Source organism: Kineosporia rhizophila, from assembly GCF_021277265.1.
Taxonomy (GTDB): Bacteria; Actinomycetota; Actinomycetes; order Actinomycetales; family Kineosporiaceae; genus Kineosporia; species Kineosporia rhizophila.
In genome coordinates this window covers 56,577-114,247 of sequence record NZ_JAJSOH010000017.1, presented here as the reverse complement: position 1 = coordinate 114,247, position 57,671 = coordinate 56,577, and the positions used below count along the sequence as shown (strand labels likewise).

Sequence of the window (57,671 nt, the reverse complement as noted above, 5' to 3'; positions counted from 1 at the left end):
CGCGGAACGACCGGGCCCGGGGGAAGACGGGCGATCACCGATCCGAGGTTCCCCGTTCCACGGATCGGTGAGACATGACACCGGGACGGTCGACGACGAGGTGGGGTCGAGTTCACCTCGTCATCGACCTACTCACCAGGGGCAGCCGGCGCGCTGTGATCCCTGGCAAGCCCGTTCGAACAGATGTTCGAACAGTTCGAATGTACACCGGCTTCCCGGGAGTCCGTCAACCGCAACCGGACCATCATTCTGGCGACGCTGAGCATTCGCCTACTGACTCAGCGTAAGAATTGCAGGCAGCGGTGCGCCCCGCCCCGAACTGCCGGCCGCATTCGGCCAGATCAGGCGCTACGCCACGCCGACGGCGCACCGGCCGGGTCGGGCAGGCCTTCGACCGCCCGGGCCAGCCGGGCCCGCCACCAGTCCCTCCGGGCCCGGTCGGTCATCGCCACCGAGGCCAGGGCGGCCGGGTCCGGAACCGGCGGGCTCGCCGGAACCCGGATGAAACCTCTTTCCGGGCGCAGGGAATCGTCCGGTCGAACGACGTCCTCGACGAACAACGACACCGTGCCGAGCCCGCAGGCGAACGGCAGCTCCGGCAGCGCGGCCGCCAGAGCCACCTGTGCGGCCAGACCGATGCTGGTCTCCAGCGCGGAGGAGACCACGCACGGGAGCCCGGTGGATTCAGCCACCTCGAGCGCCCGCCGCACTCCGCCCAGAGGAGTGCACTTGATCACCGCCACGTCTGCGGCCTCGGCGAGCGGGACCCTCGTCGGGTCGGCCGCCTGCCGGATCGACTCGTCCGCCGCAATCCTGACATCGACCCGCCGGCGTACCTCGGCCAGTTCCTCCACCGTTCGACAGGGCTGCTCGGCGTACTCCAGCTCCCCCGCCGCCCTGATCAGGTGACGCAGCGCGCGCACGGCCTGGTCCGCGTCCCAGCGCGTGTTCGCGTCCACCCGGATCGCACCGTCCGGGCCGAGCGCCGACCGCACCGCCTCCACCCGCGCAACATCCTCGGCCAGCGAGTCCGGCCGGTCCGCCACCTTGACCTTCGCCGTGGCGCAGCCCGAGGCCAGCACCAGTTCGGCAGCGCGTTCAGGGGAGACGGCGGGCACGATGCAGTTGACCGGGATCGCTTCGCGGACAGGGTCCGGCCACCCGACGGTGCACGCCTCGACGGCCGTGGCCAGCCAGCGGGACGCCACCACGTCGTCGTACTCGGGGAAGGGGCAGAACTCCCCCCATCCCCGTGGGCCGGACAACAGGACCCCTTCTCGCACCGTGATGCCTCTGAACCGGTCGGTCATCCCGATCGCGTAGGGCACCACCTGCACGTCCGTCGCTGCCTGCACCTGGGCAGATTACGCCCGTCGCAAGACTGTCGGTCCCTCCGCGTAGGGTTGCGGCAGGTGATGGAGAGGGCAGGATGACGACTCCGGCGGAACAGGTGGTGAGGCGGCCATGACGTATGTAGTGCTCACTGTCTGGGGTGTTTCACTCGCCCGGGTGCCGTCGGCCCTGCTCCGGATGGGTCTCGACCGCCTTCCACTGCGCGGTGTCCCCGGGCTGCGTTTCGCCAAGCTCCTCGGTACCGGCGACGGGCGCACCTTCACCGTGCGCGACGCCGACCCGCGGCACTGGGGGCTCCTGACCGTCTGGGAAAGCCCCGTCCAGGCTGCCGCGTTCGAGAAGAGCCGGGTGCACCGGGGGTGGAACGACATCGCCACCGAGCGCCTGGAGATCACGATGAGCCCACTCTCCAGCAGAGGGCGCTGGGCCCGCACCGAGCCTTTCGGGTCACCGCAGCAGAAGCCCGGAACGGACACTGCAGTGGCCTCGATCACCCGAGCCCGCCTACGGCCCAGCCGGGCACTTTCGTTCTGGCGGGCGGTACCGCCGGTCTCCACAGATCTGGCCACGGTCTCCGGACTGCGCCTGGCGTTCGGCATCGGGGAGGCACCGATCGGCCTGCAGGGCACCTTCTCCCTGTGGGACTCGTCGTCCGCCTTGAACGATTTCGCCTACCGCCGCCCGGTCCACGTCGATGTGGTCCGCCGTACCGAACCTGAGCGTTGGTACTCGGAAGAGCTTTTCGCCCGGTTCGCCGTTCACTCGGTGAGCGGAACCCTGGGTGGCTTCCAAGGCGACACGATCGTCTCCACCTCTCCGGTCCCGGGCAGCCCTTCGCCCGGACCTACCACGACTCACGATCCGAGCGGGCGGTGAAAGCAGTGAGCAAGCAACCGACGGCACCCGAGACCCCCACGGCCGGGCCCGCCGGGGTTCGGGTCCCGGGGGCCGACCGGGCCGAGCGGGCCGAGCGGGCCGAGCGGGGCCGGCGAGCAGGGTGGCCGGGCCGGGCCGGGGGAACGGGGACTTCCGATCTCCCCGGGCGTATCGTCGCCGCGCTGCTGGTGGCCGGCATCCTCACCCAGATCAGCTACCCGCTCACCTCCGGCACCGTTCTTCGCGTGGTCACGGTGGTCAGCGTGGTGCTGCTGACCTCGGCCGGGGTGCTGCACGCCGCGCTCCGGTGGAGCGCGGCGCACGCCGCGGTCCTGTTCCTGGTCGCCGGTGGCATCGGCCTGCTGGCCGAGGCCGTGGGAGTCAGGACCGGTTATCCGTTCGGCGAGTACGTGTACACCGGCCAGCTGGGCCTGAAACTTGCCGAAGTGCCGCTGCTGGTACCGATCGCCTGGACGATGATCGCCTATCCGGCGCTCCTGCTCGGCCGTCGACTGGCTGCCCGTCCGGACGGGAGTACCAGCCGGATCCGTACCGTCCTGCTCGGCGGAATCACGCTTGCTTCCTGGGACCTGTACCTCGACCCGCAGATGATCGCCCAGGACGCCTGGCGTTTCGCTCACCCCACTCCGCATCTGCCTGGGGTGCCCGGCATCCCACTGACCAACTTCGCGGGCTGGGTGCTGGTCGCGCTGGTGATGATCGCCGCCCTGGACCGGGCGCTGCCCGACCGGCCGCGCCACCACCCCACCTGGGAATGGCCCGCAGCCGCCGTGCTCACCTGGACCTGGCTGGGTTCGGCAGTGGGCAATCTGCTCTTCTTCGGCCGTCCCTGGGTGGCGCTCTACGGCGGGCTCGTGATGGGCCTGACCATGCTGCCCTATCTGCGCCGACTGGCCGCTGCCAGCCAGCCGGGGCAAGAGCGGCAACAGCCCTCTGAGAAACCGACGCCCGACACGGCTCCGGGCTCGCCGGGCGCCACCTCCGCAAGAACCGGCACCAGTTCCACCGGCACCAGTTCCACCGGCACCAGTTCCACCGGCACCAGTTCTAGCGGCACCTCCACCAGTAACAGCTCCACCCGCACCAGCCCCACCCGCACCAGCCCCACCAGCACAGACAATCTCACCGCAGGATCAGCGCGGAACGGCGGGGACGAGTGACTCTGACCGACCTTCAGGTGCGGAACCGGACCTCCGCCCGGGTGTCCAACACGCCAGGGCCCGAGCGGAACGAGACCCGCTCCGGCAGTCGTGGCCCCCAGAAAGGCCGTCGTGGGCCCCAGAAAAGCCGTCGTGCCACCGAGAAGATATGGCGAGGGCTCGTGCGCGCCGGGAGCCTGGCCGCGGTGGGTCTCACCGTCCACACTGCGTTCAATCTGCGCGCCCTGCGACGTCCCACCTGCGATCCCACCGAAGTCCGCGAGCGGGTCTCGGTGGTGCTGCCCGTCCGTGACGAGGCCGACCGGGTCGCGCCCTGCCTGGCCTCCCTTCTCGACCAGATCCGGATCCCCGACCTGGAGATCCTCGTCGTCGACGACGGCTCCACCGACGGCACCGCCGACATCGTGCGGCGGACCGCGGCCGGTGACCCTCGCGTTCACCTGATCGAGGCCGGTGAGCTGTCACCGGGCTGGCTGGGCAAGCCCCACGCCTGCGCCGCCGGGGCCCAGGCGGCCTCCGGATCGGTGCTCGTCTTCGTGGATGCCGACGTCCGGTTCGCCCCGCACGCCCTGGCCGCGGCCGTGGATCTGCTCCGGGAGTCCGGCCTGCAACTCGTCTCCCCCTACCCCCGGCAGCTGACCGACACCCCCGCCGAGCGTCTGGTTCAGCCGCTCCTGCAGTGGTCCTGGCTCACCACCCTGCCCTTGGGCCTGGCCGAGCGCTCGCCCCGCGGCAGCCTGGCCGCGGCCAACGGCCAGTTCCTCGTGCTCGACGCCAACGCCTACCGCGACAGCGGCGGGCACGCTGCGGATTCCGTACGCAGCGCCGTGCTGGACGACATTGCCCTGCTTCGCGCGGTCAAGGCGGCCGGCGGCCACGGCGGGGTGGTCGACGGCACCGGGCTCGCGGTCTGCCGGATGTACGGCAGCTGGCCGGAACTGCGCGACGGCTACACCAAATCACTGTGGTCGGCGTTCGGGTCCAGGGCCGGGGCCGGGGCGGTGGTCGCCGGGCTCGGCGTGGTCTATCTGGTCCCGCCGGTGGCCGCGCTCACCGGATCCCTCACCGGCTTCGGTGGGTACCTGGCCGGCGTGGTCGGCCGTTATCTCGTCGCCGAACGCACCGGCGGCCGGTCCTTGCCCGACGCCTTCGCCCACCCGGCATCGATCGCGGTGTTCGGCTCGCTGGTCGCCCGGTCGCTCAGGGCACAGGGCCGGGGCGAACTGTCCTGGCGCGGCCGGTCCATCGCCCCGGCCCGGCGCCGAGCGCACGAGGTGGAACCGGCCGACCCGGCCGAGGAGTACTGACGTGGCCAAGGTGGTGGTGATCGGCGCCGGGCTCGGCGGGCTCTCGGCCGCGGCCCGGCTCGGGGCGCTGGGGCACCAGGTGACCGTGGTGGAGCAGGCCGCGCAGGTCGGCGGCAAGCTCGGGCTGCTACGCCGCGAAGGCTTCGCCTTCGACACCGGCCCCAGCCTGGTCACGCTGCCCGCGGTCTATCGGGACCTCTTCCTCAAGACCGGCCGCCCGCTGGACGACGAGCTCGAACTGGTTCCGCTCGACCCGACCTGCCACTACCGCTTCCCCGGCGGTCTGGAGTTCGACCTGCCGAACACCGGCCCGGCCGGAGTCTCCCGGGCCTGGGCCGCAGCCCTGGGTGAGAAGGCGGGACGGGACTGGAGCGCTTTCCACCAGCGCTCCGCCCGGATCTGGGACCTGACGCGCGACCCCTTCCTGGAGTCCCCGCTCGAGGGCGTGCGCACTCTGCTCGGCCTGGCCCGCAATCCGGCCGACGTGCGCACGGTCGCGCCCTGGCTCAGCCTCCGCGACCTCGGCCGCAAGTACCTGCAGGCACCCGAGCAGCGGATGTTCCTCGACCGCTACGCCACCTACACCGGGTCCGACCCCCGGCGAGCACCGGCGGCCCTGGCCACGATTCCTTTCGTGGAACACGCTTTCGGCGCCTGGTACATCCCTGGTGGCCTCTGGCGTCTCGGGGCCGCCATCACCGAACGGGCGGTTTCACGCGGGGTCAAGATCCGCACCTCGGCGCCGGTCTCCCGGGTGCTCGCCGCACCGAAGGTGGAGGGCGTGCAACTGGAGAGCGGTGAGACCCTGCCGGCCGACGTGGTGGTCTCCGGCGTCGAGGCCGCCCACCTCTATCGCGATCTGCTGCCCGGGTCCGAAGGCGATCGGGGCCGCCGCGCGCTCGCCAAGGCCTCACCTTCGCTCTCCGGATTCGTCATGCTCCTGGCGCTGCGCGGGCGCACCCCGGGGCTCCGGCATCACACCGTGCTCTTCCCGTCCGACTACGACGCCGAGTTCGACCACGTGTTCGGCACCGGCCGGCAGTCCGGCAGACCTTCTCCGGTGCCCGATCCCACGGTCTACATCAGCGCACCGGACGATCCGGAGCTTCGCCCGGACGACGACCACGAAGCCTGGTTCGTCCTCGTCAACGCTCCCCGGCACGACCCGGGATCGGGGATGGACTGGGACCAACCCGGTCTGGCCGCCTCCTACGCCGAGAAGATCCTCGATGTGATGGCCCGGCGTGGTCTGGACGTACGGGAACGACTGCTCTGGAAAGAGATCCGGACCCCGGCCGACCTGGAGCGGAACACCCGCTCGACCGGAGGGGCGATCTACGGCTCCAGCAGCAACGGCGCCCGCTCGGCCTTCCTGCGCCCCGCCAACCGCAGCCCCGTTCCCGGGCTCTTCCTGGTCGGAGGCTCGTCGCACCCGGGCGGCGGCCTGCCCCTGGTCGGGCTGTCGGCCGCCATCGTCGCCGACCTCATCGGAAAGGCCTGATCAGAAAGACCTCATCGGACAGGCCTGATCGGAAGCACCTGATCGGAAGCACCTGATCGGCGGGCCTGCCGGAAAGGCTCTAGCCGAGCACGCGGTGAGCCACGTCCTCCGGCTCGGCCGCCTCGCCGATCGCCCGCACCACGGCTTCCACCGAGCCCGACCGGGCCAGTTCGTCCGCCAGATCCGGCAGGCCCGGCCGGTCACCGAAACGGCTGCTCAACAACGCCAGCAGAGTCTGGGCGACACCCTGTTCCCGGCCCTGTTCCCGGCCTTGTTCCCGGCCGCGCGCCTTCAGCGCCTCGCCGATCACGGTGTCGTCGTAGAAGCTGACCACCTCGTCGATGCTCACACCCATCTCCTTCCCGATGTTTCCGATCGTAGCCCGGTCCAGCGTGATCGCCGCCAATGTCACCGCGGCCTCGTACAGCCCGGCCTGCCGCTCCTCCGGCTGCTTGCGGATCAGCTCCAGTGTCTGCGCGAACCGGCTTCCCCGCTCGGCCCGGCTCCCCCGCGCCAGCACCGCCAGGGGTGCGAGATCAGGAATCGCCAGGAGCTGCTCCGGGTCGGTCTCCCGCAGGTAGATCGTGCGGATCCCGGCCGAGAACCCGTTCTCCGGGTCGTCGGCCGACCGCAGCCGCCCCTCCCCCAGCACCACCGCCACCTGAGTGAGCCGAACCCCCGGGTAGCGGCGCATGATCTGAGCCCGGTAGAGCATCATCCGGCCCGGCACGTCGGGCGTGGGGGTTCTCATGTACTCGGTGTGCAGCATGCGTTCGGCGCCGGTCCGGACCAGCAGGTCCACACTCAGCGTCTCGGCTGCGAAAACCCCCGGCAGCACGGCGGGTATCCCCTCCCACGGCACCCCGATCCAGTCGCAGAATCCCCGCAGATCGTTCTCGACGAGCCGCCGCATCACCCGGTCGTAGATCGGGCCAGGGCGGGCCGGTTCCTTCTCCATGCAACCGAGCCTGGCCAGAACCCACCGGCTGAAGCCCGCCCAGAGCGTCTTCTGTGGACAAATCCCGCTTCGTACAGACCGCTACTCCGAGAAAGCCCGCCGCATAGCCAGAATCAGCTGCCCCAGCCCTAGAAGCCCCGCCCCCGTAAGCACGATCCCGCCCATGGTCGCCCAGTCTGCCGCCGACTCCGGATACACCCCGGCGGCCAGCACGAACATGGCCGAGACCAGAACTCGCGTAGGGCGTTCGGACACCGTGACCACCCCGATCGAGGTCACCCCCCGGCTACGCGCCCACGACCGCACGCCCTCATGAATCAGAGCGAGCAGGGCCCCGGCGAGGGACCAGGGCAGCAGACCGCCGGCCAGCCAGAGGCATACGGCGAAGCCGACTTCCGTGGTGCGGTCGCAGACGTGGTCCAGACGTCTGCCCAGCTCGGTGACCTTGTCCGAAAGCACCGCGACAGCGCCGTCCAGACCGTCGAGGAGCGCAGAGACACCGATCAGAGCCGCAGCCAGCAGGGGCCAGCGGGATCCGGCACCGGCCGGCCACAGCGCGCCTACGCCCAGCACGAGTCCCGCCAGGGTGACCGCGTTCGGCGAGACCCCCAACCGGACCAGGGGCCTGGCCACCATGTACACGAAACGCAGCCAGGCACCCACGATCCCGGTGGGCGAGGCATCACCGTGCAGGGAGGACCAGTCACCGAACTCCGGCTCGGGATCAGTCATCCGCTACCCCCGCAACCGCCGACCTACGCACCGCACAGGCCCACCGACGTCTTCAGACAAAGGCAGCTAGACCCGCGCCGTCAGCCCCAAAGCCTCCGCCACCTCGAGCGTCGCCGTCGAGCGGTTCATCGTGATGAAGTGCAGCCCGGGCGCGCCACCCTGCAACAGCTCCTGGCACAGCTCGGTAGCGATCTCCACGCCCACCTGCCGCACCGCGGCCGGCTCGTCCGCCACCGCGTGCAGCCGCTCGACCACCTCGGCGGGCAGGGCCACCCCGGTGAGCTCGGCGATCCGCTCCACCTGGCGCACGTTCGTCACCGGCATGACCCCCGGGATGATCGGCATCGTGCAGCCCAGCGAGGCCGCCCGCTCGACCAGGTCGAAGTAGGCCTGCGGGCGGAAGAACATCTGGGTGATCGCGAACTGCGCCCCCGCCTCCGCCTTCATCGCGAGCACCCGGGCGTCGGCGTCGAGGTCGGCGCTGGCCGGGTGGATGTCCGGGAACGCAGCCACCCCCACACTGAAGTTGCCCAGCTCACGGACCAGTTTCACGAGTTCGACCGCGTAGCGCGGCCCGCCCTCGTGCTGCACCCACTCGGCCCGCGGGCCGCCCGCCGGGTCGCCCCGCACCACCAGCACGTTCTTCACCCCGGCGGCCGCATAGTCGGCGATCACCCCGCGCAGGTCGGCCAGGCTGGCGCCGACACAGGTCAGGTGCGCCATCGGGGTCAGCGTGGTGTCCTGCGCGATGCGCTGGGTGACCCGCGTGGTGCGGTCCCGGCTCGAGCCGCCGGCCCCGTAGGTGACCGACACGAAGGTCGGGTTGAGCGGCTCCAGCCGGCGGATCGACTGCCAGAGCACCGCCTCCGCCTCGTCGGTCTTCGGCGGGAAGAACTCGAACGAGATCGACGGGCGCTTCGCCGCGATGAGTGCCTGCAGCTGCTCGTGCAACGGGGAGCCAGCTGCCGATCGGTCCTGAGCCATGGGTACGAGTTTACGGGTCCGGGGCACCACAGCCGGGTACCGATCCGATCTCTTAGGGCCCAGACCGAACAATGGACGTCGGTGACCTCCTCGGTCACGGACGTCCGGCTCGTGCGAGCCGGTCGTTTTGGGACGGTCCGGGACGGAAGGCGGCGTTGTTCCGGGGCTGTCGCCCCTACCGACGCGCAACCGGTCGTCAGACCTGAGAAGGTGGGCTCCCGGCCACCACGGACCGGGCCCGAACCCGGTACGGACACCGGGTCGCCAGCAGGAACGAAACGAGGTCCCGTCAGCATGACGTCGCTCGCCCCGGCCCCCGGCCGCCATCCCCTGCAGGCCGAGGACCTGCGGGAGCGGGTGGACATGGCGCTGAGGGAGTTCCTCGCCCTGCGCTCGGCCGCCCTCGCCGACATCGCCCCGGAGTGCGTCCAGGTCCTCGACCGGATCACCTCGATGACCAGCGCCGGCAAACGCCTGCGCCCGGCCTTCCTCTACTGGGGCTGGCGTGGCGCCGGCGGCGAGAACTGCCCCGCCGCGGTGAACGCGGCCGCCTCGCTGGAGCTGTTCCAGGCCGCCGCGCTGATCCACGACGACCTGATCGACGCCTCCGACCTGCGCCGGGGGATGCCCGCGGTGCACAAGCAGTTCGAGAGCCTGCACACCGAGCAGGGCTGGCAGGGCGACCCGGCGGCCTTCGGCCTGGCCGGCGCCGTGCTGACCGGCGACCTGTGCCTGGTCTGGACCGAGGAGCTGTTCACCGCCAGCGGCATGTCCGCGGAGCAGCTCGGCCGGGCCCGGCCGATGTTCGACCAGATGCGCACCGAACTGCTGGGCGGCCAGTACCTGGACGTGCTCAGCCAGGTGGCCCCCCAGAGCGACCCGCAGGCGATGGTCGAGCGCGCGCTGCGGGTGGTGCGGTTCAAGAGCGCGAAGTACTCGGTGGAGCACCCGCTGCTGATCGGCGCGAGCGCGGCCGGGGCCGACGAGCGCCTGCTGGCCGTGTACTCGGAGTTCGGCCTGGCCCTGGGCGAGGCCTTTCAGCTGCGCGACGACGTGCTGGGCGTGTTCGGCGACCCGGGCACGACCGGCAAGCCGGCCGGCGACGACCTGCGTGAGGGCAAGCGCACCGTCCTGGTCGGCCGCACCCTGCAGCACGCCACCGCGGCGCAGACCGCCACCGTGAACCGGCTGCTGGGGGATCCGGGCCTGGACGAGACCGGGGTGGAGACGCTGCGCGAGATCATCGTCGGCACCGGCGCGCTCGCCGGGATCGAGGAGATGATCGCCCGCTCCTCCGCCCGGGCCGAGGAGGCGCTGGCCGGGGCCGAACTGGCCGACGGCCCGGCCCGTGACGTGCTGACCGGCCTCGTGGTCGCCGCGACCACCCGGGTACGGTGATCCGGGTGCCGGTGACCAACTCTCTGGGCCAGCGTTTCGCCCCTGCCGCTCTGCTCGCCGGCCGTAAGGGCCCGCGTACCGTTTCCGGGCCGACCGACACCGTGGTGATCGTCGGCGCCGGCCTGGCCGGCCTGTCCACCGCGATGCGGCTGGCCCGCACCGGGCGCCGCATCATCGTGCTGGAACGTGACCTGGTGCCGGGCGGGCGGGCCGCGGTGCGCTCGATCCAGGCGCCCGGCGGCAACGGGGAGTACCGCTTCGACCCGGGCCCGACCGTGCTGACCATGCCCGACCTGATCGCCGACTGCTTCGACGCGCTCGGCGAGGACATGGCCGACTGGCTCAACCTGAAGCCGATCGACCCGCTCTACCGGACCAGCTTCGCCGACGGCACCACGATCGACGTGCACTCCGACGTCGACGCGATGACCGAGGAGATCGAGAACAAGATCGGGCCGGACGAGGCCGGCGGCTTCCGGCAGTACGTGAAGTTCGTCTCCCGGCTGTACAAGTACGAGATGCGGGACTTCATCGACCGCAACATCGACTCCCCGCTGGACCTGGTCACCCTGAACCTGGCCAAGCTGGCCGCGATCGGCGGGTTCCGGCGGATGGCGCCCAAGGTCGGGCAGTACCTGAAGGACGACCGCACCCAGCGGATCTACTCGTTCCAGGCTCTGTACGCGGGTCTGTCGCCCTACGACGCGATGGCGTTGTACTCGGTGATCGCCTACATGGACTCGGTGGCGGGGGTCTTCACCGCGGCCGGGGGTATGGCCGCGGTGCCCACCGCCATGGCGGCCGCGGCCCAGCGGCACGGGGTGGAGTTCCGCTACGGCACCGAGGTCACCAAGGTCGAGCACAAGGGCGGCCGGGCCGTCGCCGTGCTCACCGCCGACGGCGAGCGCATCCCGGCCGACGTCGTGGTGCTCAACCCCGACCTGCCGGTCGCCTACCGCGACCTGCTGGGCAAGACCCCGCTGACCGTGCGCCGGCTGAAGTACTCGCCGTCGTGCTACCTGATGCTGGCCGGCACCCGGCAGTCCTGGCCCGGCGCGGCCCACCACAACGTGCACTTCGGCGGTTCCTGGAAGGGCACTTTCGAGGAGCTGACCTCCGGCCGGCTGATGAGCGACCCGTCGTTCCTGGTCAGCAATCCCACGATCTCGGACGCCCGGCTGGCCCCGGCGAACCGGCACATCCACTACGTGCTGTTCCCGACGCCGAACCTGGACGCCCCGATCGACTGGAAGCGGGTCGGGCCGGTCTACCGCGAGCACGTCCTGTCGATGCTCGACTCGCGCGGCTACAGCGGTTTCGCCGACTCGATCGAGGTGGAGGACGTCACCACGCCCCTGGAGTGGGCCGAGCGCGGGATGGAGCGCGGGGCGCCGTTCGCCTCCGCCCACTCGTTCTTCCAGACCGGCCCGTTCCGCCCGGGCAACCTCTGGGGCGAGAACGTGGTGTTCACCGGTTCGGGCACACAGCCCGGGGTCGGTGTGCCGATGGTGCTGGTCTCCGGGCGCCTGGCGGCGGAGCGGATCACCGGGCCCGATCCGGTGTACGCCTCCCGGGCCTGGCGCTGAGAGGCGTCACCCTCGGCCACGGAAAGTGACTGTCCGGTCACACCGGTAGTCTCTGCGCGTGCGCCCGACCGCCTGCTCCCACCAGACCCGTTCCGGAGGTCGCCGATGACCCTCCTCGGCAAGCTCGAGAAGCTGACGCCGCGCGCCCTGGCCGAGGCCCGGGCGCAGGCCCGGGCCGAACGCCGGGCCGCCCAGCTCGAGGCGGCCCGGCTGGCCCGGGAAGAGGCCGAGATCCGGGCCCTGCAGGCCCATGTGGCGCGGAAGCTGAACGCGCCGTTCCTGGCCGCCGTCGCGAGCTGGACCGAGTCCGGGGGGCGGGACGACCTGCCCGAGCACGTCCGCACCCAGCTCGACGCGATCGGCGAGTCGGTGCAGGCCCTGATGCGGGCGCCGGGCTCGGCCGCGATCACCTCCGGCGAGCGGGCCTGGGCCGACGCCGTGCCCGGCCTGGTCGAGCAGCTGCTGCGCTGCGCCGAGGCCGCCCGGGCCCGGGCCCCGCAGCTCACCCTGGAGATCACCGAGGTGATCGTGGCGTCCCGGCCGGGTTCCCGGGCCGCCTGGCGGCAGCGGGCCCTGGCCGCCGAGGGCACCGGCGACCTGGCCACCGCGGTGCAGGCCCACCAGTCCTACCTGAACATCACCCACGGCGACCGGCTCGGCGTGGTCGAGCGGGTCCGGCGGCTGCAGGAGCGCGACGACCAGCGGGCCCGGCTGGCCGCCCGGCTGAACGCGGCGCGCAAGGCCCGGGTGCCCCTGCCGGACGAGGCCGGGCCGACGCTGGAGCTGCTGGAACGGCCCACCCCGCGGCGCCGGCTGGACGATGCCGTGGCCCGGCTCGCCGCCGCGACCAGTGCGCTGCCGATGGCCGAGCTGGCCCGGCCCGAGACGCAGGACGTGCTGCACCACGCGATCCGCTGGCGCCGCGAGGCCCGGCTGCAGCCCGCCCCGCTCGACGAGGACGCCGCCCGCAACCTGATCGTGCTGCGGCTCAACGACCTGCGCCAGCGCCTCACCGGCAGCCGGGTCTGCCTGGTCACCCCGGTGCGGCACCGTCTGCTGGACACCGGCCTGGGCGAGCGGGTCGACGGCTACGACGTGGTGGTGCGGTTCGGGGCGGCCGGCAACGTGCCCGGTGACGGCGGCAGCCGCACCGACTTCCAGGTCATCCGGCACGACGCCACCGACGGCTGGGACACCCCGGCCTGGCTGCGGATGATCCTGGCCGACGACCCGCGCGACTGGGTCACCGGGCTGCGGACCCACCTGGTCCCGGGCAAGCAGCACGCGGTGGCCGAGAAGGTGCTGCGCCGGCCGGTGCGCCATCCGGTCGCCGAGCTCCCCCGGCCCGCCGAGGCCGCCGCCGCGCCGGCGCCGGGCGAGGCCCCGACCGACGACGTCACCGACGCCTACCAGCTGATCCGTCTGCTCGACGTCCTGGCCGTGTGCGAGAGCGTCGACCTGGTCGGTTTCCACCCCGAGGAAGACTTCGGCCGGACCGAGCTCTCCTGGCTCACCCCCCGCCTGGAGCGGCTCGACGAGCACGCGATCGGAGTCCGATGACCACCCGCTCCACCGACGAGCTCCCGGCTCCCCTGACCGTGGCCGAGACCCCGCTGAACGTCCGCCTGGCCCGGCTGCGCAAGGAGGGCCGGTTCGGGGAGGCGGCCGAGCTGGCCCGCACCGGCCTGCCCGACTCCCCGCCGGCCGGCGTCCCCGCCGCGGTGCACCTGGAAGCCGGGCTCAGCCTGGCCGCGGTGTCCGACTACCCGGCCGCCTGCGCCCACCTGCACCTGGCGGCCGCCGACCCGGTCCAGGCGCCCGGCGCCCTGGCCAAGCTCTCCGAGATCGCCTGGGTGCGGCACGACCACGTGCGGGGCCGGGAGTACGCCCTGGAGGGTCTGGGCCTGGACCCGTCCAACCGGGGCTGCCGGATCCAGCTGCGCCGCAACGAGCGGGCCGAGACGACGGCGAACGCGGTGGGCGACACCAGCGGCATGCTGGCGCACGCCGCGTTCCACGCCGACCCGCACGGCAACGCCGGCGACTTGGGCCTGGTCGACTCGGTCCGGCGCGGGTTCGACCTGGAGTACGAACCGCAGCCCCGCGCCGGTCTGGCCAAGCGGGCCCTGAAGAAGCCGCAGTCCTTCCCGCGCTGGTGGGACGTGCACGTGCACCAGCTCTTCGACGAGCAGCGGCTGGCCCAGGTCAACGCGGGCGACGGGCTGGTGCTCGGCGGCGGCGGGCTGTTCCTGCCGGACACCGCGCCGAACGGCAACTCCGGCTGGCAGTGGAACGTCACCGACGAGATGCTGCGCCGGATCCGGGTGCCGCTGGTGGTCTGGGCGGTCGGCTACAACACGTTCCAGGGTCAGGGTTTCCACGGCGACCGGTTCGCCGGTTCGCTGCGCACCCTGGTGGAGAAGGCCTCGTTCGTCGGGCTGCGCAACTCCGGCTCGATCGAGCGGGTGCGCGAGATGCTGCCGGCCGAACTGGCCGCGAAGGTGCGCTGGCAGCCCTGCCCGACCACGGTCACCGCACACCTGGGCGGCCCGGCCTGGGAGACGCCCGGCGACCTCGGCGAGTCCGGGCCGGTGCTGCTGAACTGCGCCTACGACCGGTCCGAGCGGCGCTTCGGCGAGGGCTACGCCCGGTTCCTGGAGGGCATCCGCGACTGGGTCCTGGCCACCCGGCACCGGGCCGAGGTGCACTACGCGGCGCACTGCGTGGACGACGAGAACCTGGTCGTCGACCTGCGTCGCGAGCACGGCCTGACCCTGCCGGTGATCCCGATGTACGACATGACGGTCGCCCAGATCCACACCACCTACCGGCGGGCCGCGCTGGTGGTCGGGATGCGGGGGCACGCCGGGATGATCCCGTTCGGCTGCGGGACCCCGATCGTCAGCCTGGTCTCGCACCCCAAGCTCACCTACTTCCTGGCCGACATCGAGCGGCCGCAGTGGGGCGTCGCGGTGGACGAGCCGGCCCTGGCCGAGCGCCTCGGCGAGGTCACCGGGCAGATCCTCGACGACCGGGCGGCCGTGGTGGCCGACATCCGGCAGCTGCAGCAGCGGCTCTTCGACGTGACGCTGGAGAACCTGGCCGCCCTGCCGGAACCGTTGCGGGTCGTGCCCCGGGGGTGAGCCGGTTAGTCTCCGGTCCAGTGAATCTTGTGACTTCGGGGGAACGATGAGACAGGTGAGGTACAGATGCCACGGATGACCGACCGGGCCCTGGACGCCGCGAAGATCGGCGACCAGAAGCTGCGAGCGGCCTACGAGGCGTGCCGCCGGGTCAACGCGGAGCACGGCAAGACGTACTACCTGGCGTCGATGCTGCTGCCGCCGGAGAAGCGCCCCTACGTCTGGGCGCTGTACGCGTTCGCCCGCTCCGCGGACGAGTTCGTCGACTCGCTCACCGCACCGGACCCGGCCGCCCTGCAGACCTGGGGCGAGGAGTTCCTCGAAGCCCTCTCCGGCGGCCCGGTGCCGCAGGACCCGGCGGCGGTGGCGACCCTGCACACCGTGCGGCGCTGGAACATCCCGCGGGCGCACATCGAGGCGTTCCTGGAGTCCATGCAGATGGACGCCACGATCACCGGCTACCAGACGTACGCCGACCTGGAGCACTACATGTACGGGTCGGCGGCGGTGATCGGCCTGCAGATGCTGCCGATCCTGGAGCCGCAGTCGCCGGAGGCGACGGCCCGGGCCCGGGCCCTGGGCGAGGCCTTCCAGATGTCGAACTTCATCCGCGACGTCGGCGAGGACCTCCAGCGCGGCCGGGTCTACCTGCCGCAGGAGGACCTGGACAGCTTCGGGGTGACCCGGGAGTCGCTCGGCGGCGGCGTGGTCACGCCGATGATCCGGGAACTGCTGAAGTTCGAGATCGAGCGCACCCGGCGGCTCTACGCGTTCGCCGAGCCGGGCATCGACATGCTGCACCCCACCTCGCGGGACTGCATGTACACCGCGTTCACTCTGTACGGCGAGATCCTCGACGCGGTCGAGCGGATCGACTACCAGGTGCTGTCCCGGCGGGCGTCGGTGCCGATCACCCGCCGGCTGGCGGTGGCCCTGCCGGCCGCCCGCCGGGCCAAGAAGGCCCGGAAGGCGAACCGGCAGATCGTGCTGCCCGGGGCCGAGGACCCCGAACGAGCGAGCGTCTAGAACGCGCTCACCACACGCTCAGAACGCCAGAGCCTGCGCCCGGCGCCGCACCTCGGTCTTGCGGTGTCCGGAGCGCAGGGCGTCGACCGGGGTACCGGGGTAGTCGTCCTCGGTGAACAGCCAGCGCAGGGCCTCCTCGTCGGAGAAGCCCGAGTCGGCCAGCACCACGAGGGTGCCCTGCAGGTCGGGCAGCGGGGCCCCGTCCTTGATCAGCTCCGCGGGCACGCACATGATCTTGCGTTCCCCGCGGCGCATCCCGATCAGGACGCGTTCCTGCAGCATGCGGCGGACCTTGCCGAAATCCGTGCCGATCAGCTCGGCGACATCGGGCAGGGGCAACCAGACCCGCTCGCCGTCCGGGCCGTGGCTGAGCACGTCGTTGTTTTCCTGGGGTGTGTCTGACACGTCCCCAGCGTGCCACGTCCGGCGCCCCGGGCGCGGCCGAAGACATGCCCACATCACAGGTCGTCGCTAATTGCCTACTCTCTGTTGCACAATGGCCCCCGACGGACCGCTGATCCCGGCCGTCCCGGTGAGAGGACGAAGCACGGGCAACGCGAGACCGAGAGGATGCCTGGCCCATGACCGACCCGACCGCAGCCCTTCTCGGCCTGCCCGGACCGCCCGGACCGGCCCGGGGCCAGCAGGTCCCCGAGCGGGCGCCCGGGGTCATCCCGTCGGCGACCCCCAGAACCGCCAAGCAGACTGAGGACGTCTCCCGAGTCACCACTGCGGTCACGAGCAGTGCGACGATCCCCGCCGCCCGGCACCGGGCCCGGCGGCCCGGGCCCGGCCTGCAGATGCTGCTGCGCCGCACCCGGCTGGCCTCACTCGTCGGCCTGGGGCCACCCCGTCCGGTGCCGACGCCCCCACCTCTGGTGCTGCTCGGCCGCCCGGGCACCACCCCGGACTCGATCCCCCACCTGGCCGCCGCGCCCGCGCCCGGCCCTACGGCCGCTCTGCGGACAGCCGGTCTGCAGGTCCTTTTCGACGCACTGGTGGCGGCCGACCCGGACGAGGACAGCCGGGCCCGGCGCCGGGCCGCGGCCACCGGGCTGCATCCGATCGACACCAGCGGCGCCCCCACCCTCGCCTACCGGGTGAAGCCGGGCGACGACCTGCAGAGCGTGGCCCGGACGACCGGGTGTTCGGGTCGTTCGGTCCTGGCCGCCAACAACCTGCGGCCCGGCGCCGTCCTGAAGACCGGTCAGCTGATCCGGCTGCCCGCCCTCCCGGCCGAACCGGAACGAAGACGGCCTCAGCCCCCCGACACCACCCGGGAGCAGGCCGCCCGCCGGCGCCGCACCCGCCGCGGGGAGGTGATCCCGGCCGGTGATCTTCCCCACCGTTCCTACCCGGCCGCCGTCACCCGCGCCGCCGCCACCAACCGGGAGGCGCTGCGCCGGGCCGACGTGCCCGACCGGGCCACCGTGCGCGGGCTGGTCCGCGCGACCGCGGTGCACCTGGGCCTCGACCCGGCCCTGGCCCTGGCCGTGGCCTCGATGGAGTCGGCTTTCGACCAGCGCCTGGTCTCCCCGGCCAACGCGATCGGCACCATGCAGGTGCAGCCCTCGGCCGGGGCCTGGGCCGGCGAGCTGCTCGGACGCCCGCTCGACCTGCTCGACGCCCGGGACAACATCACCGCCGGGGTAGTGCTCCTGCTGGCCCTCGGCCACCGCGCCGACGAGCAGACCGCCCTGGCCGGCTACTACCAGGGCCTGGCCTCGGTGCGGCGCCACGGCACCTTCCCCGACACCCGGCGCTACGTCGCCACCGTGCGCACGCTGAAACTGCGATTCCGCTGATGGCCGACCGCCCGGCCGGTAGTCTGCGATGCACCTGTGACCTGTGGTTCACGCGGTATGTGGACTGAGCCCGCGCTGTCGGCCTTAGACTGCCGGACGTGGACATGACACTCCAGGATCCACTGGTCGGCCGGCTGGTCGACGGGCGGTACCTGGTCCGGTCCCGGATCGCCCGCGGCGGAATGGCAACGGTCTACCTCGCGGTCGACCGGCGGCTCGACCGGGAGGTCGCCCTCAAGGTCATGCACGAGAACCTGGCCGACGACCCCGAGTTCGTCTCCCGGTTCGTGCACGAGGCCCGGTCGGCGGCCAAGCTCTCGCACCCCAACGTGGTCGGCGTGTTCGACCAGGGCACCGACGAGACCTCGGGCGTGCTCTACCTGGCCATGGAGTACCTGCCCGGGCGCACGCTGCGCGACGTTCTGTCGCAGCGCGGTGCGCTCACCCCCCGCGAGAGCGTCTCGGTGCTGGAGCCGGTGCTCAGCGCGCTCGGCGCCGCCCACCGGGCGGGTTTCGTGCACCGCGACGTGAAGCCCGAGAACGTCATTCTCACCGACGACGGCCGGATCAAGGTCGCGGACTTCGGCCTCGCCGCCGCGGTCACCGCGCCGATCGCCAGCGCCGCCACCGACGAACTGCTGGGCACCGTCGCCTACCTCTCCCCCGAACTGGTGGCCAACGGCCACGCCGACGCCCGGGCCGACGTCTACGCGGCCGGCATCATCCTGTTCGAGCTGCTCACCGGTCGTCAGCCGTACACCGGCGACGACCCGATCCAGGTGGCCTACCGGCACGTCTACGAGCGGGTGCCCACCCCCAGCTCGATCGCGCCCAACCTGACCGACGGCTTCGACCAGCTGGTGCTGCGGCTGACCGACCCGAACCCGGACCGTCGCCCGGCCACCTGCGACGCCGCGCTCAGTGAGCTGCGGGCCGCCCGGGCCGCGGTGCCGCCGCACCTGCTCGACGAGCGCGCCGCCGACGCGGACGACCTGCGCAGCGCCCAGACCGTCGCGATGGGTGACTCCACGCAGGAGTTCGGCGCCGTGCCGCCCTCCGCCGCGGTCAACGCCACCGCCGTCTACTCCCGCTCCGACCGGCCCGACCTGAGCCCGGCCGGGCCCACCCGGATCGTCACGCCGAGCAGCGCCGGTCTGGCGCTGTCCCAGCAGAACGCCGACGACCAGGCCACCGCCCTCTACCAGCCGGCCGTGGACGACCAGGCCACCGCGCTGTACCAGCCCGCGCCCGGTCCGGCTCCGGCCACCGGCCCGCAGCCCACCCGCACGATGTCGCGGCGGGAGGGCAGGCTGGCCAGCAAGGAGACGATGGTCCCGCGGCTGCGGGTGCACGACGAGGACGAGGCGCCGCCCGGCTTCTTCGGCAACCGCCGCCGGGCCGCGATCACCACCGGTCTGGGCATCGTGGTGGTGCTGGCCCTGGTCTTCACCGGCATCTGGTGGTTCACCGGCGGCCCGGGCTCCTACGTGCGTACCCCCGCGGTCACCGCGATGCGGGTGGCCGACGCCCAGCGCGTGGTCGTGCTGCAGGGGCTGCAGGCCGAGGTCCGCGAGGAGTTCAGCGACAGCGTCGCCGAGGGCACGGTGATCGGCTCCAGCCCGGCCGGCGGCGAGGACGTGAAGAAGGACGGCACCGTCACGCTGATCGTCAGCAAGGGCCGCGAGATGGTGGCCGTGCCGAACGTGAAGGGCAAGACGCTCGAGGAGGCCACCGCCGAGCTCGAGGGCGTCGGCCTGGCCGTCGGGGACACCTCGGAGAAGTTCAGCGCCGACGTGGAGAAGGGCAAGGTGATCTCCTCCACGCCCAAGGCCGAGAACGAGGTCACCCCCGGCCGCGAGATCAAGCTGGTGATCAGCAAGGGCATCGAGCCGGTCGCCCTCGACAACGTGGTGGGCCAGCACATCGACCAGGCCAAACCGCTGCTGGAGAGCCGGGGCCTGAAGGTCGAGATCGTGAACCAGCCCTTCCAGGCCGGGGGCGCGGCGCCGGGCACGGTCACCGCCATGGACCCGGCGGCCACCGGCCAGCAGGTGCCCAAGGGCAGCACGGTCAAGCTCACCGTGGTCGAGCAGCCGCCCCAGGTGGCGGTGCCGAACGTGCAGGGTCAGGACTTCGAGCAGGCCAAGGCCACGCTCGAGGGCCTGGGACTGCGGGTGAAGGAGGAGAAGTACAACCCGTTCTCCAACACCGTGCAGGAGCAGACGCCCAACTCCGGCAACGTCGACGTGGGCACCGAGATCGTCCTGAAGATCTGGTGACCGGGCAGCCGCAGGTCACGTTGCGCGCGGTCGGGCCGGAAGACCTGGCCCTGCTCGGCCGGTGGCGCAACGACACCGAGCACGGCTCGGCGTTCGGCGACTTCCTGCCGATGATCCGGCGGCAGAACAGCTATCAGGAGCGCTGGGACGTCAACGGCCTGCTCGGCGAGGACGAGGGCACGCTGCTGGTCTGTCTTTCCGGCGAGCCGGTGGGCACGATCAGCTGGCATCCGGTGCACTACGGGCCCAACCGCGGCAGTCAGGCGCTGAACCTGGGCATCGCGATCGCCCCGGGCGCCCGCGGGCAGGGCGTCGGCACGCTCGCGCAGCGCCTGGCCTATGAGTGGCTGTTCCGGCACACCACGGTCAACCGGGTGGAGGCGAGCACCGACGTGGAGAACGTCGCCGAGCAGAAGGCTCTGGAGAAGGCCGGTTACACGCGCGAGGGGGTGCTGCGGGGCACGCAGTTCCGCCGCGGCCACTGGCACGACCTGGTGCAGTACAGCCGCCTGCGCAACGACTGACCTGCTGCCGGGCTGCGAAACCCGGCAGCAGGTGTGCAGTTCAGGCGGTGAGAGCCTGCTTGGCGATGCCCGGGAGCACGTCGGCCGCCCGGCCCGCCGCCGCCTCGTCGATGTCCAGGTGGGTGACCAGCCGGACCACCCGGGACCCGACCGCACCGACCCGGATCCCCTCGGCCGTGCAGCCGGCGATGAACGCCTGCGCCGCCGTGGCCGACGGCCAGGTGGTGGCCACGATGTTGGTCTGCACCAGTTCCGGCTCGATGATCGAGGAGTCCACCCCGGCCAGCGCGGTGGCGATGGCGTGGGCGTGCGCGTGGTCCTCGGCCAGCCGCTCGATGTGGTGCTTCAGCGCGTAACGCCCGGCGGCCGCGAGGATCCCGGCCTGACGCATGCCGCCACCCAGCCGCTTACGCCAGATCCGCGCCTCGGCGATCCGCTCGGCGCTGCTCACCAGCACCGAGCCGACCGGTGCACCGAGGCCCTTGGACAGGCAGACCGAGATCGTGTCGGCGAACGAGCCGTACTCCTGGAACGACACCCCGGTGACGACGTGCGCGTTCCACAGCCGGGCCCCGTCCAGGTGCACCGAGAGCCCGAGCGCCTGCGCACCGGCCCGCAGCCGGCGCAGCTCGTCGACCGACTGCACCGTGCCGCCGCCGAAGTTGTGCGTGTCCTCGATCGCGATCGCCGCGGTGGAGACGAAGTACGGCCCCGCGTCGGGCACGGCCATCGCCAGCGCGACGTCGGCCTCGAACGCACCGCGGGCGGCCTGCCAGGTCCGGGTGGTGACCTGCCCGACCACGGCGTGACTGCCGAGCTCGGCCCGCACGATGTGGGCCATCGAGTCGCACAGCACCTCCTGGCCGGCCGGCACCACCGCGCGCACGCCCAGGACGTTGGCCATCGAGCCGGTCGGGCAGAACAGCGCCGCCTCGTGCCCGAACAGCGCCGCGACCTCGGCCTCCAGCGCGTTGACCTCCGGGTCCTCGCCGTAGACGTCGTCGCCCACCTCGGCCGCGGCGATCGCCTCGAGCATGCCCGGGGTCGGCCCGGTCAGCGTGTCGCTGCGCAGGTCGACGACGGCGGCGCTCATCGGCCGGTCAGCATCTCGGTGACGAGGTAGGCCATCTCCAGCGACTGCTGGTGGTTCAGCCGCGGGTCGCAGAGCGTCTCGTAGCGCATGGCCAGGTCGGCGTCGTCGATGTGCTCGGCGCCGCCCAGGCACTCGGTCACGTCGTCGCCGGTCAGCTCGACGTGCAGGCCGCCGGGGATGGTGCCGACGCCGTTGTGCACCTCGAAGAAGCCGCGCACCTCGTCCATCACGTCGTCGAACCGGCGCGTCTTGTAGCCCGAGGCCGACTCGAAGGTGTTGCCGTGCATCGGGTCACAGATCCACAGGACCGGCAGACCCTCCTTCTTCGTGGTCTCGGCCAGGGCGGGCAGGTTCTCCCGGATCTTGCCCGCGCCCATCCGGCTGACCAGCGTCAGCCGGCCCGGCTCACGCTCCGGGTCGAGCTTGTCGACCAGGGCCATCAGGTCGTCCGGGGTGGTCTTCGGGCCGATCTTCACGCCGATCGGGTTGCGCACCCGGGACATCAGGTCGACGTGCGCGCCGTCGAGCTGACGGGTGCGCTCACCGATCCAGATGAAGTGGCCGGAGACGTTGTAGGGCGAGCCGGTGCGCGAGTCGATCCGGGTGAGGGCGCGCTCGTAGTCCAGCAGCAGACCCTCGTGGCTGGACCAGAAGTCGACGGTGCGCAGCGCGTCCGAGTCGCCGCCGGCCGCGATCATGAACTTCATCGCCCGGTCGATGTCGCGGGCGATCGCCTCGTAGCGGGCGTTGGCCGGGCTGGAGACGAAACCGCGGTTCCACTCGTGCACCTGGCGCAGGTCGGCGAAACCGCCCTTGGTGAACGCCCGGATCAGGTTCAGCGTCGAGGCGGAGGTGTGGTACGCCTTCAGCAGCCGGTCGGGGTCGGGGATGCGCGAGGCCTCGTCGAACGGGAAGCCGTTGATCGCGTCGCCGCGGTAGGCCGGCAGCGTGACCCCCTGCCGGGTCTCGGTGGTGCTGCTGCGCGGCTTGGAGTACTGCCCGGCCATCCGGCCCAGCTTGATCACCGGCATGCTGGCGCCGTAGGTCAGCACCACCGCCATCTGCAGCATCGTCTTGATCTTGTTGCGGATGCGGTCGGCCGTCGCCTCGGCGAAGGTCTCGGCGCAGTCACCGCCCTGGAGCAGGAACGCCTCGCCCCGGGCCGCGGCGGCCAGCTGACCACGCAGCAGGTCGCACTCGCCCGCGAACACCAGCGGCGGGACCGAGGCCAGTTCGGCCGCCACCGCCTCCAGTTTGGCCCGGTCGGGCCACTCCGGCTGCTGCGCGGCGGGCTTGTCCCGCCACAGGTCGAGACCGGCCTCGAGAGCCGCGGCCGCCGTGTCCGGAGTGCTCGTGGGGTACAGGTCGGCACTGGTGATGGGATGCAGTGGGGCGCTCACGTCGACAAGAGTACGGGCAGGACGCAAGCCCATTCCGGGAGATCGGACTTCCTCCGGCGCACGAGTCCCCGGCCGCAGATCTTCCGGGCAAAGGCCGGGCCCGGCGTGCATCGCACACCGGGCCCGGCACCAAGAGCATCAGGCGGCGTCGCCGTCCTCCGCCTTCTTCTTGTCCTTCTCCTCACCCGCGGCCGGGTTACCGGCGTCGGACTCCCCGGCCGGGGGCGGCGCGGCGGCGTGACCGCCGGGGGTGACCTGGAGCTCGGCGTGCCCGGAGGGCAGCCGGCCCTCCGCACCACCGCGCCGGGCCGAGGCCAGGCGCTCCTTCATGGTCGCCGCGTAGATGTCCACGTACTCCTGGTCGGACAGCACCATGAGCTGGTACATGATCTCGTCGGTGACCGAGCGGAGCACGAACCGGTCGGTGCTCATCCCCTCGTAGCGGGAGAAGTCCAGCGGCTCGCCGATCACCACCCCGACCTCGCCCTTGGGCAGCAGCTTGGGGATCAGCCGGCCGGCCGGCTGCACCTCGAAGGTTGAGATCATCGCCACCGGGATCACCGGCACCCCGGACTCCAGCGCCATCCGGGCCACCCCGGTCCGGCCGCGGTACAGCCGCCCGTCCGGTGAGCGGGTGCCCTCCGGGTAGATCCCCAGCAGCTGCCCCTTCTCCAGCACCTTCATCCCGGTGCGCAGGGCCGCCTCGGAGGCCCGGCCGCCGGAGCGCTCGATCGGGATCTGCCCGACGCCCCGGAAGAACGAGGCGGTCAGCCGGCCCTTGATCCCGCGGCCGTTGAAGTACTCGGCCTTCGCCAGGAAGGTGATCCTCCGGTCGACGTGCATCGGCAGGAAGAAGTGGTCCGAGAACGACAGGTGATTGCTGGCCAGGATCGCCGGACCGTCGACCGGGATGTTCTCCAGGCCTTTCACCCACGGCCTGTACAGCACTCGGATCAGTGGTCCGAGAAGAATGCGCCGCAGCAGCCAGTAGAGCATCGCCACCTCCTTGACCGCGCGCGCACGTGTGCGCAACAGACGAAACGACGGCCGCCTCCAACACCACGCGGCCGACGCGCAGACTACCCATTGTCGGCGGCCCCACCGTCACGATGCACCATCCGTCCGCCCGCTTCCTGGTGAAAAGACCACGGATCGGCCGGTGCGGCGGCAGGCGTGCCGGCTTGACGCGAACGGTCGGCCCCCGGTTCCGGCGATCCCCTCGATAAGTACGCGGGCGCGTGTAACGATGGCGGCCTGGCGACGAACCGCCCGGAGCCACGATCCCCGAGGAGCCGCCGTGACCGTCCGCCCGGGAGCCGAGGCCTTCGCCCGGGACGGCGACGACGTCGGAGTCCTGCTCCTGCACGGCTTCACCGGCAATCCCAGCAGCCTGCGCCCCTGGGCCGAGAGCCTGGCGGCGGCCGGGCGCACGGTCCGCCTGCCGCGCCTGCCCGGGCACGGCACCTCGGTGCGGGACATGGCCCGCACCGGCTGGCCCGACTGGCTCGCCGAGGCCGAGACCACCTTCCGGGACCTGCGCCGGCGCTGCCGGGTGGTGGCGGTCGGCGGGCTCTCGATGGGCGGCGCCCTGGCCCTGGCGCTGGCCCAGAAGTACGGCCCGGCGCACAATCCCGGGCCGCTGCCCGGGGTCGACGGGGTGATCCTGGTCAACCCCGCGGTGCGGCTGACCGATCCCAGACTGGGCGCCCTTCCGGTGCTGCGCTGGGTGCTGCCGTGGCTCCCGCCGGTCGGCAACGACGTCAAGAGGCCAGGGGTGAAGGAGGATGCCTATGACCGGATCCCGTCCCACGCCTTACACTCGATGCTGCGTGGCTACCGCACGGTGGTCGCGGACCTGCCCGCGGTGAGCCAGCCCCTGCTGGTCCTCCGCTCGACCGAGGACCACGTCGTGCCGGCCAGCAGCAGTGCCCTCATCCTCGACCGGGTGACCTCTTCCCGCGCCGACGAGGTGATCCTGCGAGACAGTTATCACGTGGCGACGATCGACAACGACGCGGGCGAGATCCTGCGGCGCAGTCTGAGCTTCCTCGCCGACCTCGCCGGTGCGCCGCCGGCCGTCGGCGTGGCGGGGAGAACACGATGAGCACCGCCGGCGACCCGCCCGACCGCGACGGCGACACCGACGCCGAGCGCAGCGCGGGCGACGAGCAGCCCGACCGGCTCGACATCGACGCGCGCTTCGCCGCGATCGTGGCCAACTGGGGCGACGAGCCGCCCCGGGCCTGGCCCACGCCCGACGAGGCGGCCGAGGCCCGCCGGCACTACGAGGACGAGGACCCGGACGCCGCTCCCTCGCCGGGCCGGATGCGCGGCTCCGAGTGGGGCAACGACTGGGAGTTCGCCGGCGAGGAACCGCCGCAGCCGGTCGGTGCGGGTGGGCGCGACCTCGGCCCGCTCGGCTTCGACGACCCGGACGAACTGCCGGACGAGCTGCGCGGCGCCGGCCCGCGCGACTACTCCCCCACCGCCGAGCCGGAGCGCGGTTACGAGCCGCCCGAGCCCCCGCCGCTGCCCCGGGGTGACCTGGTCGGCCGCCTGGCCTGGGCCGCGGTCATCGGTGGCCCGCTGTTCATGCTGATGTCGGTGCTCGTCTGGCGCCCGCCGCAGCTGTACATCCTCGTCGCGCTGGCCGCCTTCGCCGGCGGCTTCGTCACCCTCGTCGCCCGGATGCCCAAGCACCGGGACGACGACGGTGACGACGGCGCCGTGGTCTGACCGCCCGTAACGGCTACCCGCGCACCTGGATGTCGGCCACCACCGGCAGGTGGTCGCTGGCCAGCCGGGCGTCCCGGGGATCCGGGGTCCAGACGCCGTACTCGAGCACCTCGATGCCCCGGCCGGTGAGGATCGCGTCGATCCGCCGCCGCGGGGAGACGGTCGAGAAGGTCAGCGGCGCCTTCGGGGCCGGATCGGCCACCAGCGGCTCCAGCGCCTTCCAGGACTCCCCGCCGGGGGCCTCGTTCAGGTCACCGGCCAGCACCGCGGGCAGCCCGAAGTCGGCCAGCTGACGGCTCAGCGACCGCACGTGCCCCAGCCGCTGGGCCTGGTCGAGCGGCAGGTGCACCGAGGCGATCCGCAACGCCGGCCCACCCTCCAGCAGCTGCACACTGGCCAGCACCGCACCCCGCCGGTTGTCCCGCCAGTGCCCCAGCGGGAAGGTGAAGGCGGCCACGTCCTTCGCCCGCATCCGCCCGGAGACGAACACCGCGTTGCTGCCCGCCGTCCGGCCCCCGGCCAGGTGGTGCATCCCGCAGGCCCGGGCCAGCCGCTGGAACTGCCCCTGCGTCCCCGGAAGGCGCGGGCCCTCCTGCAGACAGAACACGTCCGGGTCGGCGGCCCGCACCACCCGGTGCACGGCCAGCGGATCCCCCTGCAGATGCCGCACGTTCCAGCTCAAGATCCTGATCCGCGACGACGGCTCCATGCCCTCTCCTCGCCAACGATCCAACGACTTTCCGAACACCGGACGATCAGGAAAGGGTCACGGCCTCGCGCCGGGCCAGGTCGGCGGCCCCGACCAGCCCGGCCTCGGGCCCCAGGGCCGCCTTGACGATCGAGGCGAACGGCCGGAACCCGCGCCCGGTCAGGGTGCGGCGGAACGACTCCCGGGCCGGGGCCAGCAGCAGGTCCCCGGCGTCGGAGACCCCGCCGCCGATCACGAACAGACCCGGGTCCAAAGCCGCGGCCAGGTTGGCGAGCCCGATCCCGAGCCAGTGCCCGACCTCGTGGAACAGCTCCACCGCGGCCGGGTCGCCGTCCATCGCGGCCTCGGTGATCAGCGGCCCGACCAGCGCCGAGTGGTCCCCCTTGACCCGCTGCACCAGCGGCACCGTGACCGGTGAGCCGGCCGCCGCCATCTCCCGGGCCTCGCGCCCCAGCACGTTGCCCGAGGCGTACTGCTCCAGGCAGCCCCGGTTGCCGCACTCGCAACGGCGCCCGTCCGGCACCACCACCATGTGCCCGAACTCCCCGGCCATGCCGTACCGGCCGCGCTGGATCGCCCCGTCGGTGACGATCCCGCCGCCGATCCCGGTGCCGAGCGTGACCATCACCAGCCGCGACTCGGCCCGCCCGGCCCCGAACCGCCACTCGGCCCAGGCTGCGGCGTTGGCGTCGTTCTCGACGATCACCGGCAGCCCGACAGCCGCCGCCACCCCGTCCCGCAGCGGCTCGTTGCGCCAGGACAGGTGCGGGGCGAACAGCACCCGGGCCCGGTCGGCGTCGACGAAACCGGCCGCGCCGATGCCCACCCCGAGGATCTCCCGGCCCTCGCGCAGCTCGGCCACCACCTCGGCGATGGTGGCCTCGACCACCCGCGCCGAGGCGTGCCGCGACGGGGTGGCCCGCCGGGCGCGGGCGATCACCGCCCCGCTGGCGTCGACCACTCCGGCGGCCACCTTCGTGCCCCCGATGTCGACCCCGATCGCGAGGCCGCGCGGGTCCGGTCCGGTCATCGCGTGCGGGCCAGGTCGGCGGCGCCGATGATGCCCGCGTCGTTGCCCATCTCGGCCAGGCGCAGCTGCAGGTGCGGACGGTTGGCGGCGCCGGAGAGGTGCTCGGCGAAGGCCTCGCGGGCCGGCACCATCAGCAGGTCGCCGGCGTCGGCCACGCCGCCGCCGATCACCACCACGGCCGGGTCGAGCAGGTTGGCCAGGGAGGCCACCCCCTCGCCGAGCCAGCGGCCGAGCTGGGCGAACAGGCCGACCGCGGCCGGGTCACCGGCCAGCGCGACCTCGGTGATCATGCTGCCGACCAGCCGGTCCACCTGGCCGCCGGCCGCCGCCAGCAGCGGGGCGGCCGCCTCCGGGTCGCTGATCGCCAGGTCCCGGGCCGCGCGCACCAGGGCCCGGCCGGAGGCGTACTGCTCCCAGCAGCCGAGCTGGCCGCAGCCGCAGGGCCGGCCGTTCGGCGCCACCCGCAGGTGCCCGATCTCGGCGGCGATCCCGAAGGCACCGCGCACCAGCTTGCCGTCCAGCACGATGCCGCCGCCCACGCCGGTGCCGACGGTGACCATGACCATGTCGGAGACGTCCAGGCCGGCCCCGAACCGGAACTCGGCCCAGGCCGCGGCGTTGGCGTCGTTCTCCACCACGACCGGCAGCCCGACCCGCCCGCCCACCGCCTCGGCCAGCGGGTGTTCCCGCCAGGCGATGTTGGGGGCGAAGCGGACGGTGGTGCGGTGCTCGTTCACGAAGCCGGCCGCGGCCACGCCCACGGCCGAGACCTGGGCGCCAGGGGCCGTGCCCTTCAGCTTCTCGACGGCCTCGGCGATGCTCGCGTCGATCAGCTCGACGGTCTCGGGAGTCGGTACCCGTAGGCGCTCGAGAATCCGCCCGTCGGCGTCAACCACACCGGCGGCGATCTTGGTGCCGCCGACGTCCACCCCGATGGTGAGTTCCACTCCGAGGATCCCCTTACCCGTTCGAGTCCCTGTCCGGGACAGTCGTCAGTGCTGTCCGGAAGAGGCCTTCCCCGCAGGTGCCGGGGCGCTCAGTCCGAGACGTTGATCGGAACGGTAGTGGGCGGCGGGGGGCGGTGGGTCGGCGCGGTACCCCGGACGCAGTCGCGGGAGGCCGGAGTGCCCGTTTCACCCGCATTGTCCGGCGCGTTCTCCGGAGTGAATTCCCGTATCGTCCGCGCCAGCCCGGTCGCGAGTTCGGCCAGGCGGTCGAGCAGGACCGGGCCGTGGTCGCAGATTGCTGTGACCCCCGCGCACACGGGGCAGGGTGTCTCTTCGGTTTCGGGGGTGAGCGCGTCCTGCAGTGCGGTCAGGGCCAGGCGTGCGTCGTCGGCCCACTCCCCCGGGAGCGCCGCGGCCAGCGCCTCAGCATCCAGGTGACGGTGCTCCATCACAGCCACCGGGAGGGAAACTCGTCGGGGTCCGGCACGAACTCCACGGAAAGCACTCCTTCTCGCAGTCGGGCTCCCTGCACCTGACACCGCCGCAGCACACTGGGCAACGCCAGCACACTGCGGTAACCGTCCACGGCGATCACCAGCTCGTCCCCCCTCCGCCCCAGGTCCAGCTCCTCGCGGCGGGCCAGGGGCATGGGCAGCCGAAGCGTGAAGCCGCTCTCGCTGCGGTCTATCTCGAAGCGCGGCATCGGGGGCAGCGGCTCGTCGAGCACCGGAGACAACTCCGCCCCCAGGGCAGAGAGCTGACCCAGCCCCCGTGGCTCCTGCGCCGCGTGCTCGATCCTCACCACCGGCACAGACCCGAAAGACTCAGCAAGGTCGTTCAGCACGGTTTCCTGCCGGCGTACCCGTTCGCCCATCCAACCAATGGTGGACGTCGGTGCCGACTCGCTCACAGACGTCTTCAATTGGGGCCCGAAAGTTGGGAGAACCCGGTTGGCGACCACAGCGTCCACTGCGAAACCGGCCATGCTCAGGGCGGTGAACAGCCGTCGGCACCCGGCCACCACCCCCGCCTCCGGCGTGAGCACCAGACGCACCGACGTACTGTCGGCGCTCAGCACGGCCCCCACCGAAGTGAGCTCCCCGGCCAGCCGGTCCACCGCCTCAACGAGCGGGTCGCCGGTGCGCCCGGGATCCAGGAGTCGCCCGATCCGGCGCTCGATCGGCAGCAACCGCTGCAGCAACCGGCCCAGCGCCTGCGGCGCCGAGAGCAGCCGGAAGGCCGGCACCGAGGGCGGGCAGTCGAGCACCACCAGGTCCCACCGTCCCGACCGCACCTGCTCGGCCACGGCGAGCAGGGCGAACAGCTCGTCCAGCCCGGGCAGCCCGGCCAGGTCCTCGGCCGACACCGGGTCGACCCCCAGCTCCTCCAGCGCGTCCTGGGCGATCTCCTGCACCGGGGCCCAGATCCGGGCGGCCGTGGCCGGCGCGTCGACCTGCACGGCCCACAGTCCGGCGGCCACCTCGACCGGCTCCGGCCCCAGAGCTGCATCCAGACCGTCGGCCAGCGACTGCGCCGGATCCAGCGACGCCACCAGTACTTTCGACCCGAGCTGCGCCGCCTGGACACCGGTCGCGGCGGCGACGGTGGTCTTGCCCACCCCACCCGGACCGGTGATCACCAGCAGGCGCACCGGCTCAGGACTCCACGTGCTTCTTCAGCTCGGTGAGGGCGGTGTCGACGATCGCCTTCTCGGCCTTGCGCCGCAGCATGCCCAGCATCGGGATGCGCAGATCGATGGCCAGCGTGTAGGTGACCTTGGTGCCCGGGCCGCTGGGAGTCAGCCGGTAGCTGCCGTCCATCGCCCGCATCACCCCGGACTCGTCCAGCTTCCAGGAGAGCTCGCCGACCCCGTCCGCGTCGAAGTCCCAGCTGTAGTCCAGCGAGTAGGTGTCGCGTACGGCACCGGCGTCGAGGGTGAACCGCACCCGGGCCGCCCGTCCGTCCGCCTGCCGGTCGAGGATCTCGACCTCTTTGACGGCGCCGGCCCACTGCGGGTAGCGCTCGAAGTCGGCGATCACCGCGAGGACGTTCCCCGGCGCGGAGTCGATCACGACGCTCGACTCGGTCTGGTCGGCCATGCGGGCCTCTCTCTGGCTCTGACGGGGGCTGCCCGGCGAACGTTACCGCCAACTCCCCGCGGCACCAGACGCCGTGTCCGGGCAGACCTCGGACCAGATTCAGACCAGCAGGCCGAGCAGGGTCAGGCCGACCATCAGGACCACCAGCAGCAGCACTCCCCCGCCGAACGCCACCGCGTACTTGCCCCCGGGCAGCTGCCCCAGTGCGAGGTGCGCCTTGAGCACGGTGAACGACGAACTGGCGGCCGACTCATGCGCCGCCAGCCCGGCGAGCAACTCCCCGGCCCGGGCCTCGTCCTCCGGCCCCCGCAGGTGCCGGCCCTTCCTCGGGGCGGGCACCGCGACCACCGGCTCGGGCTCAGGTTCGGGCTCGGAGGTGGGGGTGAAACAGAGGGAGCACCACTCGTCCCCCGGCTTCAGTCGCGCGCCGCACTCCCGGCACCGCCGGGAATCACCGGTCGACGGCGGGCTGGACGACGAGGGTGAGCCGGTCACCGCGCATCTGTCGGCCGCCGGACGCCGTTCCTGAGCCGCTCGGGTGAACTATCGGCCGTCCGGGTGACAGAAACTGCCCCCGCTGGTCGAGGCCGACCGCAGCTTTCGCGGATTTCTCGGGTTTTTCATCGGATTTGCGCCGTCCGGTCGTCAGGAGCGTGATCCATCACTCGGAATTACCCGGTTCGGCGGCATAGGCTCAGCGAGTGCGCGAGATCATCGTCCCCAGGTCTTTTCCCCTCGACGCCGAGGAGAGCCTCTGCGACATCGTGGTGGGAAATGCGGAGAAACGGCCCCACCACGTCTCGTTCCGCCGGCCGGTAGCGGCCGGCTGGCAGGACGTCACCGCCGCCGAGTTCCTCGGTGAGGTCGTGAGCTGCGCCAAGGGCCTGGTCGCCCTCGGGGTGCAGCCCGGTGACCGGGTGGCCCTGATGGCCCGCACCCGCTACGAGTGGACGCTGCTGGACGTGGCGATCTGGTTCGCCGGCGGGATCTCGGTCCCGGTCTACGAGACCTCCTCGGCCGAGCAGGTGCGCTGGATCCTGGCCGACTCCGGCGCGGTCGCGATCGTGGTCGAGACCGCCGCCCACCGCGAGACGGTCGGGCAGGTCCGGGGCGAGGTGAGCGGTCTGCGCGAGGTCCTGACCATCGACGACGGCGCGATCGCGACGCTCGGCGAACTGGGCTCCGAGGTCGGCGACGAGGTGATCCACGAGCGCCGGGCGATCGCCACGCTCGACACCGTGGCCACGCTGATCTACACCTCCGGCACCACCGGCCGGCCCAAGGGCTGCGAGCTCACCCACGGCAACTTCGTGGGCGGCGCCCGGGCGGCCGGGGTGGGCTTCGGCGACCTGGTCAACGACCAGGCCAGCACCCTGCTGTTCCTTCCCCTGGCGCACGTGTTCGCCCGCTACATCCAGGCGCTGTGCATCGTCAACGGCTCGGTCCTGGGGCACACCCCGACCACCGCGAACCTCCTGGCCGACCTGGACGGTTTCAAGCCCACCTTCCTGCTGGCCGTGCCCCGGGTGTTCGAGAAGATCTACAACGGGGCCGAGGCCAAGGCGATGGCCGGCGGGCGGGGCAAGATCTTCGCCTGGGCCGCCCAGGTGGCGATCCGGTACAGCCAGTCGCTCGACGCCGGCGGCCCAGGGCTGGGTCTGCGCCTGCAGCACGGCCTGTTCGACAAGCTGGTCTACGCCAAGCTGCGTACGGCCACCGGTGGCCGCCTGAAGGCCTCGGTCTCCGGCGGCGCCCCGCTCGGCAAGGATCTGAGCCACTTCTTCCGCGGTGTCGGCCTGCCGGTGCTGGAGGGCTGGGGCCTGACCGAGACCACCGCTCCGGTCAGCTGCAACACCCTCGCGGTCAACCGGATCGGCACGGTCGGGCGGCCGTTGCAGGGCATGGGTGTACGGATCGGCGACGACGGCGAGATCGAGGCGTACGGCATCGGTGTGATGCGCGGTTACGCCAACAACTCCCAGGCCACCGCCGAGGCCCTGCACGACGGCTGGTTCGCCACCGGCGACCTGGGCTCGCTCGACGAGGACGGCTTCCTGTCGATCACCGGGCGCAAGAAGGAGATCCTGGTCACCGCCAACGGCAAGAACGTGATCCCGACGGTGCTGGAGGACGGGATGCGCGGTCACCCGCTGATCTCGCAGTGCATCGTGGTGGGCGACCAGAAGCCCTACGTGGCCGCGCTGATCACGCTGGACGCCGAGATGCTGCCGACCTGGCTGGCCAACCGGGGCAAGCCGGCCCTGGACGTGAGTGCGGCGGCCGCCGACCCGGACGTGCTGGCCGAGCTGCAGACCGCCGTGGACAAGGCGAACACACTGGTCAGCCGGGCCGAGTCGGTGCGCCGGTTCCGGGTGCTGAGCACCGACTTCACCGAGCAGTCGGGGCATCTGACGCCCAAGCAGAGCCTGAAGCGCTCGGTCATCCTGAAGGACTTCGCGGACGACGTGGAGAAGCTGTACGGCTGAGCGGCCCTTCTCACCGTGGGGTGAGATTCGCCCGTCGTCCCCCGCACCGGGGACGGCCTTGGTCAGACTGGAGAGGTGAACGGGGACATCTCAGTCCGCGCCCGGGATCTGGTGGTCGGCTTCGGGCCGGTGACCGCGGTCGCCGGGCTCGACCTGACCGTCCGCCCCGGGCAGGCGCTGGCTCTGGTCGGGCGCAACGGCGCAGGCAAGTCCACCGCGATGCGGGTCCTGGCCGGGGTGCTGCCGGCCACCGCGGGCGAGGTCCGGGTGGGAGGGATCGACGTACGTACCGATCCGCTGGCCGCCCGCCGGGTCACCGGCTACTGCCCAGACGTGGGTGGGCTGGTGCCCCGCGCCAGTCCCTGGGAGCACCTGCAACTCTCCGCCCGGCTGCGCGGCCTACAGGGCTGGGAGTCGCGGGCCCGCGATCTTCTGGAGCGTTTCGACCTGGCGGCCCAGTCGCACCGGATCACCGCGGGTTTCTCCCACGGCATGGGCCGGCGGCTCTCCGTGGTGCTGGCCGCGCTGCACTCCCCTGCGGTGCTTCTGCTCGACGAGCCGTTCGACGGGGTCGACCCCCTGGGGGTGGATGCGACCGTCGATCTGATCGAGGAACTGCGCGCGGCCGGTAGTGCGGTGCTGGTCTCCACGCATCTGCTCGACCTGGCCGGGCGGGTCTGCACCGACGCAGTGGTGCTGCGCGGTGGGCGGTCGGTCGCTTCCGGCCTCATCGCCGACCTGTCGGGGCCGGAAGGTGCCCGGCGGTACAAGGCCCTGTTGTCGTGACCGGATTTCCCGCAGCGGCGGCCGAGGTTCGCGCCCTGGTCGCCTTTCGTCTCGGGGCGGTGCCGGCCGGTGCGCGTTGGCGCACAAGAGCGGGATTAGGGACGCTTCCACTCGCCGTGGCCGTCGCGGTCGCCATTGGTCTGTGGTTGCCTGCCGGGGGACGTCAGGACGCGGCGCTCCTGCTGCCCAGCGCCTGGCTGGGTTTCGCGGTGGCCACCGTCCTGGCCACCGCCGGCAACGGGCCGCGCACCCTGCTGCCGCGCGCTCAGACGGTCGCCTTCCCGGTCAGCCCGGGGGCCGAGCACTTGGGCGCCCTGCTGCTGGCCCCGCTGAACGTGGCCTGGATGCTGCCCACCCTGACCCTGGTCGCGGTCTCGGCCTGGGGCTTCGGCGCCGCCCCCGGGCCGGCTGCAGCTGTACTGCTGGCCGGCCTGGCCTGGGTTCTCACCGTCACGGTGGTGGCTCAGGCGGCGGGCTGGCTGGTCGAGCTGGCCCGCACCACGCGAGGCGGCACGATGCTGGTCCGCGCGGTCTTCGCGGCGGCGATCGCGGCGCTGGCGGCCCTGCTGCTCACCGGGCGGATGGCCGACGTGCTCGACGCCGCCCCCACCCGGCACCTGCTGGTCCGGGCGGTACAGGCCGGTTCCGGAGACCTCGTCGCAGGCGTTCAGCTCCTGCTCTTCCTGGCCGCCGTCACGATGACCGGGCTCGTGCTGGGGCGGCGCTGCTGCGAGGCCGTAATGCTCGCCCCGGAGCGCGACCGCACGCGTCTGGAGAGCCGCACCGTGCGCCCCCGGCCGGCGGCCCGCACCTCGCTCGGCGCCGCCCTGCGACTCGACCGCGCCGGCGTCTGGCGTTCGCCCCCGCTACGCCGGGGCATGATCGCGCTGACCGCCGCCCCGGCACTGGCCGCCGTCGCCGCCGGGCTGGACTGGCCGATGCTCGTGCTCCTGCCCAGCCTCGCCGCCTCCGGCGCCGGCCTGCTCTTCGGGGTCAACGCTCTGGCGCTCGACGGGCCGGGCGCCCTCTGGCGGGAAAGCCTGCCCTGCCCGCCGAGAATCATGCTGCTGGCCCGGATCCTCGTGATCGCCGAGGTCTGTCTGGTCGCGGCCGGGCTGGTGGCCGTGCTCGGCGCCGCCCGGGCGCCCGGCCCGCCGGGCGTGGCCGCGGTGGTGGCCGTGATCGGGGCGGTGGTCGCGACCACCGCCCAGGTGACCGGGCTGTGCACCCTCTGGTCGGTGCGCAACCCCTACCCGGCCGGGTTGCGCGAGACTCGTGACCAGCCCGCCCCACCGCTGGCCATGGCCAGGTACGCCGCCTCCTTGGCCGTACGCACCACCGTTGTCGCAGTGTTCTTCTCGTTGTGCGCCGAACCTGGCATGGCCCCGGCCGGCGCCGCCCTCACCGTCGCCGTCACGGCACTCGGCCTGCGCCGCATCTACCGTGCACTGCGCGAGTGGGACGAGGACCCGGCCCTGCGAGCGCGGGCCCTGAGCACCGTCTCGACGCCTGTCTGATGGGGAAACCCCCAGTCACAGTCGATGATTTCACCGACAGTCCCCCATAAATAGGACAGGTTTCGCCCCGATCTCGGCATTCTGCCCTGACTGCGCCCCAGATGATGCAGACTGTGCGGGACCAGAGGGCTGCAGAGCGTGAGTCACCTGGTGCTGACCGTAGCGAGGAGGTGCCTGGTGCTCGTCCGGCGAGCCACCGCTGCCCCGATCGCCGTACCCACCTGCTCGCGGGCGCCGGACCGGGGCGCCGTCGCCGTCGAGTTCGCTCTGGTGCTGCCCCTTCTCATGCTCTTCCTGTGCGGTGTGATCCAGTACGGCTACGGCCTGTTCCAGTTGCAGTCGTTCAGCGCGGCGCTCGACCAGGCCGGCCGCGACGCCGCCACCGGGATCGGCGACTGCGCCTCGTTCGACCGGCTGCTCGGCTCGGCGGTCACCGAGAACGGGCTCAGCCCGGCCGATGTCGCCACCTCCCGGCTGGAATGGCTGGATCACGAGGGGCGGGTCACCCAGACCCCGCAGCGGATCCTCGGCCAGGTCCGGATCACCGCCACCTACCGGGCCTTCGACCTCGGTATCCCGCTGGTCCCCTTCCCCGACACGATCACCCGAAGCTCCACCGCCTCGGTGCAGAGCGTGCTGGGCTCCGGCCTGACCGGCTGCCTGGGCTCGGCGAAGCCGTCGTGAGACACGGGGCGCGTAGCGAGGCCGGGGTGGTGGCGATCGTGACCACGCTGGCGATCTCGACCTTCTTGCTCGGGGTGGCCGCCCTGGCGGTCGATCTCGGCCGGGCCTACCTGCGGCAGAACGACCTGCAGGCCCTGGCCGACCGGCTGGCCCTGGCCGCGGCGAAGGGGCTGCCCACGATCATCGAGCCCGAGGGCGCGATCGACCAGCTGACCACCACGCTCACCGCGATCTGCACCCATCGCGAGGAGAGCGGCGAACTCTGCCGCTCCCGCACCGGTATCGACCCGCAGCAGTGGACGGACGGTGATCCCGGCAACGGCGAGGTCACCTTCTTCACCGACTCCGACACCGACGGCCGGGTCGGGCTCGCCGACGCGGTGAGCGACCTGTCCACCCCGAGCCAGGCGCTGCGGGTGCTGCTTCCCCCCACCACCGTGGAGTTCGGCCTGGCCGGGGCCCTCGGTTTCGAGAAGGCAAGCATCCAGCGCTCGGCCACCGCCCGGATCGGCACCCCGCTCGGCTCCGGCATCCTGCCCTTCGCCCTCACCCCGGAAGAGGTCACCTCCGGGCGGTTCTGCGTCCAGGAGCCGGAAACCCCGCCTGTCACTCCCCTTTCTACTGCCCCATCGACATCAGGGCGTTACTCCGCAACCGATGTCCCCGCGGGTACCGTCCGGCTGCGCGCACTCAGTGGTGAGGGCATTCCGGTCAGCGGGGCGACCACCTCCTTCCGGCTGACCGTGTACAGCCTGTGGCAGTGGCCGAGCGACGTCCGGTTCCGCTGGAAGACGCCGGACGGCACCACGACACCCCTGCCCAGTGAGCGAACCGGGCTGCGCACCTTCCGCGTCACTCTTCCCCCAGGTCAGGCCGGCTCCACTGCCCAACTCTGGGCGACCGGAAGGCTCTATCGAGACTCCTTCACCACAAACGTCCTCAATCTGACTTATGCAGGCACCCCACCCGCCACCGACCCGCCACCGACCCCTGGAACCTGCGAAAGCAGCGCACCAGTGGTGCAACTGGCTCGCCAGGACACCGGCGACCTGGCGACGGCGCTGGAGAACAACGTCCGTTCGGGGCCTCAGGTGAACCTGCGACCCCATTCGGGAACGCTCGTCGGGGGCACCCTCGCGTGCGTCGGCTCGATCCTCAGCGGATCCACCGACTGCCTGAACCTGGGCACACCGAGCCAGTTCTCGGAGTCGCTGCGCCGCGGGTTGCTCGAATCCGGTGGTGGGCGGCCAGGGCGGCTGATCGGCGACACCGGCAACGGGGTCGAGTCCACCAACGGCTACCAGGTCGACGCCACCAGTCTGTTCGAGAGCCCACACCTGCTCGACCCCCGCTACACGGGCGGCTCGTCCCAGTCGCTGAGAACCCTTCTCACCCAGGGGGTGGCGGCCGGGCCGGCGAACCAGGGCTGGATCACCTCGGCCGCCGTGCGCAGTCACCGCCTGGCCGTGGTGCCGGTGATCGATCCGGAACCGCTCGGCCTCGGGAACGACTACCGGATCACGTCTTTCCGCTACGTCTGGATCGACGGCGACACCAGCGGGCGCGGCCTGCTCTGGCGCAACGGGCGTCTCACCGGCCTCGAGGGTTACGTGGTGGACCCCGGTTACCTGCCCGCGGTGACCTCGGGATCAGCCACCGTCGGCCCCTTCCTGGGCGCCGGTATGCCCAAAGAGGCCCTGCTGGTAGCGGATCTGGACGGTGCCCGGCCGTGACCGTTCGCACATCGATCAGATAACAACGACCACTCTGCGCGCCCGTGATGCGACAGAATGCAGTCCCGGACGGGTACACCGCCGGTGCAGATCCGAGAATGCTTCTACCAGAACGGCGGACAGGCAGGGATGGGACGACGCACGGTTCTCCTGATCACTTCCGTCCTGCTGGCCGCGGTCGGCACCGCGATCGTCGCGCTCTACGTACGCGGCGCCGACGACCGGGCCACCGAGGGGCAGGCGCTGGGCACCTACGTGGTGGCGCTGCGGGACATCGAGACCGGGGTAGAGATCACCGCGCAGGATGTGCAGACGCAGCAGATGCGGGCCGGCGACCAGCCCGCCACCACCGCCACCCGGATCGACGCAGTGGTCGGGCGCCGGGCGCAGGTCCGGGTCCTGCAGGGCACCACCGTCGACGAGCGGGTCCTCAGCCTGCCGGGCGCCGAGGTGGACGGGGAGTCCGCGGTCCGGGCCGACGAACTCGGGGTCACCGTGCAACTGGAAGACCCGAACCGGGCGGCCGCGCTGCTCGGGGTGGGTTCCTGGGTGCGGATCTTCACCCTGCGCGACGAGAAGGCCACCGAGATCGTGGAGAAGGCCCGGGTGATCTCGATCGGCGCCACGGTCCAGACGGTGGGGGCCGCCGGGCCGGACGGGAAGAACGCGGTCGGCTCCACCGCAATACCGCCTGGACTGATAGGCCTTTCCGTGCCGCCACCGGCCGCCCGCGCGATCCTCGGGGTCCAGATGCAGCAGCAGCCGCTGTACTTCGCGGTCATCCCCACGGCCGACGTCCCGGAGGACAGCTGATGGGCGCGGCAGTCTTCTTCGACCCGCACCCCCCGGTCGGCGCCGCCCTGTGCGCTCAGACCGGCGGCACCGGGCCGGTGTTCAGCGACCTCGACGGCCTGCGTGCGCACCTGGAACGGATGAGCGACGAGGACACCCTGGTACTCGGCCCCGACCTGGACGACCGGGAGGCCTTCGACGTGGCCCACCTGGCCCGGTCGCACCGGCCCGGGGTCGACCTGATCCTGGTCCGCCGCGAGATCACCACCACCCTGCTGCAGGAGGCCCTGCGCACCCGGATGTCGGCGGTCGTCGACCACCGCGACACCCTGCAGCTGCGGGCCGAGGTGAAGCGCAGCCTGAACCGGGCGCCGCAGCGTGAGACCCCGGCCGATCCGGCCCCCGCCCCCGCCGCCCGGCGCGGCCGGGTGCTCACCGTGTTCTCGGCCAAGGGCGGCTCCGGGAAGACCGTGCTGGCGGTCAATCTCGCCGCCGTCCTGGCCGACCGCGGGCACCGTAAGGTCTGCATCCTCGACCTCGACCTGGCCTTCGGCGACGTGGCCATCGCGATGCAGCTCTTCCCGGCGCACACCATCGCCGACGCAGTGCCGCTGGGCGGCGAGATCGACTCCTCCGCCGTCGCCGCCATGCTCACCCAGCACTCGGCCGGGCTCAGCGCGATCGTCGCGCCGACCGAGCCGGGCACCGCCGAGTCGATCCGCCCGCAGCTCATCTCGCACCTGCTGGACGTGCTGCGCGAGGAGTTCGACTACGTGGTGGTGGACACTCCCCCGGCGTTCGACGACCAGGTGATGGCCGCCCTGGACGTCTCCGACCTGATCACCCTGGTGGTCACCCCGGACGTGCCGGCCCTGAAGACGCTGAAGATCACCGTGGAGACGCTGATCGAGCTGGGCTACCCGCGCGATCGGCTGCGGCTGGTGCTCAACCGCAGCGACTCCCGGGTCGGGATTAGCCACGCCGAGGTGGAGAAGACCGCCGTGATGCCGCTGTCCGGGCTGATCCCCAGCTCACGCGACGTGCCGAGCTCGGTGAACCGGGGTGTCCCGCTGGTCCAGGACGACCCGGGTCACCCGGTCAGCCTGGGCATCGCGCAGTTCGCCCAGGACGAGGTGATCGGCGCCGGTCTGGCCGGCGGCCGACGGCGGCCGCCGCGCCGGCGCAGGTTCCGGCGATGAGCCTGGCCGACCGGCTCGCCCAGGCCCGGCTCGACCGGGTCGACTTCGGCGACCTCACCGCCGCCGGGGCACGCACGGCCCCGCCCGGTCCGGCCCTGGGGGCCCGGGCCCGGCGGCGGTCGCAACCGGCCGGCGACCCATTCGCCGACCTGCGCCGCACCGTGCACCAGACACTGCTCGAGAACCTCGGCCCCAAGCTCTACGACTCCCGTCTCAGCCAGTCCGAGCTGGAGCAGCGGGTCCGGCACACCCTGCAGGAGGTGCTGCAGGCCGACCAGGTGCCGCTGACCGTGGCCGACCGCACCCGGATCGCCCAGGAGATCGCCGACGACATCCTCGGTTACGGGCCGGTCGAGCCGTACCTGCGCGATCCCGAGATCACCGAGATCATGGTGAACGGGCCGGACCAGATCTACGTGGAGCGGCACGGGCGGATCTTCCCGGTGGACGGCCGGTTCGCCGACGAGGCGCACCTGCGGCGCACGATCGACAAGATCGTCGGCCGGGTCGGGCGGCGGGTCGACGAGGCCAGCCCGATGGTCGACGCCCGGCTCCAGGACGGCAGCCGGATCAACGCGATCATCCCGCCCCTGGCCGTCGACGGTTCCCTGCTGACCATCCGCAAGTTCTCCGCCGACCCGTTCGAGGTGGACGACCTGATCCAGCTCGGGACGGTGTCCCGGGCGGTCGCCGACGTGCTCGCCGCCTGTGTCCGGGGGCGGCTGAACATCCTGGTCAGCGGGGGCACCGGGGCCGGGAAGACGACCACCCTGAACGTGCTGTCGGGGTTCATCCCGCCGGACGAGCGGGTGGTCACCATCGAGGACGCGGCCGAGCTGCAGCTGCACCAGGAGCACGTGCTGCGCCTGGAGGCCCGGCCGCCGAACATCGAGGGCCGGGGCGAGATCTCGATCCGCCAGCTGGTACGCAACGCGCTGCGGATGCGCCCCGACCGGATCATCGTCGGCGAGATCCGGGACGCCGCGGCCCTGGACATGCTGCAGGCGATGAACGTCGGCCACGACGGCTCGATCTGCACCGTGCACGCCAACGGCCCGCGGGACGTGCTCTCCCGGGTCGAGACCATGGTGCTGATGGCCGGCCTGGACCTGCCGGTCCGGGCGATCCGTGAGCAGGTCTCGAGCGCGCTGGACCTGATCATCCAGCAGGCCCGGTTCCCGGACGGCGCCCGTCGGGTCACCGCGGTGACCGAGGTGATCGGCATGGAGGGTGACGTGATCACGCTGCAGGACATCTTCGTCTTCGACTACCAGGGCACCGGGGGCACCGCCGGTCAGCTGCGCTGGACCGGCCTGCGCCCGGCCTTCCTGGAGAAACTGGCCCGCAACGGCGTCCCGGTCGATCCGCGGGCGTTCGGTTCCTACCAGCGGCACGTGCGGTGACCGGATGCTGACGGCCGGACTGCTCCTGCTGTTCATCGCCCTCGCGGTGCTGGTCTTCCTCGCCACCGGAGCCCTGACCGGCGCCGACCGCGAGGAGTCGGACGTGGTCCGGCGGATCGCGGTGTACTCGGTCCGGTCCCGTACGCCGGAACAGATCCGGCTCACCGAGGAGACGGCGTCCCGGCTGGGCGACAGCCCGATCACCCGGTCCGCGGTCGGCCTGATGAGCCAGGTGGCCCGCCGGGGGAAGGTCGACCGCGCACTGGATGCCCGGCTGGAACAGGCCGGATTCCCGCTGCGCCCCGGCGAGTGGATGCTGCTGCACGTCAGCGCCGCCGTCGGGGCAGCGCTGCTGCTCGCCCTGATCGCCCGGGGTAGGCCGGCCGCGGTCGCGCTGGGGCTGCTGCTCGGGCTGGCCGCTCCCTGGGGCGTGCTGCTGGCGGCCCGGGCCCGGCGCGAGGCCAAGTTCCTTGCCCAGTTGCCCGACACGCTGCAACTGCTGGCCGGCAGCCTGGCGGTGGGCTATTCGCTGCCCCAGGCCATGGATTCGGTGGTGCACGAGTCGCACCCGCCGATCCGGGGCGAGTTCAACCGGGCGCTGGTGGAGACCCGGCTGGGCATGCTGGCCGAGGACGCGCTGGACGGCATCGCCCAGCGCACCGGGAGCAAGGACTTCTCCTGGGTGGTGGTCGCCATCCGGATCCAGCGCGAGGTCGGCGGCAATCTGGCCGAGTTGCTCACCTCGGTGGCGGGCACGCTGCGCGAGCGGGAGCGGCTGCGCCGGCAGGTGGCGGCCCTCTCGGCCGAGGGCCGGCTGTCCGGGATCATCCTGGCCGCGCTGCCCGTGGTGTTCGCGTTCTACCTGATGCTGGCCCGGCCCGAGTACATCGATCCGCTGTTCACCACGCCCCTGGGGCTGGGACTGCTCGCCTTCGGGGTGATGTCGCTGGCGGCCGGGGGCTTCTGGATGGCGAAGGTGATCCGGGTGGACGTCTGATGCTCCTGGCCGCCGGCATCACCGTGCTCTTCCTCGGGCTCAGCGGTGTGTGCGCCGTACTGCTGCTGGCCAACCGGCAGCGTCTGGACGCCCGGGCCCGGCAGGCCCTGCTGGAGAACTTCCACGCCGGCCCGGTACCGCTGCGCCAGAGCGAGCTGCAGATCCCGTTCACGGAGCGTGTCCTCGTTCCGCTGATCGGGCATTTCTCGGCGGCCGGCCGCCGGCTCACCACGCAGGAGCGGATCGACCGGATCCGCGCCCGGCTCGACCTGGCCGGCAACCCGCGGGGCTGGGACGTCGACCGGGTCCTGGGCGCCAAGGCCCTCGGGCTCGTGACCGGAGCGTTACTGGGGCTGGCCCTGCCTCCCCTGTTCGGAGCAGGGCCACGTGGGATGGTTCTCACATTCAGCGGGCTCTCAGCTCTGGGCTGGTTCGGGCCGTCGCTGTGGGTCTACCAGGTCGGCTACGACCGCACCGAGCTGATCCGGCGCGAGCTGCCGGACGCGATCGACCTGCTCACGATCTCGGTCGAGGCCGGTCTGGCCTTCGACGCGGCGCTCGCCCAGGTGGCCCGCAGCAGCGAAGGACCGCTGGCCAAGGAGCTCTTCCGGGTGCTCCAGGAGATGCAGCTGGGCACCGGACGGCTGCCCGCGCTGCGCGCCTTAGCAGATCGCACCGACGTGGAGGAACTGAGGATCTTTGTCGCGGCCATGGTCCAGGCCGATACGTTTGGCATCCCCATAGCCGGAGTGCTGCGGGTGCAGTCGAGGGAGATGCGGGTGAAGCGCAGTCAGCGGGCGGAGGAGAAGGCTCAGCAGGTGCCGGTGAAAATTCTCTTCCCACTGATTTTCTGCATCCTGCCGGCCTTGTTTATCGTGGTCATGGGGCCGGCCGGCATCAAGATCTTCCAACAGTTCTCAGGCATGTGAGGGGCGGATGGCGCGACTGCTGATCATCTCGCGTTCCCTCGCGCTGGGGATGCGGCTGACCGACCTGCACGAGGTCGACGAGCGCTCGGCCGACGACCTCGAGCAGCACCTGCCCGAGGTCGAGGGCTTCGACGTGCTGGTGCTCGACGTGGGCGACCCGGTGCTGGCCGTGAACACGGTCAACTCGCTGCGGGAAGACGAGCAGGCCGTCCCGGTGATGCTGATCTCGGGCTACCAGCCCGAGTGGGAGCAGGTCGAGGCGCAGCAGGTCGAGGGCGTGCACGTGGTGCCGCTGCCGATCACCCGGCAGGCGCTGCTGCGCGGCGTGGCGATCCTGCTCGACGAGGACCCGGACCTGATCACGGTCGAGCCGACCGGCGCGGTGCCGATGATCGAGATGGGCACGGCCGACACCTCCGACGACGCGACGGTGATCGCGACGCAACCGCTGCCGGCCGGCCGACGGCCCGGCGCGAACGTCGCCACCTCCAAGAGCTCAGAAACTGAAGACGTCCGTCAGCTCGCCTCCGGTGGTTCGAAGGCCGGTGCGGCTCAGCCGGGTTCGGAAGGTTCCGCGGCCGAGAAGCCCACGGTGACCGACGCGGCCCCGGCCGCCCGGTCGGGTAAGGCGCAGTCCGGCGCGGCCAAGGCAGGCACCGCGAAGCCCAGTGCTGCCAAGCCCAGCGCCGCGGGGGCCGCCACCGGTACGCGCGGCCCCGCCACGCCTGGCGCCGACCAGTCCGAGGCCTCTGGCCCGGGCTCGGCCAAGGGTGGGTCGGGGGCGGCTCAGCCCAAGAACAGCAGGCCGGACGCGGCCCCGTCGGCCGACGGCAGGCCGGGTGCGGCCAGGCCGACCTCTGCTCAGCCGGGCGGTGCCACGGAAGCCGCCGGAGCGGCCAGGGCCTCAGCCCCGGGCCAGGCGGGGACGGCCGCCGCAGGATCCAACGGTGCCGGGTCCGCCCCGGCGACTTCAGCCAAGGGCGGGTCGGCCTCGACAGCCACAGACAACTCGGGGGCCCGATTGGCCCAGCCCGGTGTCGCCAAGCCCGGTGCGGCCAAGTCCGCCGACGCCCGGGCTGGTGCCGCGACGTCCGGTGCCGGGTCTGCCGGAGCCGGATCTGCCGGAGCCGGGTCTGGCACTGCCGGGTCTGGAGCTACTGGTTCCGCCTCTGCGGGTTCTGTCGCTGCCGGTTCTGCCGGAGCCGGCTCTGCTGGAGCTAGCGCCGCCTCTGCGGGTTCGGTTGCTGCTGGTTCTGCCGGAGCGGGTGCTGCCGGAGCCGGATCCACTCCTGCTGGTTCTGCCGGGTCTGCCGGAGCTGGATCTGCTGGAGCCGGCGCCGCCTCTGCGGGTTCGGTTGCTACTGGTTCAGCCGGTTCCGCCGGGGCCGGATCTGCCACCACCGGTTCCGCCGGAGCCGGATCTGCCGCTGCCCGATCCTCTGCTGCGGGTTCTGCTGCTGCCGGTTCTGCTGCTGCCGGTTCCGCCCGAGCCAGATCCGCCGCTCCCGGATCTGCTTCCACCGGATCCGGCGCTGCTGGTTCCGGCACTGCCGGATCTGCTGCTGCTGGATCTGCCGCCGCGGGTTCTGCCAGAGCCGGTTCCGCCGCTGCTGGTTCCGCCGCCACGGGCTCTGCCGCCGCGGGGTCTGCTGGAGCCGGATCCGCCGCCGTCGGATCTGCCGACGGTAGGCCGGCCGGACCCGCCGACGTCGCTGCAGCGAAGGCCGTGCAGAAGGCGGCCGAGCAGGGGCTGCGACCGACTGGGCAGTCGGCTCAGGGCTCGGGCCAAAGAGACCTGGGCCCCTCCACCGGCACGCTCGGTCAGCAGATCGCGGCCCGGCGGATGGGCCAGAAGCTGGGGCCGCAGCACGACCGCGCCCGGCGTCCGGGCGCCCGCCCCGAGCCCGAACCGATCCAGGTCAAACCCTCCCCGGTTGCCGGTCTCTCGTATTCCACCCCCGTGGTGCGCCCGTTCTCCGAGCAGCCTCCCACCGGGCAGTTCCCGTTCGAGCGGGCTCCGCAGCGCGAGGAGACTCCCCCGGCCGCGCCGCCCGTTCCCCCGGCGAGCTCTCCGCTCGGCAGCCGGCAGAACCGGTGGCGCAGCAACCCCGCGCCGGAGACCGGCAGCGTCCCGATGAACAGCAGCAACATCGCGGCCAACCGGCGGCTGGGCCGGATCGGCGACCGGCCGCGCAAGTTCCAGCGCCGCGCCGACCCGGCCGACAACACGCCGCGGACCCCGAGCCGGGGTCTGGTCACCGACCCGTTGGGGCCGCGCACCGATCCCTACGGGTTCCCGGTCAGCGCGCTCGAACGTCGCTTGGACGCCGAGGCCGCTGCGGCGGTCACCGGCCGCCCCGGGGTCGACGGCGAGCCCGCGCTGCGCACGGCCGACCTGATCCGGGCGCTGCACGAGCGTTCCGGTGAGCTGTACGGCGTCAGCGACACCGCGCAGGTACTGGCCGACGACGTGATCGAGCGGGCCTCCGCCGACGCGGCCGCGATCCTGGTGCCCGACGGCCCGGTGTGGCGGGTCAGCGGCGGGGTGGGCCTGCGCCCGCTGGAGCGCCGGCTGGAGCTGAACGCCGAGCACTGGCTGATCACCGAGGTGGGCGGACCCGGGCGGGCGGTGCTGGTGGACGACACCGACATCGTGCGGCAGCAGCTGGCCGGGGCGCCCCTGGCGGCCTGGCGGCACCTGATGGCGGTGCCGGTGCCGGACGTGCGGGTGATCGTGGTGCTGGCCCGCAACGAGGAGGGTGGCGCCTTCGCCGCCCACGACCTGAACGCGGTGCATCAGCCCGTGCGCGAGTCGGCGGCCCTGCTGGCCCAGGCCATCGAGACGCGTCGGCTGGCCCGGGCCCTGGCTCCGCTGCGTGAACCGGCTCCCGAGTCCGGCCGCCCCAGCACCAAGGGCTGACACACCGGCCACCGCGGGGAACCGGCCGCTACGAGTCTCTCACCGGCTCGTCGGCCAGTTCCTCGCGCAGCACCCCGGCCTCCGGCTCGAACCGGCTCTGCTCCAGCCGTTTGCGCAACTGCACCCCGATCCCGGTGGGCCCGGACCGGTTCTTCTCGACGGTCAGCACCAGCCAGTCACCGAACTCCTCACCCACCCTCGGGTCGTAGACCAGGTGCCGGCGCGCCACCGCGTCCACCTTCTCGTTCAGCATCAGCACCAGGTCCGGTTCCGAGACCGAAGATGCCGCCCCGCGAAGGTGACCGGTGCGACGGCGCCGCACCGAACCGTCCTCAATCGGATCAGTGACGGCGACCGCGAGCACCGGCAACCCCGTCTCCCGGGCCAGTTCCCGCAGGCCCGCGGCGGTCTCGCCGGCCCGTTCCCCGAAGCCGGACACCCCCTGAAGGTGATCCACAACGACCAGAGGCGGGACCCCCGTCCTCAATCGGGCCTCGGAGACCACCTCACGGATGTCCACCACGTCGGCATCGGCCGGAGCGTGCAGCAGAAGGCGTTCTCCGTAGTCGGCCAGCGCGGCCAGCGCGCTCGTTCCGCCCGCCACCCGCTCCAGGCGCTCGGCCAGACCGGCGCCCTGCCCGTCGGCCAGGAAGGCGTCACGGACCTGACGCAGCGTGGCCCCCTCGAGGCCATGCCGCTCACCCGCCTCGAGCGCGATCAGCCGCTGCAGCAAGACGGCAGTTTCCTGCTGGTAGGACAGGAAGACCGCGGACCCGCCGGACCGGGCCGCGTGCCGGGCGATCTGGAGAACGAGCGCGGTCTTGCCCACTCCGGACGGGCCACCGATCAGCGTCAGCTCGCCGGATCTCAGGCCACCGGCCAGATATCCGTCGAGCAGCGGGAAGCCGGTCGGCACGGGCCGGGGCGTTCCGCCACCCGGTTGTGTCAGAGAGTTGTCGGCCGCGGACAGCGCGTCGATCACGGAGTACAAATCGTCCACCTCAGGACCTAACCCATCAGATCGGTTCGTCGCATTCCTAAAACCTTGGGGGATCTAACGGTCGTATTGGACGATCCCAAGCCACGAGTATCCCTCGTGTGGCAGATTGTCACCGTGGCCGTGCTGGAACTACGAGCGAAGAGCATCTTCGTGCCCCTCGTGATCCGCGCCGGAATCATCTTGATCTTCGCCAGCGCCGCCGTCGCCATGAGCGCGGTGGCCGAGAGCGGGGGCGTGACCCCCCGCGAAGCGGTGATCCCGGCCCTGATGCTTTTCTGCGTCGCGGCGCTGGCCTCCCTGCCGTTGCCCGGAGCCGTGCCACCGATCATCCCCACCCTCGCCGAAACCCTCACCGCGTCAGTGATCATCGGCGGCGTGGGCGGCAGCGGGGTGCTCTTCCTGCCCTACCTGACGGTTCCGCTGTTCATGGCCGGCCTCACCTCCGGCCTGGTGCTGGGCCTGGCCACGGCGGCCACCGCAGCGGTCGCCCTGGGCGGGATGATCCTGACCTCCTCGGAGATCGGGGTGGCCAAGCTGAACCAGAGCAACGCTCTGGTGGCCTGGGTCTTCATCCTGGTCGCGGTGCCCACGGTGGGTGCCTGGATCCGGCGGCTGCGGGCCGACGTGGCCCCCGACAGCGAGCCCGCCTACGCCGACGCGCACCGACTGCTGTCCGAACTGCACGTCGTGGCGCGGCAACTCAGCCTGGGTCTCGACCCGCGCACCCTGGCCGCCGCGCTGGCCGAGGACATCCGTTCCGTGGTGCCACAGGCCGATGCCATCGTGCTGGTGCGTTCCACCGGCGGGCGGTTCGTCTCGCTGTCGGGACTGGAGCCGCCGGAGGCCTCGGAACTGGCCATCGAGGACGCCTGGGTCAGCGCCCAGCCGGTGAAACGCGAGGCGCAGGGCCGTTCCTTCGCCGCGATCCCGGTGCTGATGGGTGAGCGGGTGGTGGCCCTGGTGCTGGTGATCACCGCGACCGGGCTGGACGCGGCGTCGCTGCGCAGCTGCCGCAGCGTGATCGAGCAGTCCGGGCCTCGGCTGGCCTCGGCCATGCTGTTCGACGACGTGCGCCGGCTGGCCACCACCGACGAGCGGATGCGCCTGGCCCGCGAGATCCACGACGGCATCGCCCAGGACCTGGCCTCGGTCGGCTACGCGCTGGACGACATCCGGCAGAACTCCGACCCGGAGGTGGCCCAGCAGGTGCTCACCGTGCGCGAGCAGCTCCAGGCGATGGTGGCCGATCTGCGGATGAGCATCTTCGACCTGCGGCACGGGGTGAACGACACGGTCGGCCTGGGGGCCGCGCTGAGCGAGCACGCCCAGCGCATCGCCGCCCAGTCCGACCTGGCGATCCACCTGTCCATGGACGAGTCGCCCAAGCGGCTCCCGATCACCGTCGAGGTGGAACTGCTGAGGATCGTCCAGGAGGCGATCACCAACGTCCGGCGGCACGCGCAGGCCACCAACCTCTGGCTGACCGTGGCCGTCGAACCACCTCGGGCCCACATCACCGTCATCGACGACGGCCGTGGGCTGAAACCCGGCCGGGCCGACAGTTTCGGCATCCAGGGGATGCGCGAACGCGCCCGCCGGATCGGCGCCAATCTCCGGGTCGGTCCCGGCCCGGAAGGCGGGGGCACCCTGGTCGAGGTCGGGCTCGGCACCGAGACCTCCGCACCCCTGGAGCCCCGGCACCTGGCCCGCCCGGCGGTCACCCGCGTGGCTCTCACCGATCCGCACGGGATACCCACCATCGTTCCTTCCACTCAGAGCAGTCAGTCCAACCAGGCCAACCGGCCGGCAGACAGGACCCGGGCGGCCTCACACGCCCGGGCCGACCAGGAGGTGACTAATTGACCAGCGCAACGGCGAACCTCCGGGTTGTGCTCGTCGACGACCATCAGCTGATCCGGGAGGGCCTTCGACGGGCCTTCGACCGGGCAGGTGATATCGAGGTGGTCGGCGAGGCGGCCTCGGTCGCGGACGCGCTCAATGCCCTGGAACGGCTCCGGCCGGACGTTCTCGTGACCGACGTGCGTCTTCCGGACGGCGACGGGATCACGCTGACCACCCAGGTGCGGGCGAGCAGTCCGACGATGGGCATCGTCGTCCTCACGATGTACGCCGGGGACGAGCAGGTCTTCGCCGCTCTGGACGCGGGCGCGTCCGGTTTCGTGGGGAAAGACGCCCCGGCCGAGGAGGTCGTCGCCGCCGCCCGGCACGCGGCGGCCAACCCGCGAGCCTTCACGGCGCGAGACCTGGCCGGCGCCATGCAGCGCCGGATGAGCGCCCCGGCAGGGCCGAAACTGTCTCCGCGAGAACGGGAAGTGCTCGATCTCCTGGTCGACGGCCTGGCCATCGCGCAGATCGCCCGCCGGCTCTACATCAGCGAGTCGACGGCAAAGACGCACGTGGCCAACATCTACGAGAAGCTGGGGGCCGGAAACCGGGCCCAGGCGGTGATGGCCGCCGTCCGGCTCGGCCTGGTGGACGACGCGAAGCGCCGCTAGGTGCTCGTATGTCGTTGCCGGTAAACGTCTTTCAGTAACACCAGCCCCATTCCTCGGCCGAACGGCCGAGGAATGGGGCTCTCTCTTTGCTTGATCCCTTATGCACCTTGGGTACACACCGCTACCCGAGTGGCACGCTGAGCATGTCTTCGGGGGGAAACAACCCACCGAGCACCCACGAAAGGGATCCGCATGCTCAACCACCTCCGCAGGGTGTTGTCCACCGCGAAGGACCGCGGCGCCTCCGCGGTCGAGTACGGCCTGATGGTCGCCGCCATCGCCGCCGTGATCGTCGCTGTCGTCTTCGGTCTCGGCACGATCGTGTCGAAGACGTTCAGCGACACCTGCAGCTCGTTCACCACCAAGACGACCACGAACACGACGGCGGCAGAGGGCTGCAAGACCACCACGACGCCCTGATCCGCATCCTTCCGGTCGGCTGCGCGGACCGGCCGGTCAAGCCTTTCGAAAAGACCCGGAAACCCCCTGAGGTTTCCGGGTCTTTCGATGTCTGTGCACTGATCACCGGTTGTCCAGCAGACAGTTTCGGGACGCGGCAGCAACGTGTGACTGCAGTGGCGGGCAGAGAGTGACAGCAGCCACGAACTTACCCATTCCCCCTCATCGAGGGCGTGCGCGACGGCAGAATGACTGAGCAGTAGGAAGACTTCCCGGCCGGTCCCTTCCGCCGGGAGCCACCGGCACCGGCTACTGATCAGGTGTTCAGCCGATCATCGTCGAGATGACCGAACGTCACGGGCGGCTTGTGTAAGGGTGGGGAGCAGTGACGGGGGGCAACACCCGGTGTGGTCCGCAGCCACGCCGGAACCGAAGGAGGAACGGATGATTTCCCGGACCCGCCGGGTTGTACCCTCGGCCGGCGACCGAGGTGCCTCCGCCGTCGAGTACGCCCTGATGGTGGCCGCCATCGCCGCGGTGATCGTCGCCGTGGTGTTCGGTTTCGGGACCCTCATCGAGAGCACCTTCCAGGGCACTTCGGACTGCATCGAGAACCGGCAGTCGATGCCGCACTGCGACCCGAGCGATCGCAACAAGTAGGGATACCGGTCCAAGGCCCCCGTCCGGGCCGGCTGAAAACGTACTGATCGGGCGTTGACCGGCAACCGGGGTAACGGGTGGGTACCGGGGGCGTCGCGGTTGTCCACAGGCGTCAGACCCGGACCGGCCCGGCCTCTATGGTGGAGCGCATGGTCCCGCCCAGCCTCCCGGATCAGGCCGATCCGCAGCCCCGCCCCGCACTGCGCCGCAGCTCCCCGATCGCTACCGGCGTCGTTCTGGTGCTGCTGACCATCGGCATGGCGGTGGCTACGCACAGTGTTGTTCGTTACCGGCTGTGGATCATCGTGATCTACGTGGTCCTGGCCGTGGCCCTCGGCCTGTGGGTGGTCGCCGGCAGCGCCCGTAAGCCGTTCACCGGGTCGGCCGGGTCGTTCCTCGAGTCGGCACAGCGATCACCTCTGCAGTGGATCGGCTACTCGCTCGCCGCCACCCTCGTGCTGGTGGCGGTCATCCACGTCACCATGCGGCCTTACACCTACCTCACGCCCGGCCAGGGCTGGCTCACCCGCTGGGTCTTCGCGGCCGCGGCGCTCGTGTTGGCCGCGGGCATCGCCCTTTCCACGCTCCGCCGCCGGCTGGGCCCGGCCTACGTCGCCCTGGGGCTCACCGCCGTGGGCTACGTCACCGCCGCGGCCATGCTCATCCACTGGGATCCCGAGCCGAAGATCGACGTCTGGATCACCCTGCAGCAGGCCGCCGACGGCATGCTCGAGGGCAAGAACATGTACGCGCAGAACTGGACCAACTCTCCGGGTGTGCAGGACGCGTTCACCTATCTGCCGTTCACCGCGCTGCTCCTGGCTCCCGGGCGCTGGCTGGCCGGAGACGTGCGCTGGGCGCTGACGCTGATCACGCTGCTCGGGGCCCTGGCCGTGTTCCTGCTCGGCCGTCCGGGCAGGCGCACCACCGAGTCGGCCCCGGCCGAGGCCACCCACTCTCCGATGACCGTCCGCGCCCTGGTCGCCACCGGTGCCGCCGGGCTGCTGCTGGTCCTGCCGGGTACCGCCACCCAGGTCGAGCAGGCCTGGACCGAGCCGCTGCTCATGGCCTGCCTGGCCGGCTGGGCGCTCGCGGTGCGCCGCCGGCAGATGGTCCTGGCCATGATCTGCCTGGCTCTCGGGCTGGCCAGCAAACAGCACCTGGCCGTGCTGCTGCCGGTGCTCGCGGTCTGGCCGGTCTTCGGCTGGCGCCGGGCGATCGGCACGGCCGGCCTGGCCGGGGTCTTCGTGCTGCCCTGGTTCATCGCCTCGCCGTCGGACATGCTGCACGACACGGTGACCATGCTGATCGACTTCCAGCCCCTGATCTTCGCCAACACCGTCTTCATCGCCGCGATCAACGAGCTGAGCTGGACCCCGCCGTTCTACCTGACCGGTGCCGCCGTGCTGTTCACGCTGGCCTCGGCGATCCGCCGCGTGCACCGGCAGCAGCCCGACCTGGCCAACGTGCTGCGCTGGGCCGCGATGGTGCTCCTGGTGGCGAACCTGGTGAACAAGCAGGCGTTCTACAACCAGTACTGGCTGGTGGCCGCGCTGATCGTGATCTCCCTGGCGGCCGCTCGCTACCCAGCGGCCGAGGAGTCTGGGCCCGATGCCGGCACCGACTCCGAAGCGGTCGAACCGGTGCCCCAGGGCTCGTAGCTCGCTGCCTCAGTTCACGGCGCTGAGCGGCCGCTGCCGAGCATGCGCTGCAACTGCACGGCCAGGTCGTCCCAGCGCCACTTCTGGAGCACCCACTCCCGGCCGCGCTGCCCGAACTTGGCGGCCAGTTCCTTGTCCAGCAGCAGGTCGGCGCACCGGTCGGCCACCGCCCGGGCGTCGGTCCCGCTGACCACGAACCCGTTCTCGCCTTCCAGCACGGCGTCGGGCGCCCCGCCCGAATCACCCGCCACCACCGGCAGACCGGTCGCCGCGGCCTCCAGGTAACAGATGCCCAGGCCTTCCAGATCGAACCCGCCCATCCGGGTGCGCGCGGGCATGCAGAACACGTCGCCGGCGGCGAAGTACTCCGGGATCCGGGTCCAGGACACCCGCCCGGTGACGAAGACGTGCTCGTCCAGCCCGGCCCGGGCGATCCGCCGCTCCACCTCGGAGCGGTAGGGGCCGTCCCCGACCAGAAGCAGCGCAGCGTCCGGAACCCGCTCGCGGATCCGCGGCAACGCCTCGACCAGCGTGTCCTGCCCTTTACGAGCCACCATGCGGGAGACACAGACCACCACCGGCCGGTTGCCCAGCCCCAGCTCGGCCCGCACCTGCGCCCCGTCGACGGTGGGGTTGAACACCGAGTCGTCCACTCCCGGCGTCAGCTGCACGAAGCGCGTCAGAGCAGCCGGATCGAGCGCCGGAGCGATCCGGCTACGGGTGTACTCGCCCAGATAGGTCAGCACGTCCACGTGACGCCCGATGCGCCGCATCAACCCCCGGGCCCCGGGCACCACCGACCACCACACCTCGTGCCCGTGCGTGGTGGCAACGATTCGCTCGATGCCGGCCGCGCGCAGCCTGGGCGCCATCAGTCCCAGCGGCGCCGCTGCCCCGAACCAGACCCGGTCGCAGCCTTCGGCCTTGGCGATCTCGATGGACCGCCGTGTGATGGCCGGGGTGGGAAGCATGATCGGCAACTTGTCCCGGACCACCGGGAAATTCAGCCCGGCGTCGAACTCGGCATCGCCCTTCTGCCGCTTGGTGTGCACGACGACCTGCCCGGGCGGGAAGCGCCGAGCCATGGCCAGGACGAACGACTCGATGCCACCGGTACGCGGGGGGAAGTCGTTGGTGATGATGAGCGTGCGTCCGCTCACAGGGTTACCACTTCGGCCTGGTCCTTCCGGTCGTGCAAGATCATGCGGTCTGTTGGGCGCTCTTCAACTCTCCCACCCCGAGCCTGCCCGCCCCAATCCCCTTCAGCCCAACCTGAGTTCCTGGATCTCTTCCCGCCACGCCTGCACGAACGCTGCCTCGTCCTCGAACCCTGCCGACCCCCACGCGTCCTCGATACCCCTGTGAGCCGTCCTCTCGTAAAAGCTCTTCATCGCGGCATCCCCGCCCAGGCGCTCGGCGAGCAGCATCACCGCTACCCACGACCGTCCGTACGAAACCGCAGCGTTCGAGCCCGCGGCGTCGAAATCGTCCTTAGTTGGAAGAGCTTGTGGCAGGGGGGCATCAAGAGCAGCCTCAGCGATCTGACGCGGGGTGAGATCGGTGTGGCGATAGGCCACGTAGTCGGCGAAGCCCTCTTCGAGCCAGGTAGGAGCATCCCAGTCCCCCGTTGCGCGGGACGCGACGTGAACCAGCTCGTGCGTAAGGACGACCTCGCGCCCTAGGTCACTCAGCTCCACGAACGCAGGGCCATTGATATAGACCGCGTCTGCCGGGGAGTGCTTCGGGCCTACGGTGACGGCCGCCGTCTTGGCCAGCCCATCTGTGTTCTCGCGTTTCAACAGCCCCGCCAGCGCCTGGATGTCACCGGCGACAACCAGGCGAGTTTGCTGCCCGGCGCCGTCGGCCCAGGTACTCCCCCAGATCGCATCAACCGTCTGGGCCGACGGTTCACACAGGGCGGCCAGCTGCTCCACGAGTTTCTGCAGCTCTGTAGGCCCGGTTACGCGGCATCGGTCGGAGACAGCCGCAGCCCCCGACGTCTTTTTGTTTGAAGACGTGGAAGAGCCTGGGCCCGAATCCGGCGCCGGGGAAGCTGTGGGGGGCGTCGCCGACCCGAGGGACGCGGTGGCGGCGGCACCGGGACTGGTCGCTGGGGCGTCTACGAGCGCGACGGTGAGAACGGCGAGGAGCAGCAGGGCGCCGAAGACCAGGACCCGCCGCATCGGGTCAGATTACCCAGCGCGGTCAATGCTCCATGCCGTTCCTCGCCGCCGGCTTCGCGGAAAGCAGATGTCCTTGCCCGGGCTGCGGCGGCGCTGGATTCTCGTGGCTTACCCATGGGGAGGCACGCATGCGAGTAGCAGTTCTGGCCGACGTCCACGGAAATCTGCCCGCGCTCGAAGCTGTACTGCGGGACGCGGAACTGGCAGGGGTAGATGCGTTCGTCCTCAACGGCGACATCACCACCGGCCCAATGCCCGCGCAGACCTTGGACAGACTCGCTGCGCTCGGCGATCGGGTGGTCTGGGTCCACGGCAACTGCGAACGCGAGGTGTTGCGGGCCTACGACACCGGAACAGCGGACGAGTCGCTGCCGCCGGATGTACAGGCCACCACCGCGTACACGGCGGCTGCGCTCTCCCGCGCACAACGCGACCTGATAGACGACCTCCCATTATCGGTGCGGCTGGAGATCGACGACCTGGGACCGGTGCGCTTCTGCCACGCCACCACCCGCAGCGACACGGAGATCGTGCTCGTGGACTCTGCGATGAGTACCTACGCCGAGGCCTTCGCGGAGTTCGACGAGCCGACAGTGGTGCTCGGTCACACGCACATGCCGTTCGACCGCCTCGCCGACCGTCGGCGTTTCGTCAATCCCGGCAGCGTGGGCATGCCCTACGCCGGTGTTCCCGGTGCCTACTGGGCTCTGCTGGGCCCATCGGTCGTGCTGCGGCACAGCGAGTACGACCTGGATGCGGCCGCCGAGCTGTTCCGGGCCGAGGCCGGCGGCTACCCCGGGCTGGACGAGTTCATCGAGGAGAACGTGCGGTCCATCCCGTCCGACGCGGAGGCCCTGGCGGTGTTCAGCAAAATGTGAAACGGCCTCGCCCTCAGCAGATCGCTGGGGGCGAGGCCGTTCCGGGCGGTTCTGCTAGCCGAGGCGGGCCGCGGCGACCGGGGCGGAGTAGAGCTTGGCCACCTTCACCACGTCACCGCTCGAGGGCGCATGCACCATCGTGTTGTTGCCCAGGTAGATGCCCACGTGGCTGATCGGCGAGTTGAAGAACACCAGGTCGCCGGGGGCCATCGAGCTGGTGCTGACCGAGGTGCCGTAGCCGGCCTGCATCCGCGAGCTGTGCGGCAGCGAGACACCGGCAGCCGCGTAGGCCTTCATGGTCAGACCGGAGCAGTCGTAGGAGCTGGGACCGTCCGCGGCCCAGACGTACGGCTTGCCCTGCTCACCGCAGGCGAACTGGATGGCCGTGCGGGCTGCGGCCGAAGGCGCCGCCGCGGCCGCACTGTTGCACGTTCCGGCCGTCTGGTCGGTGGGCATGCCGCCGGCACCGGTGGCGTTGTTGACGGCTGCGCGCTCACTGGCCTGGAGAGTGCTGAGTTCCGACTCGGCAGCGGCCAGCCGCTGCTTCGCCTTCTTCTCGTCCTTCTCCATCTTGACCTTGGCCTTCTCGATGGACTTGACCTGCTCCTCCATCGACTTCTGGGTGTCCAGAAGCTTCTTCTGAGCGTCGGCCAGGTTGTTCAGCGCACCGCTCTGCCGCTCCGACAGCGAGGGCAGGTAGCCGGCCTTGGAGAGCGCGGACTCCGGGTCGTCCGAGAGCATCAGGTCGAGCGCGGACAGCTCACCGCGACGGTAGCTCTCGGCCGCGAGCAGGCCGACCTGCTCCTTGAGGACCTGGACCCGGCCCTCCTGCTCCTTGAGCTCCTTCTTCGCCGCCTTCAGCTTGACCTTGGTCGACTTCAGCTTCTCGCGGGTCTCGGCGTGGTCCTCCGCGGCCTGGTCGGCCTCCTCGCGGAGCTTCTCGACCTTCTTCTTGACGTCGCCGACGCTCGGGTTCGGCACCGCGCTGGCCGTGGGCGAGGCGAAGACGACGCCTCCGGCCAGGGCGAGCGGAAGCAGAACACCGGCGAAACGACGCCAGCCGGTCAGACGCAGACCGTGGGAGCGACTTCTCCTGAAGGCACTGCCGGCTCTTCTCGACTCATCACCGACAACGAGCTGCGACCCGGGCGCGGCGTCGCGCGACTGGGAGTGCTGGACATCAGACCGCTGTTCTGCAGGCTGGCCGGGTTTCGGTCCGTCCGATCGCAAGCGCGAGCTCTCCGTTCTGGCGCCCGCACGACGGGAAACTCGCCGTGACGGAAACTGAGCCGTGCCGCAGAAAAAAGGCTCCAGGCCTCGGGTGCGGCGACGGTCTGTGAACAGAGGAAAGATATCGGGCAGGGACACCCCTACCAAAGTCAGCGCTTAGCCGCACGAAGTGTGCGGAGGGTAATCCTTGCTGCTAGATGCCTATATCGACACCCCATCCTTAACTTGAGTCATAAAATTTTAACGTTCCCCGAAGCGTGCCTTAGAGAGGTTTCGCCCGATTCGCGGCAATGACACCGGGGGCTGTCACGGTGATTGAGCGGTGAGGGACGTGAGACGCAGGGTGACGAAGGCAGTACGAGTGCCGAAGGGACTCCTGAAGCCGGTCCGAGCGAACGGCATCCCAGAGCATCCCTTGGGTTTGCGATATGCGGTCGGCCCGCGAATCGAGGGACCACAGCTTGGCCAATTTCTTTGACGTGCGTTGCAATTCAGGTCGCCGAGGCAATCATTTCCGTCTCGGCCAATCCGTGAGCGTTGCCTACCACGTCGAGTAGGCCGACAGGCCACGACGCCGGCTTTCCCTTCCGCAGGCTGCATCAGGCCGAACCATGGATCGAACGCGGCAACCGCCCTCGCTGGCGAGGCACCGATGCCGATCAAGCCCACCAGCCAGGCCTCAGCCCAGCTCACCAGCCGGGCCCACCGTGAAACCGCTGAATGCTGTCCGTGCTGTCGGGTCGAAGCGCCAGGTCATCCGGTCGAAACGCCCGGTCAAGGCGCCCGGCCAAGTTGCCGGGTGGCGACGCCCGGTCGAGACGCCCGGTCAAGGCATCCGGCCAGGTTGCCAGGTCAATACGCCCGGCCATCCGATCGAGACGCCCAGTCGAGACGCCCGGTCGAGACGCCGACGACAGTTGCACTGCAGACTCGCTCTACGCCGGGCTTGCGGGTATAGGCCTGCACTACGCCCAATTCGGGCCACAGACCTGCAGAGCCAAGGAGCCAAGGAGCCAAGGAGCCAAGGACAA

Annotated in this window: 50 protein-coding genes and 1 pseudogene; 32 read left to right on the top strand and 19 right to left on the bottom strand. The window is 71.5% G+C overall.

Annotated elements, in window-relative coordinates; genetic code table 11:
- Positions 1 to 341 precede the first annotated feature (341 nt).
- Positions 342 to 1,355, bottom strand: coding sequence for an o-succinylbenzoate synthase (locus tag LWF15_RS22890; protein WP_232812956.1), 1,014 nt, complete (start codon positions 1,353 to 1,355; stop codon positions 342 to 344).
- Between the two features lie 109 nt (positions 1,356 to 1,464).
- Between LWF15_RS22890 and LWF15_RS22885 the strand changes: the two genes are divergently transcribed.
- From LWF15_RS22885 to LWF15_RS22870, 4 genes are all read left to right on the top strand, one after another.
- Complete coding sequence (locus tag LWF15_RS22885) at positions 1,465 to 2,229, top strand: monooxygenase (RefSeq protein ID WP_232812955.1); 765 nt, start codon at positions 1,465 to 1,467, stop codon at positions 2,227 to 2,229.
- 5 nt (positions 2,230 to 2,234) lie between these two features.
- Positions 2,235 to 3,410 carry a carotenoid biosynthesis protein gene (locus LWF15_RS22880; RefSeq protein ID WP_232812954.1) on the top strand — a complete coding sequence of 392 codons (1,176 nt, stop codon included), beginning with the start codon at positions 2,235 to 2,237 and terminating at the stop codon, positions 3,408 to 3,410.
- Positions 3,411 to 3,571: 161 nt separating this feature from the next.
- Positions 3,572 to 4,717 (top strand): glycosyltransferase, encoded by a 1,146-nt coding sequence (locus tag LWF15_RS22875; protein WP_232812953.1) that lies wholly within the window; start codon positions 3,572 to 3,574, stop codon positions 4,715 to 4,717.
- A gap of 1 nt (position 4,718) precedes the next feature.
- Positions 4,719 to 6,218 carry a phytoene desaturase family protein gene (locus LWF15_RS22870; protein WP_232812952.1) on the top strand — a complete coding sequence of 500 codons (1,500 nt, stop codon included), beginning with the start codon at positions 4,719 to 4,721 and terminating at the stop codon, positions 6,216 to 6,218.
- Positions 6,219 to 6,297: 79 nt separating this feature from the next.
- Here the strand turns inward: LWF15_RS22870 and LWF15_RS22865 are convergent, their stop codons facing one another.
- The 3 genes from LWF15_RS22865 to metF all read right to left on the bottom strand — a co-directional run bounded on the left by LWF15_RS22865 (position 6,298) and on the right by metF (position 8,892).
- A complete protein-coding gene (locus tag LWF15_RS22865; RefSeq protein ID WP_232812951.1) occupies positions 6,298 to 7,176 on the bottom strand; it encodes an RpnC/YadD family protein in 879 nt (292 codons plus the stop codon).
- 81 nt (positions 7,177 to 7,257) lie between these two features.
- Positions 7,258 to 7,908, bottom strand: a complete 651-nt coding sequence (locus LWF15_RS22860; protein ID WP_232812950.1) for a CDP-alcohol phosphatidyltransferase family protein — start codon at positions 7,906 to 7,908, stop codon at positions 7,258 to 7,260.
- 66 nt (positions 7,909 to 7,974) lie between these two features.
- On the bottom strand, positions 7,975 to 8,892 hold the full coding sequence (gene metF / locus LWF15_RS22855) for a methylenetetrahydrofolate reductase [NAD(P)H] (protein WP_232812949.1): 918 nt from the start codon (positions 8,890 to 8,892) through the stop codon (positions 7,975 to 7,977).
- Between the two features lie 294 nt (positions 8,893 to 9,186).
- Between metF and LWF15_RS22850 the strand changes: the two genes are divergently transcribed.
- The 5 genes from LWF15_RS22850 to LWF15_RS22830 all read left to right on the top strand — a co-directional run bounded on the left by LWF15_RS22850 (position 9,187) and on the right by LWF15_RS22830 (position 16,045).
- Positions 9,187 to 10,290: a polyprenyl synthetase family protein gene (locus LWF15_RS22850; RefSeq protein WP_232812948.1), complete on the top strand. Its 1,104-nt coding sequence runs from the start codon at positions 9,187 to 9,189 to the stop codon at positions 10,288 to 10,290.
- A gap of 50 nt (positions 10,291 to 10,340) precedes the next feature.
- Complete coding sequence (gene crtI / locus LWF15_RS22845; RefSeq protein ID WP_352396669.1) at positions 10,341 to 11,876, top strand: phytoene desaturase family protein; 1,536 nt, start codon at positions 10,341 to 10,343, stop codon at positions 11,874 to 11,876.
- Positions 11,877 to 11,981: 105 nt separating this feature from the next.
- Complete coding sequence (locus LWF15_RS22840; protein WP_232812946.1) at positions 11,982 to 13,436, top strand: hypothetical protein; 1,455 nt, start codon at positions 11,982 to 11,984, stop codon at positions 13,434 to 13,436.
- Positions 13,433 to 15,019 carry a polysaccharide pyruvyl transferase family protein gene (locus LWF15_RS22835; protein ID WP_232812945.1) on the top strand — a complete coding sequence of 529 codons (1,587 nt, stop codon included), beginning with the start codon at positions 13,433 to 13,435 and terminating at the stop codon, positions 15,017 to 15,019. The genes LWF15_RS22840 and LWF15_RS22835 overlap by 4 nt, the downstream gene beginning before the upstream one ends.
- Positions 15,020 to 15,085: 66 nt before the next feature.
- The gene (locus tag LWF15_RS22830) at positions 15,086 to 16,045 is read left to right on the top strand and encodes a phytoene/squalene synthase family protein (protein WP_232812944.1); all 960 of its coding nucleotides are present in this window, start codon (positions 15,086 to 15,088) and stop codon (positions 16,043 to 16,045) included.
- Positions 16,046 to 16,063: 18 nt separating this feature from the next.
- Here LWF15_RS22830 and LWF15_RS37765 read toward each other — a convergent pair whose 3' ends face one another.
- On the bottom strand, positions 16,064 to 16,420 hold the full coding sequence (locus LWF15_RS37765) for an Rv2175c family DNA-binding protein (RefSeq protein ID WP_352396670.1): 357 nt from the start codon (positions 16,418 to 16,420) through the stop codon (positions 16,064 to 16,066).
- A gap of 206 nt (positions 16,421 to 16,626) precedes the next feature.
- Between LWF15_RS37765 and LWF15_RS22820 the strand changes: the two genes are divergently transcribed.
- The 3 genes from LWF15_RS22820 (at position 16,627) to LWF15_RS22810 (ending at position 20,653) form a co-directional block, all read left to right on the top strand.
- A complete protein-coding gene (locus LWF15_RS22820; RefSeq protein ID WP_232812942.1) occupies positions 16,627 to 17,850 on the top strand; it encodes a lytic transglycosylase domain-containing protein in 1,224 nt (407 codons plus the stop codon).
- 104 nt (positions 17,851 to 17,954) lie between these two features.
- The gene (locus LWF15_RS22815) at positions 17,955 to 20,129 is read left to right on the top strand and encodes a Stk1 family PASTA domain-containing Ser/Thr kinase (RefSeq protein ID WP_232813018.1); all 2,175 of its coding nucleotides are present in this window, start codon (positions 17,955 to 17,957) and stop codon (positions 20,127 to 20,129) included.
- On the top strand, positions 20,126 to 20,653 hold the full coding sequence (locus tag LWF15_RS22810) for a GNAT family N-acetyltransferase (protein WP_232812941.1): 528 nt from the start codon (positions 20,126 to 20,128) through the stop codon (positions 20,651 to 20,653). The genes LWF15_RS22815 and LWF15_RS22810 overlap by 4 nt, the downstream gene beginning before the upstream one ends.
- 40 nt (positions 20,654 to 20,693) lie before the next feature.
- On the opposite strand, the gene LWF15_RS22805 is transcribed toward LWF15_RS22810, so the two are convergent.
- The 3 genes from LWF15_RS22805 to LWF15_RS22795 form a co-directional block, all read right to left on the bottom strand.
- On the bottom strand, positions 20,694 to 21,746 hold the full coding sequence (locus tag LWF15_RS22805) for a threonine aldolase family protein (protein ID WP_232812940.1): 1,053 nt from the start codon (positions 21,744 to 21,746) through the stop codon (positions 20,694 to 20,696).
- On the bottom strand, positions 21,743 to 23,179 hold the full coding sequence (locus LWF15_RS22800; protein ID WP_408623801.1) for a class II 3-deoxy-7-phosphoheptulonate synthase: 1,437 nt from the start codon (positions 23,177 to 23,179) through the stop codon (positions 21,743 to 21,745). Before LWF15_RS22800 ends, LWF15_RS22805 begins: the two co-directional genes overlap by 4 nt.
- A gap of 105 nt (positions 23,180 to 23,284) precedes the next feature.
- Complete coding sequence (locus tag LWF15_RS22795) at positions 23,285 to 24,142, bottom strand: 1-acyl-sn-glycerol-3-phosphate acyltransferase (protein ID WP_352396672.1); 858 nt, start codon at positions 24,140 to 24,142, stop codon at positions 23,285 to 23,287.
- A gap of 301 nt (positions 24,143 to 24,443) precedes the next feature.
- On the opposite strand from LWF15_RS22795, the gene LWF15_RS22790 reads away from it, so the two are divergent.
- Complete coding sequence (locus LWF15_RS22790) at positions 24,444 to 25,250, top strand: alpha/beta hydrolase (RefSeq protein WP_232812937.1); 807 nt, start codon at positions 24,444 to 24,446, stop codon at positions 25,248 to 25,250.
- Positions 25,247 to 25,882 carry a hypothetical protein gene (locus LWF15_RS22785; RefSeq protein ID WP_232812936.1) on the top strand — a complete coding sequence of 212 codons (636 nt, stop codon included), beginning with the start codon at positions 25,247 to 25,249 and terminating at the stop codon, positions 25,880 to 25,882. The genes LWF15_RS22790 and LWF15_RS22785 overlap by 4 nt, the downstream gene beginning before the upstream one ends.
- A gap of 13 nt (positions 25,883 to 25,895) precedes the next feature.
- On the opposite strand, the gene LWF15_RS22780 is transcribed toward LWF15_RS22785, so the two are convergent.
- The 7 genes from LWF15_RS22780 to LWF15_RS22750 all read right to left on the bottom strand — a co-directional run bounded on the left by LWF15_RS22780 (position 25,896) and on the right by LWF15_RS22750 (position 31,006).
- Positions 25,896 to 26,591: an endonuclease/exonuclease/phosphatase family protein gene (locus LWF15_RS22780; protein ID WP_232812935.1), complete on the bottom strand. Its 696-nt coding sequence runs from the start codon at positions 26,589 to 26,591 to the stop codon at positions 25,896 to 25,898.
- 46 nt (positions 26,592 to 26,637) lie between these two features.
- A complete protein-coding gene (locus LWF15_RS22775) occupies positions 26,638 to 27,621 on the bottom strand; it encodes an ROK family glucokinase (RefSeq protein WP_332879924.1) in 984 nt (327 codons plus the stop codon).
- Entirely contained in the window at positions 27,618 to 28,568 is a 951-nt protein-coding gene (locus LWF15_RS22770; protein WP_232812934.1) for an ROK family glucokinase, read from the bottom strand. The genes LWF15_RS22775 and LWF15_RS22770 overlap by 4 nt, the downstream gene beginning before the upstream one ends.
- 89 nt (positions 28,569 to 28,657) lie before the next feature.
- Positions 28,658 to 29,017: a hypothetical protein gene (locus LWF15_RS22765; protein WP_232812933.1), complete on the bottom strand. Its 360-nt coding sequence runs from the start codon at positions 29,015 to 29,017 to the stop codon at positions 28,658 to 28,660.
- A complete protein-coding gene (locus tag LWF15_RS22760) occupies positions 29,017 to 30,219 on the bottom strand; it encodes an ArsA family ATPase (protein WP_232812932.1) in 1,203 nt (400 codons plus the stop codon). Before LWF15_RS22760 ends, LWF15_RS22765 begins: the two co-directional genes overlap by 1 nt.
- A gap of 4 nt (positions 30,220 to 30,223) precedes the next feature.
- On the bottom strand, positions 30,224 to 30,667 hold the full coding sequence (locus LWF15_RS22755) for an SRPBCC family protein (RefSeq protein ID WP_232812931.1): 444 nt from the start codon (positions 30,665 to 30,667) through the stop codon (positions 30,224 to 30,226).
- Between the two features lie 99 nt (positions 30,668 to 30,766).
- Positions 30,767 to 31,006: a hypothetical protein gene (locus tag LWF15_RS22750; RefSeq protein ID WP_232812930.1), complete on the bottom strand. Its 240-nt coding sequence runs from the start codon at positions 31,004 to 31,006 to the stop codon at positions 30,767 to 30,769.
- 43 nt (positions 31,007 to 31,049) lie between these two features.
- Between LWF15_RS22750 and LWF15_RS22745 the strand changes: the two genes are divergently transcribed.
- The 12 genes and pseudogenes from LWF15_RS22745 (at position 31,050) to LWF15_RS22690 (ending at position 46,113) form a co-directional block, all read left to right on the top strand.
- Entirely contained in the window at positions 31,050 to 31,196 is a 147-nt protein-coding gene (locus LWF15_RS22745; RefSeq protein WP_232812929.1) for a hypothetical protein, read from the top strand.
- 172 nt (positions 31,197 to 31,368) lie between these two features.
- Complete coding sequence (locus LWF15_RS22740; RefSeq protein WP_232812928.1) at positions 31,369 to 33,153, top strand: AMP-dependent synthetase/ligase; 1,785 nt, start codon at positions 31,369 to 31,371, stop codon at positions 33,151 to 33,153.
- A 153-nt stretch (positions 33,154 to 33,306) separates the two neighbouring features.
- Positions 33,307 to 33,939: pseudogene (locus LWF15_RS22735) on the top strand (ABC transporter ATP-binding protein); the annotation flags it as partial.
- Positions 33,940 to 34,055: 116 nt separating this feature from the next.
- The gene (locus tag LWF15_RS22730; protein ID WP_232812926.1) at positions 34,056 to 35,456 is read left to right on the top strand and encodes a hypothetical protein; all 1,401 of its coding nucleotides are present in this window, start codon (positions 34,056 to 34,058) and stop codon (positions 35,454 to 35,456) included.
- A 177-nt stretch (positions 35,457 to 35,633) separates the two neighbouring features.
- Positions 35,634 to 36,140, top strand: a complete 507-nt coding sequence (locus tag LWF15_RS22725; RefSeq protein WP_232812925.1) for a TadE/TadG family type IV pilus assembly protein — start codon at positions 35,634 to 35,636, stop codon at positions 36,138 to 36,140.
- Complete coding sequence (locus tag LWF15_RS22720) at positions 36,137 to 37,873, top strand: pilus assembly protein TadG-related protein (RefSeq protein ID WP_232812924.1); 1,737 nt, start codon at positions 36,137 to 36,139, stop codon at positions 37,871 to 37,873. The genes LWF15_RS22725 and LWF15_RS22720 overlap by 4 nt, the downstream gene beginning before the upstream one ends.
- 129 nt (positions 37,874 to 38,002) lie before the next feature.
- On the top strand, positions 38,003 to 38,686 hold the full coding sequence (locus LWF15_RS22715; RefSeq protein ID WP_232812923.1) for an SAF domain-containing protein: 684 nt from the start codon (positions 38,003 to 38,005) through the stop codon (positions 38,684 to 38,686).
- Entirely contained in the window at positions 38,686 to 39,864 is a 1,179-nt protein-coding gene (locus tag LWF15_RS22710; protein ID WP_232812922.1) for an AAA family ATPase, read from the top strand. The genes LWF15_RS22715 and LWF15_RS22710 overlap by 1 nt, the downstream gene beginning before the upstream one ends.
- Positions 39,861 to 41,267: a CpaF family protein gene (locus LWF15_RS22705; RefSeq protein WP_232812921.1), complete on the top strand. Its 1,407-nt coding sequence runs from the start codon at positions 39,861 to 39,863 to the stop codon at positions 41,265 to 41,267. The genes LWF15_RS22710 and LWF15_RS22705 overlap by 4 nt, the downstream gene beginning before the upstream one ends.
- 4 nt (positions 41,268 to 41,271) lie before the next feature.
- Complete coding sequence (locus LWF15_RS22700) at positions 41,272 to 42,264, top strand: type II secretion system F family protein (protein WP_232812920.1); 993 nt, start codon at positions 41,272 to 41,274, stop codon at positions 42,262 to 42,264.
- A complete protein-coding gene (locus LWF15_RS22695; protein ID WP_232812919.1) occupies positions 42,264 to 43,193 on the top strand; it encodes a type II secretion system F family protein in 930 nt (309 codons plus the stop codon). The genes LWF15_RS22700 and LWF15_RS22695 overlap by 1 nt, the downstream gene beginning before the upstream one ends.
- 7 nt (positions 43,194 to 43,200) lie before the next feature.
- On the top strand, positions 43,201 to 46,113 hold the full coding sequence (locus LWF15_RS22690; protein ID WP_232812918.1) for a hypothetical protein: 2,913 nt from the start codon (positions 43,201 to 43,203) through the stop codon (positions 46,111 to 46,113).
- Positions 46,114 to 46,141: 28 nt separating this feature from the next.
- On the opposite strand, the gene LWF15_RS22685 is transcribed toward LWF15_RS22690, so the two are convergent.
- Positions 46,142 to 47,113 (bottom strand): DnaB-like helicase C-terminal domain-containing protein, encoded by a 972-nt coding sequence (locus tag LWF15_RS22685; RefSeq protein ID WP_232812917.1) that lies wholly within the window; start codon positions 47,111 to 47,113, stop codon positions 46,142 to 46,144.
- Between the two features lie 96 nt (positions 47,114 to 47,209).
- On the opposite strand from LWF15_RS22685, the gene LWF15_RS37760 reads away from it, so the two are divergent.
- The 5 genes from LWF15_RS37760 (at position 47,210) to LWF15_RS22660 (ending at position 52,349) form a co-directional block, all read left to right on the top strand.
- A complete protein-coding gene (locus tag LWF15_RS37760; protein ID WP_232812916.1) occupies positions 47,210 to 48,976 on the top strand; it encodes a sensor histidine kinase in 1,767 nt (588 codons plus the stop codon).
- Complete coding sequence (locus tag LWF15_RS22675; RefSeq protein ID WP_232812915.1) at positions 48,973 to 49,629, top strand: response regulator transcription factor; 657 nt, start codon at positions 48,973 to 48,975, stop codon at positions 49,627 to 49,629. Before LWF15_RS37760 ends, LWF15_RS22675 begins: the two co-directional genes overlap by 4 nt.
- Positions 49,630 to 49,821: 192 nt before the next feature.
- A complete protein-coding gene (locus LWF15_RS22670; protein ID WP_232812914.1) occupies positions 49,822 to 50,049 on the top strand; it encodes a Flp family type IVb pilin in 228 nt (75 codons plus the stop codon).
- A 423-nt stretch (positions 50,050 to 50,472) separates the two neighbouring features.
- On the top strand, positions 50,473 to 50,688 hold the full coding sequence (locus LWF15_RS22665) for a Flp family type IVb pilin (protein ID WP_232812913.1): 216 nt from the start codon (positions 50,473 to 50,475) through the stop codon (positions 50,686 to 50,688).
- Positions 50,689 to 50,837: 149 nt separating this feature from the next.
- Positions 50,838 to 52,349 (top strand): ArnT family glycosyltransferase, encoded by a 1,512-nt coding sequence (locus LWF15_RS22660; protein WP_232812912.1) that lies wholly within the window; start codon positions 50,838 to 50,840, stop codon positions 52,347 to 52,349.
- Positions 52,350 to 52,363: 14 nt separating this feature from the next.
- On the opposite strand, the gene LWF15_RS22655 is transcribed toward LWF15_RS22660, so the two are convergent.
- A complete protein-coding gene (locus LWF15_RS22655) occupies positions 52,364 to 53,509 on the bottom strand; it encodes a glycosyltransferase family 4 protein (RefSeq protein ID WP_232812911.1) in 1,146 nt (381 codons plus the stop codon).
- A 102-nt stretch (positions 53,510 to 53,611) separates the two neighbouring features.
- Entirely contained in the window at positions 53,612 to 54,283 is a 672-nt protein-coding gene (locus LWF15_RS22650; protein ID WP_232812910.1) for a gluzincin family metallopeptidase, read from the bottom strand.
- A 377-nt stretch (positions 54,284 to 54,660) separates the two neighbouring features.
- On the opposite strand from LWF15_RS22650, the gene LWF15_RS22645 reads away from it, so the two are divergent.
- Complete coding sequence (locus LWF15_RS22645; RefSeq protein WP_232812909.1) at positions 54,661 to 55,410, top strand: metallophosphoesterase family protein; 750 nt, start codon at positions 54,661 to 54,663, stop codon at positions 55,408 to 55,410.
- Positions 55,411 to 55,464: 54 nt separating this feature from the next.
- Here LWF15_RS22645 and LWF15_RS37755 read toward each other — a convergent pair whose 3' ends face one another.
- Entirely contained in the window at positions 55,465 to 56,391 is a 927-nt protein-coding gene (locus tag LWF15_RS37755) for a C40 family peptidase (RefSeq protein WP_232812908.1), read from the bottom strand.
- Between the last annotated feature and the right edge of the window lie 1,280 nt (positions 56,392 to 57,671).

Excerpts from the sequence above, each read along its gene's own strand:
- LWF15_RS22670 (WP_232812914.1), top strand. The coding sequence starts at position 49,822 with ATGCTCAACCACCTCCGCAGGGTGTTGTCCACCGCGAAGGACCGCGGC.
- LWF15_RS22660 (WP_232812912.1), top strand. The coding sequence starts at position 50,838 with ATGGTCCCGCCCAGCCTCCCGGATCAGGCCGATCCGCAGCCCCGCCCC.
- LWF15_RS22815 (WP_232813018.1), top strand. The coding sequence starts at position 17,955 with ATGACACTCCAGGATCCACTGGTCGGCCGGCTGGTCGACGGGCGGTAC.
- LWF15_RS22800 (WP_408623801.1), bottom strand. The coding sequence starts at position 23,179 with ATGGGCTTGCGTCCTGCCCGTACTCTTGTCGACGTGAGCGCCCCACTG.
- LWF15_RS22795 (WP_352396672.1), bottom strand. The coding sequence starts at position 24,142 with ATGCTCTACTGGCTGCTGCGGCGCATTCTTCTCGGACCACTGATCCGA.
- LWF15_RS22775 (WP_332879924.1), bottom strand. The coding sequence starts at position 27,621 with ATGACCGGACCGGACCCGCGCGGCCTCGCGATCGGGGTCGACATCGGG.
- LWF15_RS22885 (WP_232812955.1), top strand. The coding sequence starts at position 1,465 with ATGACGTATGTAGTGCTCACTGTCTGGGGTGTTTCACTCGCCCGGGTG.
- LWF15_RS22755 (WP_232812931.1), bottom strand. The coding sequence starts at position 30,667 with ATGGCCGACCAGACCGAGTCGAGCGTCGTGATCGACTCCGCGCCGGGG.
- LWF15_RS22785 (WP_232812936.1), top strand. The coding sequence starts at position 25,247 with ATGAGCACCGCCGGCGACCCGCCCGACCGCGACGGCGACACCGACGCC.
- LWF15_RS22700 (WP_232812920.1), top strand. The coding sequence starts at position 41,272 with ATGCTGACGGCCGGACTGCTCCTGCTGTTCATCGCCCTCGCGGTGCTG.
- LWF15_RS22830 (WP_232812944.1), top strand. The coding sequence starts at position 15,086 with ATGCCACGGATGACCGACCGGGCCCTGGACGCCGCGAAGATCGGCGAC.
- LWF15_RS22695 (WP_232812919.1), top strand. The coding sequence starts at position 42,264 with ATGCTCCTGGCCGCCGGCATCACCGTGCTCTTCCTCGGGCTCAGCGGT.
- LWF15_RS22850 (WP_232812948.1), top strand. The coding sequence starts at position 9,187 with ATGACGTCGCTCGCCCCGGCCCCCGGCCGCCATCCCCTGCAGGCCGAG.
- LWF15_RS22820 (WP_232812942.1), top strand. The coding sequence starts at position 16,627 with ATGACCGACCCGACCGCAGCCCTTCTCGGCCTGCCCGGACCGCCCGGA.
- LWF15_RS22805 (WP_232812940.1), bottom strand. The coding sequence starts at position 21,746 with ATGAGCGCCGCCGTCGTCGACCTGCGCAGCGACACGCTGACCGGGCCG.
- metF (WP_232812949.1), bottom strand. The coding sequence starts at position 8,892 with ATGGCTCAGGACCGATCGGCAGCTGGCTCCCCGTTGCACGAGCAGCTG.
- LWF15_RS22780 (WP_232812935.1), bottom strand. The coding sequence starts at position 26,591 with ATGGAGCCGTCGTCGCGGATCAGGATCTTGAGCTGGAACGTGCGGCAT.
- LWF15_RS22710 (WP_232812922.1), top strand. The coding sequence starts at position 38,686 with ATGGGCGCGGCAGTCTTCTTCGACCCGCACCCCCCGGTCGGCGCCGCC.
- LWF15_RS22840 (WP_232812946.1), top strand. The coding sequence starts at position 11,982 with ATGACCCTCCTCGGCAAGCTCGAGAAGCTGACGCCGCGCGCCCTGGCC.
- LWF15_RS22645 (WP_232812909.1), top strand. The coding sequence starts at position 54,661 with ATGCGAGTAGCAGTTCTGGCCGACGTCCACGGAAATCTGCCCGCGCTC.
- LWF15_RS22690 (WP_232812918.1), top strand. The coding sequence starts at position 43,201 with ATGGCGCGACTGCTGATCATCTCGCGTTCCCTCGCGCTGGGGATGCGG.
- LWF15_RS22865 (WP_232812951.1), bottom strand. The coding sequence starts at position 7,176 with ATGGAGAAGGAACCGGCCCGCCCTGGCCCGATCTACGACCGGGTGATG.
- LWF15_RS22765 (WP_232812933.1), bottom strand. The coding sequence starts at position 29,017 with ATGGAGCACCGTCACCTGGATGCTGAGGCGCTGGCCGCGGCGCTCCCG.
- LWF15_RS22860 (WP_232812950.1), bottom strand. The coding sequence starts at position 7,908 with ATGACTGATCCCGAGCCGGAGTTCGGTGACTGGTCCTCCCTGCACGGT.
- LWF15_RS22715 (WP_232812923.1), top strand. The coding sequence starts at position 38,003 with ATGGGACGACGCACGGTTCTCCTGATCACTTCCGTCCTGCTGGCCGCG.
- LWF15_RS22665 (WP_232812913.1), top strand. The coding sequence starts at position 50,473 with ATGATTTCCCGGACCCGCCGGGTTGTACCCTCGGCCGGCGACCGAGGT.
- LWF15_RS22705 (WP_232812921.1), top strand. The coding sequence starts at position 39,861 with ATGAGCCTGGCCGACCGGCTCGCCCAGGCCCGGCTCGACCGGGTCGAC.
- LWF15_RS22835 (WP_232812945.1), top strand. The coding sequence starts at position 13,433 with ATGACCACCCGCTCCACCGACGAGCTCCCGGCTCCCCTGACCGTGGCC.